The sequence below is a fragment of the Arthrobacter sp. K41 genome, from assembly GCF_059089645.1.
This window is the reverse complement of sequence record NZ_JBNHEW010000001.1, coordinates 623,460-679,129: the sequence shown is the minus strand read 5'-3', so window position 1 is coordinate 679,129 and position 55,670 is coordinate 623,460. Positions and strand designations below refer to the sequence as shown.

General features: G+C 65.1%; 54 protein-coding genes, 5 tRNA genes and 1 other RNA gene (2 of these 60 cut by a window edge). 34 read left to right on the top strand and 26 right to left on the bottom strand.

Annotated elements, in window-relative coordinates:
- From AC5RTE_RS03235 to AC5RTE_RS03220, 4 genes are all read left to right on the top strand, one after another.
- Window positions 1-322, top strand: the final stretch of a protein-coding gene (locus AC5RTE_RS03235) for a YifB family Mg chelatase-like AAA ATPase (protein ID WP_494039946.1). Its footprint begins 1,223 nt before the window's first position; 322 of the gene's 1,545 nt are visible here — the last part of the coding sequence; its start codon lies beyond the left edge, outside the window; the stop codon is at window positions 320-322.
- Window positions 319-1,518 (top strand): DNA-processing protein DprA, encoded by a 1,200-nt coding sequence (dprA, locus tag AC5RTE_RS03230; RefSeq protein ID WP_494039945.1) that lies wholly within the window; start codon window positions 319-321, stop codon window positions 1,516-1,518. The genes AC5RTE_RS03235 and dprA overlap by 4 nt, the downstream gene beginning before the upstream one ends.
- An 87-nt stretch (window positions 1,519-1,605) precedes the next feature.
- Window positions 1,606-2,532: a tyrosine recombinase XerC gene (locus AC5RTE_RS03225; protein WP_494039944.1), complete on the top strand. Its 927-nt coding sequence runs from the start codon at window positions 1,606-1,608 to the stop codon at window positions 2,530-2,532.
- 260 nt (window positions 2,533-2,792) lie between these two features.
- Window positions 2,793-3,296 carry a DUF3145 domain-containing protein gene (locus AC5RTE_RS03220; RefSeq protein WP_104042113.1) on the top strand — a complete coding sequence of 168 codons (504 nt, stop codon included), beginning with the start codon at window positions 2,793-2,795 and terminating at the stop codon, window positions 3,294-3,296.
- A 147-nt stretch (window positions 3,297-3,443) separates the two neighbouring features.
- Here AC5RTE_RS03220 and AC5RTE_RS03215 read toward each other — a convergent pair whose 3' ends face one another.
- The 6 genes from AC5RTE_RS03215 to aceE form a co-directional block, all read right to left on the bottom strand.
- Window positions 3,444-4,679 (bottom strand): beta-ketoacyl-[acyl-carrier-protein] synthase family protein, encoded by a 1,236-nt coding sequence (locus tag AC5RTE_RS03215; RefSeq protein ID WP_494039943.1) that lies wholly within the window; start codon window positions 4,677-4,679, stop codon window positions 3,444-3,446.
- Between the two features lie 171 nt (window positions 4,680-4,850).
- Complete coding sequence (locus AC5RTE_RS03210) at window positions 4,851-5,096, bottom strand: acyl carrier protein (protein ID WP_009359314.1); 246 nt, start codon at window positions 5,094-5,096, stop codon at window positions 4,851-4,853.
- An 81-nt stretch (window positions 5,097-5,177) separates the two neighbouring features.
- Window positions 5,178-6,239 (bottom strand): beta-ketoacyl-ACP synthase III, encoded by a 1,062-nt coding sequence (locus AC5RTE_RS03205; protein ID WP_494039942.1) that lies wholly within the window; start codon window positions 6,237-6,239, stop codon window positions 5,178-5,180.
- Entirely contained in the window at window positions 6,236-7,165 is a 930-nt protein-coding gene (locus AC5RTE_RS03200; protein WP_494039941.1) for an ACP S-malonyltransferase, read from the bottom strand. Before AC5RTE_RS03200 ends, AC5RTE_RS03205 begins: the two co-directional genes overlap by 4 nt.
- Before the next feature lie 88 nt (window positions 7,166-7,253).
- Window positions 7,254-8,498 carry a PucR family transcriptional regulator gene (locus AC5RTE_RS03195; protein ID WP_494039940.1) on the bottom strand — a complete coding sequence of 415 codons (1,245 nt, stop codon included), beginning with the start codon at window positions 8,496-8,498 and terminating at the stop codon, window positions 7,254-7,256.
- Window positions 8,499-8,725: 227 nt separating this feature from the next.
- A complete protein-coding gene (gene aceE / locus AC5RTE_RS03190; protein ID WP_494039939.1) occupies window positions 8,726-11,467 on the bottom strand; it encodes a pyruvate dehydrogenase (acetyl-transferring), homodimeric type in 2,742 nt (913 codons plus the stop codon).
- A 429-nt stretch (window positions 11,468-11,896) separates the two neighbouring features.
- Between aceE and AC5RTE_RS03185 the strand changes: the two genes are divergently transcribed.
- The 5 genes from AC5RTE_RS03185 to AC5RTE_RS03165 all read left to right on the top strand — a co-directional run bounded on the left by AC5RTE_RS03185 (window position 11,897) and on the right by AC5RTE_RS03165 (window position 14,310).
- Complete coding sequence (locus AC5RTE_RS03185) at window positions 11,897-12,316, top strand: DUF3052 domain-containing protein (RefSeq protein ID WP_494039938.1); 420 nt, start codon at window positions 11,897-11,899, stop codon at window positions 12,314-12,316.
- Window positions 12,313-12,807: a peroxiredoxin gene (locus AC5RTE_RS03180; RefSeq protein WP_494039937.1), complete on the top strand. Its 495-nt coding sequence runs from the start codon at window positions 12,313-12,315 to the stop codon at window positions 12,805-12,807. Before AC5RTE_RS03185 ends, AC5RTE_RS03180 begins: the two co-directional genes overlap by 4 nt.
- A gap of 6 nt (window positions 12,808-12,813) precedes the next feature.
- Complete coding sequence (locus AC5RTE_RS03175) at window positions 12,814-13,734, top strand: NAD-dependent protein deacetylase (protein WP_494039936.1); 921 nt, start codon at window positions 12,814-12,816, stop codon at window positions 13,732-13,734.
- Window positions 13,735-13,843: 109 nt separating this feature from the next.
- A tRNA-Val gene (locus AC5RTE_RS03170) sits at window positions 13,844-13,919 on the top strand.
- 100 nt (window positions 13,920-14,019) lie between these two features.
- On the top strand, window positions 14,020-14,310 hold the full coding sequence (locus AC5RTE_RS03165) for a hypothetical protein (RefSeq protein ID WP_494039935.1): 291 nt from the start codon (window positions 14,020-14,022) through the stop codon (window positions 14,308-14,310).
- A 220-nt stretch (window positions 14,311-14,530) separates the two neighbouring features.
- Here AC5RTE_RS03165 and AC5RTE_RS03160 read toward each other — a convergent pair whose 3' ends face one another.
- Window positions 14,531-15,256, bottom strand: coding sequence for a FadR/GntR family transcriptional regulator (locus tag AC5RTE_RS03160; RefSeq protein ID WP_494039934.1), 726 nt, complete (start codon window positions 15,254-15,256; stop codon window positions 14,531-14,533).
- Between the two features lie 200 nt (window positions 15,257-15,456).
- Between AC5RTE_RS03160 and gnd the strand changes: the two genes are divergently transcribed.
- Window positions 15,457-16,893: an NADP-dependent phosphogluconate dehydrogenase gene (gene gnd / locus AC5RTE_RS03155; protein ID WP_494039933.1), complete on the top strand. Its 1,437-nt coding sequence runs from the start codon at window positions 15,457-15,459 to the stop codon at window positions 16,891-16,893.
- A gap of 98 nt (window positions 16,894-16,991) precedes the next feature.
- Here the strand turns inward: gnd and epsC are convergent, their stop codons facing one another.
- The 3 genes from epsC to msrA all read right to left on the bottom strand — a co-directional run bounded on the left by epsC (window position 16,992) and on the right by msrA (window position 19,140).
- Entirely contained in the window at window positions 16,992-17,576 is a 585-nt protein-coding gene (epsC, locus tag AC5RTE_RS03150) for a serine O-acetyltransferase EpsC (RefSeq protein WP_307609633.1), read from the bottom strand.
- A gap of 40 nt (window positions 17,577-17,616) precedes the next feature.
- The gene (gene cysK / locus AC5RTE_RS03145; RefSeq protein WP_494039932.1) at window positions 17,617-18,552 is read right to left on the bottom strand and encodes a cysteine synthase A; all 936 of its coding nucleotides are present in this window, start codon (window positions 18,550-18,552) and stop codon (window positions 17,617-17,619) included.
- 63 nt (window positions 18,553-18,615) lie between these two features.
- A complete protein-coding gene (msrA, locus tag AC5RTE_RS03140) occupies window positions 18,616-19,140 on the bottom strand; it encodes a peptide-methionine (S)-S-oxide reductase MsrA (RefSeq protein ID WP_494039931.1) in 525 nt (174 codons plus the stop codon).
- A gap of 101 nt (window positions 19,141-19,241) precedes the next feature.
- Between msrA and AC5RTE_RS03135 the strand changes: the two genes are divergently transcribed.
- Together AC5RTE_RS03135 and AC5RTE_RS03130 are read left to right on the top strand one after the other, a co-directional pair.
- Complete coding sequence (locus AC5RTE_RS03135; protein ID WP_494039930.1) at window positions 19,242-20,165, top strand: Nif3-like dinuclear metal center hexameric protein; 924 nt, start codon at window positions 19,242-19,244, stop codon at window positions 20,163-20,165.
- Between the two features lie 145 nt (window positions 20,166-20,310).
- Window positions 20,311-21,048, top strand: a complete 738-nt coding sequence (locus tag AC5RTE_RS03130) for a zinc ribbon domain-containing protein (protein WP_494039929.1) — start codon at window positions 20,311-20,313, stop codon at window positions 21,046-21,048.
- A 78-nt stretch (window positions 21,049-21,126) separates the two neighbouring features.
- Here the strand turns inward: AC5RTE_RS03130 and AC5RTE_RS03125 are convergent, their stop codons facing one another.
- Window positions 21,127-21,891 carry a YaaA family protein gene (locus AC5RTE_RS03125; protein WP_494039928.1) on the bottom strand — a complete coding sequence of 255 codons (765 nt, stop codon included), beginning with the start codon at window positions 21,889-21,891 and terminating at the stop codon, window positions 21,127-21,129.
- Window positions 21,892-21,947: 56 nt separating this feature from the next.
- On the opposite strand from AC5RTE_RS03125, the gene rnpB reads away from it, so the two are divergent.
- The 5 genes from rnpB (at window position 21,948) to AC5RTE_RS03100 (ending at window position 25,860) form a co-directional block, all read left to right on the top strand.
- Window positions 21,948-22,339, top strand: an RNA gene (rnpB, locus tag AC5RTE_RS03120) — RNase P RNA component class A.
- A gap of 44 nt (window positions 22,340-22,383) precedes the next feature.
- On the top strand, window positions 22,384-22,926 hold the full coding sequence (locus tag AC5RTE_RS03115; RefSeq protein ID WP_494039927.1) for a TspO/MBR family protein: 543 nt from the start codon (window positions 22,384-22,386) through the stop codon (window positions 22,924-22,926).
- A 262-nt stretch (window positions 22,927-23,188) separates the two neighbouring features.
- A complete protein-coding gene (locus tag AC5RTE_RS03110) occupies window positions 23,189-24,667 on the top strand; it encodes a glyceraldehyde-3-phosphate dehydrogenase (RefSeq protein ID WP_494039926.1) in 1,479 nt (492 codons plus the stop codon).
- A 74-nt stretch (window positions 24,668-24,741) separates the two neighbouring features.
- Window positions 24,742-24,951 (top strand): hypothetical protein, encoded by a 210-nt coding sequence (locus AC5RTE_RS03105; protein WP_494039925.1) that lies wholly within the window; start codon window positions 24,742-24,744, stop codon window positions 24,949-24,951.
- Between the two features lie 111 nt (window positions 24,952-25,062).
- Window positions 25,063-25,860 (top strand): HNH endonuclease family protein, encoded by a 798-nt coding sequence (locus AC5RTE_RS03100; RefSeq protein WP_494039924.1) that lies wholly within the window; start codon window positions 25,063-25,065, stop codon window positions 25,858-25,860.
- 52 nt (window positions 25,861-25,912) lie between these two features.
- Here the strand turns inward: AC5RTE_RS03100 and def are convergent, their stop codons facing one another.
- The 3 genes from def to orn form a co-directional block, all read right to left on the bottom strand.
- Window positions 25,913-26,485, bottom strand: coding sequence for a peptide deformylase (gene def / locus AC5RTE_RS03095; RefSeq protein ID WP_494039923.1), 573 nt, complete (start codon window positions 26,483-26,485; stop codon window positions 25,913-25,915).
- Window positions 26,486-26,590: 105 nt separating this feature from the next.
- A tRNA-His gene (locus tag AC5RTE_RS03090) sits at window positions 26,591-26,663 on the bottom strand.
- Window positions 26,664-26,792: 129 nt separating this feature from the next.
- Window positions 26,793-27,422 carry an oligoribonuclease gene (orn, locus tag AC5RTE_RS03085; RefSeq protein WP_494039922.1) on the bottom strand — a complete coding sequence of 210 codons (630 nt, stop codon included), beginning with the start codon at window positions 27,420-27,422 and terminating at the stop codon, window positions 26,793-26,795.
- Window positions 27,423-27,590: 168 nt separating this feature from the next.
- Between orn and mptB the strand changes: the two genes are divergently transcribed.
- Window positions 27,591-29,147 (top strand): polyprenol phosphomannose-dependent alpha 1,6 mannosyltransferase MptB, encoded by a 1,557-nt coding sequence (gene mptB, locus AC5RTE_RS03080; protein WP_494039921.1) that lies wholly within the window; start codon window positions 27,591-27,593, stop codon window positions 29,145-29,147.
- Here the strand turns inward: mptB and AC5RTE_RS03075 are convergent.
- From AC5RTE_RS03075 to AC5RTE_RS03065, 3 genes are read right to left on the bottom strand one after another with little or no spacing between them, the layout of a single operon-like run.
- A complete protein-coding gene (locus tag AC5RTE_RS03075) occupies window positions 29,140-29,823 on the bottom strand; it encodes a DNA alkylation repair protein (protein ID WP_494040146.1) in 684 nt (227 codons plus the stop codon). The genes mptB and AC5RTE_RS03075 overlap by 8 nt on opposite strands.
- Window positions 29,824-29,831: 8 nt before the next feature.
- Complete coding sequence (locus AC5RTE_RS03070) at window positions 29,832-30,578, bottom strand: alpha/beta hydrolase (protein WP_494039920.1); 747 nt, start codon at window positions 30,576-30,578, stop codon at window positions 29,832-29,834.
- Window positions 30,579-30,580: 2 nt separating this feature from the next.
- The gene (locus AC5RTE_RS03065; protein WP_494039919.1) at window positions 30,581-31,699 is read right to left on the bottom strand and encodes a LacI family DNA-binding transcriptional regulator; all 1,119 of its coding nucleotides are present in this window, start codon (window positions 31,697-31,699) and stop codon (window positions 30,581-30,583) included.
- Between the two features lie 168 nt (window positions 31,700-31,867).
- Here AC5RTE_RS03065 and AC5RTE_RS03060 point away from each other — a divergent pair, with 168 nt between their 5' ends.
- Genes AC5RTE_RS03060 through AC5RTE_RS03050 form a run of 3 tightly spaced genes read left to right on the top strand, consistent with a single transcriptional unit; the run spans window position 31,868 to window position 35,087 of the window.
- On the top strand, window positions 31,868-33,037 hold the full coding sequence (locus tag AC5RTE_RS03060; RefSeq protein WP_494039918.1) for a Gfo/Idh/MocA family protein: 1,170 nt from the start codon (window positions 31,868-31,870) through the stop codon (window positions 33,035-33,037).
- The gene (locus AC5RTE_RS03055; RefSeq protein ID WP_494039917.1) at window positions 33,037-34,251 is read left to right on the top strand and encodes a dihydrodipicolinate synthase family protein; all 1,215 of its coding nucleotides are present in this window, start codon (window positions 33,037-33,039) and stop codon (window positions 34,249-34,251) included. The genes AC5RTE_RS03060 and AC5RTE_RS03055 overlap by 1 nt, the downstream gene beginning before the upstream one ends.
- Entirely contained in the window at window positions 34,248-35,087 is an 840-nt protein-coding gene (locus AC5RTE_RS03050; RefSeq protein ID WP_494039916.1) for a sugar phosphate isomerase/epimerase family protein, read from the top strand. Before AC5RTE_RS03055 ends, AC5RTE_RS03050 begins: the two co-directional genes overlap by 4 nt.
- 106 nt (window positions 35,088-35,193) lie before the next feature.
- Here AC5RTE_RS03050 and xylB read toward each other — a convergent pair whose 3' ends face one another.
- On the bottom strand, window positions 35,194-36,612 hold the full coding sequence (xylB, locus tag AC5RTE_RS03045; RefSeq protein ID WP_494039915.1) for a xylulokinase: 1,419 nt from the start codon (window positions 36,610-36,612) through the stop codon (window positions 35,194-35,196).
- A 2-nt stretch (window positions 36,613-36,614) separates the two neighbouring features.
- Window positions 36,615-37,802: a xylose isomerase gene (gene xylA, locus AC5RTE_RS03040; RefSeq protein WP_494039914.1), complete on the bottom strand. Its 1,188-nt coding sequence runs from the start codon at window positions 37,800-37,802 to the stop codon at window positions 36,615-36,617.
- A gap of 136 nt (window positions 37,803-37,938) precedes the next feature.
- Here xylA and AC5RTE_RS03035 point away from each other — a divergent pair, with 136 nt between their 5' ends.
- Entirely contained in the window at window positions 37,939-39,168 is a 1,230-nt protein-coding gene (locus AC5RTE_RS03035) for an ROK family protein (RefSeq protein WP_494039913.1), read from the top strand.
- Window positions 39,169-39,270: 102 nt separating this feature from the next.
- Here AC5RTE_RS03035 and AC5RTE_RS03030 read toward each other — a convergent pair.
- A tRNA-Arg gene (locus tag AC5RTE_RS03030) sits at window positions 39,271-39,343 on the bottom strand.
- Window positions 39,344-39,555: 212 nt separating this feature from the next.
- On the opposite strand from AC5RTE_RS03030, the gene AC5RTE_RS03025 reads away from it, so the two are divergent.
- From AC5RTE_RS03025 to ettA, 3 genes are all read left to right on the top strand, one after another.
- A complete protein-coding gene (locus AC5RTE_RS03025; protein WP_494039912.1) occupies window positions 39,556-40,119 on the top strand; it encodes a single-stranded DNA-binding protein in 564 nt (187 codons plus the stop codon).
- 124 nt (window positions 40,120-40,243) lie between these two features.
- On the top strand, window positions 40,244-40,834 hold the full coding sequence (locus AC5RTE_RS03020; protein ID WP_494039911.1) for a DUF6993 domain-containing protein: 591 nt from the start codon (window positions 40,244-40,246) through the stop codon (window positions 40,832-40,834).
- 52 nt (window positions 40,835-40,886) lie between these two features.
- On the top strand, window positions 40,887-42,569 hold the full coding sequence (gene ettA / locus AC5RTE_RS03015) for an energy-dependent translational throttle protein EttA (RefSeq protein ID WP_494039910.1): 1,683 nt from the start codon (window positions 40,887-40,889) through the stop codon (window positions 42,567-42,569).
- Window positions 42,570-42,751: 182 nt separating this feature from the next.
- On the opposite strand, the gene AC5RTE_RS03010 is transcribed toward ettA, so the two are convergent.
- Window positions 42,752-43,732 carry an acyl-CoA thioesterase gene (locus AC5RTE_RS03010; protein ID WP_494039909.1) on the bottom strand — a complete coding sequence of 327 codons (981 nt, stop codon included), beginning with the start codon at window positions 43,730-43,732 and terminating at the stop codon, window positions 42,752-42,754.
- Between the two features lie 63 nt (window positions 43,733-43,795).
- Here AC5RTE_RS03010 and AC5RTE_RS03005 point away from each other — a divergent pair, with 63 nt between their 5' ends.
- Complete coding sequence (locus AC5RTE_RS03005; RefSeq protein WP_494039908.1) at window positions 43,796-44,455, top strand: DUF8185 domain-containing protein; 660 nt, start codon at window positions 43,796-43,798, stop codon at window positions 44,453-44,455.
- Between the two features lie 45 nt (window positions 44,456-44,500).
- On the opposite strand, the gene AC5RTE_RS03000 is transcribed toward AC5RTE_RS03005, so the two are convergent.
- Complete coding sequence (locus AC5RTE_RS03000) at window positions 44,501-44,950, bottom strand: globin (protein ID WP_494039907.1); 450 nt, start codon at window positions 44,948-44,950, stop codon at window positions 44,501-44,503.
- A gap of 3 nt (window positions 44,951-44,953) precedes the next feature.
- Window positions 44,954-45,640: a mechanosensitive ion channel family protein gene (locus AC5RTE_RS02995; protein WP_494039906.1), complete on the bottom strand. Its 687-nt coding sequence runs from the start codon at window positions 45,638-45,640 to the stop codon at window positions 44,954-44,956.
- 117 nt (window positions 45,641-45,757) lie between these two features.
- Between AC5RTE_RS02995 and AC5RTE_RS02990 the strand changes: the two genes are divergently transcribed.
- A complete protein-coding gene (locus AC5RTE_RS02990) occupies window positions 45,758-46,756 on the top strand; it encodes an NAD-dependent epimerase/dehydratase family protein (RefSeq protein WP_494039905.1) in 999 nt (332 codons plus the stop codon).
- Window positions 46,757-46,782: 26 nt separating this feature from the next.
- Here the strand turns inward: AC5RTE_RS02990 and AC5RTE_RS02985 are convergent, their stop codons facing one another.
- Together AC5RTE_RS02985 and pepN are read right to left on the bottom strand one after the other, a co-directional pair.
- Entirely contained in the window at window positions 46,783-47,256 is a 474-nt protein-coding gene (locus AC5RTE_RS02985) for an OsmC family protein (protein WP_494039904.1), read from the bottom strand.
- Window positions 47,253-49,832 (bottom strand): aminopeptidase N, encoded by a 2,580-nt coding sequence (gene pepN, locus AC5RTE_RS02980; RefSeq protein ID WP_494039903.1) that lies wholly within the window; start codon window positions 49,830-49,832, stop codon window positions 47,253-47,255. Before pepN ends, AC5RTE_RS02985 begins: the two co-directional genes overlap by 4 nt.
- 168 nt (window positions 49,833-50,000) lie before the next feature.
- Here pepN and AC5RTE_RS02975 point away from each other — a divergent pair, with 168 nt between their 5' ends.
- From AC5RTE_RS02975 to AC5RTE_RS02965, 3 genes are all read left to right on the top strand, one after another.
- Window positions 50,001-51,017 carry a hypothetical protein gene (locus tag AC5RTE_RS02975; protein ID WP_494039902.1) on the top strand — a complete coding sequence of 339 codons (1,017 nt, stop codon included), beginning with the start codon at window positions 50,001-50,003 and terminating at the stop codon, window positions 51,015-51,017.
- A 78-nt stretch (window positions 51,018-51,095) separates the two neighbouring features.
- A complete protein-coding gene (locus AC5RTE_RS02970; protein WP_494039901.1) occupies window positions 51,096-51,590 on the top strand; it encodes a ribose-5-phosphate isomerase in 495 nt (164 codons plus the stop codon).
- Window positions 51,590-52,534, top strand: a complete 945-nt coding sequence (locus AC5RTE_RS02965; protein ID WP_494039900.1) for an Fpg/Nei family DNA glycosylase — start codon at window positions 51,590-51,592, stop codon at window positions 52,532-52,534. The genes AC5RTE_RS02970 and AC5RTE_RS02965 overlap by 1 nt, the downstream gene beginning before the upstream one ends.
- A gap of 67 nt (window positions 52,535-52,601) precedes the next feature.
- On the opposite strand, the gene AC5RTE_RS02960 is transcribed toward AC5RTE_RS02965, so the two are convergent.
- Window positions 52,602-52,675: transfer RNA gene (locus tag AC5RTE_RS02960), tRNA-Gly, on the bottom strand.
- Window positions 52,676-52,824: 149 nt separating this feature from the next.
- Between AC5RTE_RS02960 and AC5RTE_RS02955 the strand changes: the two genes are divergently transcribed.
- From AC5RTE_RS02955 to AC5RTE_RS02940, 4 genes are all read left to right on the top strand, one after another.
- A tRNA-Pro gene (locus AC5RTE_RS02955) sits at window positions 52,825-52,899 on the top strand.
- An 81-nt stretch (window positions 52,900-52,980) separates the two neighbouring features.
- Window positions 52,981-54,363, top strand: a complete 1,383-nt coding sequence (gene tig / locus AC5RTE_RS02950) for a trigger factor (RefSeq protein ID WP_494039899.1) — start codon at window positions 52,981-52,983, stop codon at window positions 54,361-54,363.
- 256 nt (window positions 54,364-54,619) lie between these two features.
- The gene (locus AC5RTE_RS02945) at window positions 54,620-55,246 is read left to right on the top strand and encodes an ATP-dependent Clp protease proteolytic subunit (protein WP_494040145.1); all 627 of its coding nucleotides are present in this window, start codon (window positions 54,620-54,622) and stop codon (window positions 55,244-55,246) included.
- Between the two features lie 38 nt (window positions 55,247-55,284).
- Window positions 55,285-55,670, top strand: partial view of an ATP-dependent Clp protease proteolytic subunit gene (locus tag AC5RTE_RS02940; RefSeq protein ID WP_494039898.1) — the 5' portion only. The gene runs 274 nt beyond the window's last position; only the first 386 of its 660 coding nucleotides appear in the window; its start codon is at window positions 55,285-55,287; the stop codon falls past the right edge of the window.

Below are 55,670 nucleotides of genomic sequence, written 5' to 3'. Positions count from 1 at the left end.
GGGCGTGGAAGAGGATACCGCTTCCGTTGCCGCCCGCGTCCGAAATGCGCGCGGACGTCAGCTTGAACGGTTGATGCCCCTCGGACTGGAAACAAACTCGCAGGTGCCGGGGCGGGTGCTGCGCGGAGAACTGCGGCTCGCTCCGGCCGCCACCCGCATTCTCGACCATTCACTCGAGCGCGGTGTCCTCACCGCCCGTGGCTATGACCGTGTATTGCGCCTTGCCTGGACGCTGGCGGACCTTGGGCATCGGGAAAGGCCGGACACAAACGATATAGGGCAAGCTTTGGGCCTGCGGCAGGCAGCGGCGGTGGCCGCATGAATGGAACGGCAGTGGACACCGAGAGACTTTCCCGTGCGGCGCTTGCCCGGCTCATGGAGCCCCAGGACGCAGCAGGCCTGGCCCTCGTGCAGGTATGCGGGGCAGTGGACGCTCTCCGGATAGCCACCGGCCAGGTGGCAGCCGGGCCGGGGTTGGAACAGGAAGTCTCCGCGCTGCTCGCGGACAGTGGTTCCACTACCAGCTGGGCCGGGATGGCGGCAGCGATAAAACGCTGGCAGCCGCGGATCCCGGACCTCGCCCCGGAACGGGACCTCGCCACCGTGGCGCGGCTGGGCGGCAGGCTGATCATCCCCTCAGACGAGTTATGGCCGGTGCAGCTGGCCGACCTTGGAATTCAGGAACCGATCTGCCTGTGGTGGAGGGGACACGAGCAGCCTCTTCCCGCCGCAGACAAGTGCATCGCCCTGGTAGGGTCCCGCGACAGCACCAGCTACGGTGCGTCGGTGACGGGGGACATCGCCTACTCCCTCGCGCAGCGCGGCCTTACCGTGGTGTCCGGCGGAGCCTACGGCATTGACGCGCATGCCCACCGTGCCGCACTGGCGGGCGGTTCGAGCACCATGCCAACCATTGCCGTGATGGCCGGGGGCGTAGACCGCTTCTACCCGTCGGGCAACGAGGACCTCCTCCGCGCCGTCTGCAACCAGGGGGCGGTGATCGCGGAGGTTCCGCCGGGCTCGGCCCCCACCCGCTACCGCTTCCTTCAACGGAACAGACTCATCGCGGCTCTGTCCGCAGTGACCGTCGTGGTGGAGGCCCGATGGCGGTCCGGGGCGCTGAACACCGCACACCATGCCGAAACGCTCGGCCGCGCCGTCGGGGCTGTCCCCGGTTCTGTCCACAGTGCCAACTCCGCCGGCTGCCACCGGCTGCTGCGGGACGGGGGTGCCATCTGCGTTACTGACGCCGCAGAAATCGCTGAACTTGCAGCGCCCAGTGGAGGCGGGCTGCCAGAACCGCGCCGGGTTGCAGCGGAAGTCCAGGACGGGCTGACCCTGGAGGATCTGATCCTTCTGGATGCATTGCCGCTTCGCTCCACCACATCGGTAGAAAAACTATGCTCCGTCGCCGGCTTGAGCAACGAGTCCGTCCGCGCCGGGCTGGGCCGGCTCGGGCTGCTTGGGTTGGCTGTGTCCGAGAAAGGCGGCTGGAAGCGGGGCAAGGGGACAGCTTGAAAAGCTGGTCAAGGGCGGGACGCGACGCCGCGCAGGACGTACCGTGTCAGTCATCCGAACCGGACCAACAGCTGAGACAGTAGAAACGTGGAGAACCAGGAACTGCCGCCGGAGCTGAGTCAGGCATTGGATGCCTTCTCCAAATACCTGTCGGGGGAGCGGGCCATGTCCGCCCATACCCTGCGGGCGTACCTGGGGGACCTGCGCAGCCTCCTCGCCCATGCCGCCTCCGAAGGTGCCACCCGGCTGAAGGACTTTGAGCTCGGAACCCTCCGTCGCTGGCTCGGTGCGCAGAGCCAGATTGGTGTTGCCCGCTCCACTCTTGCCCGCCGGGCTGCCACCGCCCGTTCCTTTACGGCCTGGGCCCTCAGGGAAGAGCTCATCGACCTGGACCCCGCTTTGCGCCTCAAGGCCCCCAAACGGGAACAGAGCCTGCCCGGTGTCCTGCAGTCACAGCAACTGGTGCGGCTGCTCACCAGCCTCGAGGAGGCCGCTGCCGGCGGCGAGCCGATGCCGGTCCGGAACCGGGCCATCGTCGAACTGCTCTATGCCACAGGCATCCGGGTCGGCGAGCTCGCAGGACTGGACATCGATGACCTCGACCCCGACCGCCGTACCCTCCGTGTTATCGGCAAAGGCAACAAGGAACGCACCGTTCCTTACGGGGTTCCGGCGGCACTGGCCCTGGACGACTGGCTGCGGCGCGGCCGGCCGCTGCTTGCCAGGGACAACAGCGGCCCAGCCCTCTTCCTTGGCTCCAGGGGCGGCCGGGTGGACCAGCGGCAGGTCCGGGAGCTGGTCAACAAGCTCCTGGAGGCGCTGGGAGACACGTCGGCGTCGGGCCCGCACGCCCTTCGCCACTCGGCCGCCACCCACTTACTGGACGGGGGCGCTGACCTCCGGGCCGTGCAGGAAATCCTGGGCCACAGCAGCCTCGCGACCACCCAGATTTACACCCATGTCTCGGTGGACCGGCTGCGGAAAAGCTACCAGCAGGCTCATCCCAGGGCCTGAATCCAAACCCTGCGGGCTTATACCGCCGGTGCGAATCGCACTGGCGTAATTACGCGGCGTACGGCACAATAAGAGTCACGTCCGGCAACTTTCAAGTCCCGCTTGAGGCTCCTTTGCTTCGTGCGGACCAGCAAGTCCGGACACTGTTATTGCTGAACAAGTGAATACCGGCTGGGAGCAGTCCCCGCAGAGCAGGGCACAGCAGTTCCATCCAGGCAGAGGTCGTTGGGGAAGACGTACCTAGAGCTATGGAGGATGGAATGTCTGTTGCAATGACCCGCGGTGTGCTGTTTGTTCACTCAGCCCCTACTGCTTTGTGCCCCCACGTGGAGTGGGCCATCGGCTCCGTCGTGGATAAGCGGACGGATCTTGAGTGGACCCCTCAGCCTGCTGCGCCCGGCATGTTCCGGGCTGAGCTGTCCTGGACCGGCGCTCCCGGTACAGGGGCCCAGCTGGCCTCATCCCTGCGGGGATGGGCGCACCTCCGCTATGAGGTCACGGAGGAACCGAGCCAGGGCGTTGACGGCGGCCGATGGTCACACACGCCCGAGCTCGGGATTTTCCATGCCGTCACCGACGTCCACGGCAACATCATGGTCTCAGAAGACAGAATCCGTTATGCCTACGAGTCGGGCGCAGGCGATCCCGCCGCGGTGTACCACGAGCTGTCCCTGGCACTTGGCGAGGCCTGGGATGAGGAGCTGGAACCCTTCCGCCATGCTGCCGAGGGCGCCCCTGTCCGCTGGCTCCACCAGGTGGGCTGACGGCCAGGCCGCCGGCCGCCGTCGTCTATCCCCAACGCAGGCAACAGCAGCAGCAGTAGAACCAGGAAGCAGTCTCCATAGCAAACAGGAGGCCCCGCCAGCTGGCGGGGCCTCCTGTTGTGTACCGGGGTGAACCCGGGCCGGAGACTAAACGCTGCGCACCGCAACTACGGCGTTGTGTCCGCCGAAGCCGAAGGAGTTGCTCAGGGCCACGATGTTGCCGGCAGGCAAGTCACGTGCGGAGGTGACCACATCGAGCGGAATCTCCGGGTCCTGGTTTTCAAGGTTGATGGTGACGGGCGCCTTCCGGTCGTAGACCGCGAGCACGGTGAGCACGGCCTCAACGGCACCGGAGGCACCAAGAAGGTGGCCCATCTGTGATTTGGTAGCGGATACGGCTACGTTGTCGAGCTGGTTGCCCAGGGCGGCCCGAAGGGCGGTGTACTCGGGCTTGTCACCGACGGGGGTGGAGGTGGCGTGGGCGTTCACATGGACCACGTCCTCCGCCTGAATGCGGCCGTCGAACATGGCTGCCTTGAGGGCACGGGTTGCACCGAGGCCCTCAGGGTCCGGAGCAGTGATGTGGTAGGCGTCAGCCGTAACGGAGGTGCCGGCGAGCTCGCCGTAGATCCGGGCTCCGCGGGCCAGGGCATGTTCCTCGGCTTCGAGGACCAGGGCGCCTGCGCCTTCGCCCATCACGAAGCCGTCACGGCCCAGGTCGTACGGACGGGACGCAGCCTGCGGGTCGTCGTTGCGGCGGGACAGGGCCTGCATGGAAGCAAACGCCGCCAGGGGCATCGGGTGGATGGCTGCTTCGGCGCCGCCGCACATCACCACGTCTGCCTTGCCCGAACGGATCAGGTCCAGGCCCAGGTGCATGGCTTCGGTGCCGGAGGCGCAGGCGGATACCGGGGTGTGCGCGCCGGCGCGGGCACCGAGGTCAAGGCTGACGGCCGCGGCAACACCGTTGGGCATCAGCATGGGAACGGTCATGGGGAGGACGCGGCGGGGGCCTTTTTCCTTCAATGTGTCCCAGGCATCGAGCAGGGTCCAGACCCCGCCGATGCCGGTGGCGAAGGCGACCGCCAGCCGGTCTTTGTCGAACTCGGTGATGCCGGAGTCTGCCCAGGCCTCACGGGCGGCAATGACGCCGAACTGGGTGGAGGGGTCCATCCGCTTGGCTTCGACCCTGCTCAGGACGTCGACGGCGGGCGTGCTGCAGCGGGCTGCGAAGTGGACGGGAAGTTCGTACTTGGCTACCCAGTCGTCCTCCAGGGTGCGGGCACCGGAGACCCCCTTGAGCGCGTTGTTCCACATCGTGGGTACATCGCCGCCGATGGGTGTGGTGGCACCCAGACCGGTGATGACTACTTTGCGTGTCATGGGATCACTCTTTCGTCGGTGGGGATTCCTGCCCGGGTTTTCCCGAGGGTCCCGCATGGTGGTGGTCGGCACTGTCCCGCGTGGAGCGGGGTGCCGGAAAAGTGCTGCGGGCTGCCGGTCCGGCTGTCCGGACCGGCAGCCCGCGAGGCCGATAAACGGCGGAAGCTGTGACTAGGCCTGTGCTCCGGCGATGAAGCTGACGGCGTCCCCGACGGTCTTGAGGTTCTTGACCTCTTCGTCCGGGATGCGCACGCCAAACTTCTCCTCAGCGTTGACCACGATGGTCATCATGGAGATGGAGTCAATGTCCAGGTCCTCGGTGAAGGACTTGTCCAGCTCTACGGCCTCCGGGGCAAGTCCGGTTTCCTCGTTGACGATTTCAGCCAAGCCGGCCAGGATCTCTTCGTTGCTAGCCATGTGATGGCTCCTTTTCTTGTTATTGCCGGCAGGGGCTGCCGGAAACGGTCCAGGACGCGGTTGCGGCCTGTGGGGGCGTTGCTAGGGAAGGACAACTACCTGCGCGCCGAAAACGAGCCCGGCGCCGAAGCCGATCTGGAGGGCCAGCCCGCCGCTCAGTTCCGGCTTCTCCACGAGGAGGCGGTGCGTGGCCAGTGGAATGGACGCCGCAGAAGTGTTTCCTGCATCGGCAATGTCCCGTGCCACGGTAACGGTCTCGGGCAGCTTCAGTTTCTTCACCATTTCATCAATGATGCGCATGTTGGCCTGGTGCGGAATGAAAGCCACGAGGTCTTCCGCTTCCACGCCGGCTGCGTCCAGGGCCTGCTGGGCCACCTTGGCCATTTCCCAGACTGCCCAGCGGAAGACCGTCTGGCCGTCCTGCCGCAGCGTGGGGTAAAGCTCCTGGGCTTCCTCAAGCAGTGCAAGGTCTCCGGTGGAGTCGGACTGCCGGGCGGCCATGCCGAGGTCGCGGACATCGAGCATGGAGCGGGTCATGCCGATGGCTTCCCACTTGCTGCCGTCCGAGCCCCAGACCGAGGGCGAGATACCGGGAGTTTCCGAGGGGCCGATGACGACGGCGCCGGCCCCGTCCCCGAGCAGGAAGGAGATGGTGCGTTCCCGGTTATCGATGACGTCGGACAGCTTCTCCGCGCCCACCACCAGGACGTACTTCGCGGTGCCGGAGCGGACCAGAGCATCGCCCTGGGCGATGCCGTAGCAGTAGCCGGCGCAGGCCGCGGAGATGTCGAAGGCGGGCGCCGGGGTGGCGCCAAGGCGGTCCGCGAGGCTGGCCGCGGCGGACGGCGTGGCGTAGGGGTGCGTGACCGTGGAAACGATGACAGCGCCGAGGTCCGAGGCTTCAATTCCGGCCTTTTCCATGGCCTCGCGGGCAGCGCCCTCGGCCATGTCGATGACGCTGACATCAGCGGAGGCACGGTGCCTGGTTACGATGCCGGTCCGCTGGCGGATCCACTCATCGGAGGAATCGATCCACTGGCAGACATCTTCGTTGGTGACGATGACATCCGGCCGGTATGCACCGAGGCCGAGGATGCGGGTGTGTTCCTGAAGGGGAGCCTGTTTCAGTGTGGGGACGCTCATGCGTTGCCCTCCAGTTCTGCGAAGAGCGCCAGGGCGGCGGAAAGATCATCGGGGGTCTTGACCGCAACGGTCTTGACACCAGGCATGCCGCGCTTGGCAAGCCCGGCCAGGGTTCCGGCAGGAGCAAGCTCAATGACGCCGGTGACACCGCGCCGCACCAGGCTTTCCATGCACAGGTCCCAGCGGACGGGACGCGATACCTGGGCGATCAAGCTGTCAACTGCGGCCTGACCGTCGGTGACTTCCCCGCCGTCGTAATTGGACAGCAGGGGCACCTTGGGTGCCTGCGGCTTCAGCGCCGGCGCCAGTTCCGTGAGGGCGCTGACGGCAGGGGACATGTGGCTGGTGTGGAACGCGCCGGCCACCTTGAGCGGGATGACGCGGGCTTTGGCCGGCGGGTTGTCAGCGAGGGCCTTGAGCTGGTCGAAGGTGCCTGCGGCCACAGTCTGGCCGGCGCCGTTTACGTTCGCGGGGGTCGCGCCGGCGGCTTCGATGGCTGTCAGCACCTCGGCGGGGTCCCCGCCCACCACGGCACTCATGCCGGTGGGAGTGACTGCCGCGGCGGCGGCCATGCTGTTGGCGCGCTTCCGGACGAAGGTCATGGCTTCCTGTTCCGTCAGGACGCCCGCAAGGGCCGAAGCGGTGATCTCACCAACGGAATGGCCTGCGAGGATGACCGGCAGGGAGCCGAGTTCGACGTCGAAGAGGGACGCTGCGGCCACCAGCCCGGCGGCAACAATCAGGGGCTGCGCCACGGCAGTGTCCTTGATCGTTTCCTCGTCCGAGGTGGTGCCGTGGGCAATCAGGTCGATGCCTGCGATGTCGCTCAGGGTGGCCAGGTGGCCTGCCACCGGGGGCAGTTCCAGCCAGGGGGCCAGAAAACCCGGGGTTTGCGAGCCCTGTCCAGGGCAGACTATTGCAAGCACGTATCCAGCTTTCCAAATTACTGTGTGATTCAGCGGTGTTTGTCCGCACCAAGCTCACGGGGTCAGGTTGTAGGAAGTCTACAACGGTTCAGGGCTGGTTCCGCGACGGTTGACGCTCAACAGCGGCTTTGGGCGGGGCGGAAAGCCGGCCAACCACAAGGGCGGCCTGGAGCACAAACGCCTCCCGGGGAAGGAGCGGGTCCCAGCCGGTGACGTCGCAGACACGCTTCAGCCGGTATCTCACCGTGTTGGCATGGACGAAGAGTTCCCGGGCTGTTGCCTCCAGGGAATGACCCAGTTCCAGGTACGTTCCCAAGGTTTCCACCAACCCGTTGGAGGCGGCCAGGAGCGGGCGGTAGATGTTTTTCACCAGCGAGCGGCGGGCGGCGTCATCACCTGAAATCACCCGCTCGGGAAGCAGGTCGTCGGCGGCAACAGGCCGGGGCGCGGAGGGCCACGCCCGGGCTGCTGTCAGGCCGGCGAAGGCGGATTGGGCCGAGCCGCTGGCCTCGAGCAGGGAGCCGGCTTCGGGCCCGTACACCACGGGCCCGGGAGCGAACATGTCGCTGAGCTTGACGTATGCGGTTTCCCGATCCGAAACGCCGCCCAGGATCAGGATCAGGCGGTCACCCTGAATTCCCACGAGGGCATCTTCGGCGTAACGGCCTGCCATCCGGCGGAGCTCGCTGACATAGCTGGCGCTTGGTTCAGAGGGCGAGTTGCCCACCATTACGGTGAACCGTTCCTGTGCCTTCCAGCCCAGGGCGGCGATCCTTGAGCGCAGGGCGTCGGTGTTCTCGCCGCGGAGGATGGCATCCACGATCAGCGCTTCCAGCCGGGTGTCCCAGGAGCCGCGTGATTCGGCGGCACGTGCATAAACATCGGCCGCGGCAAACGCCACTTCGCGGGAATACCGAAGTACGGCCTCGCGCAGGGAAGGCTGGTCGGCCTCCGGAGCGATGACCGGCACCTGTTCCTCCACCACCTCCACCACGATCCGGATCAGCTGCAGCGCCTTCTGCAGACTGATGGACCGGGTCAGTTCTGTCGGGGCTGTCCCGAAAACGTCGGTGAGGATCCAGGAGGGGGAACTGGGGCGTTCATACCAGGTGACAAAGGCGGCGATGCCATTCTGGGCAACCATGCCAAGAGCGGAACGTTCATCGGAGCTGAGCCGGCCGTACCAGGGCAGCGATTTCTCCAGCTCCCGCAGGGTGGTGGTGGAAAGCTGGCCCACGTTTGCCCGCAGCTTTTTGAGTGTTTCGGATTTCTCCGGGGTGACGCCCGGCGGGGACGGTTTGCGCTTGGCGGACGGGGCGGCTGGTGCTGGCATTCTTTGAGCATACGGCTACTGCCCGGCAAGCTCCATTTGTGCAAAGGCTACAATCCCGTTGGTTCTGCGTCACAGCCTGTCCGTGCCTATAAAGAGACGACGGCGGCCCCCCGCCTTTCGGTGAGGGGCCGCCGTCGTCTGTTGCTTGACCCGGAGTTACCTACAGCTCCCGAGGCTTCACGTGCCCGCAAATCCCGGTATCTGCAAACAAGTTCACGGGGAGAGTGTCAGGACTCGCCTCCGGCGTTGCCGGTGGAACCGGCATTGACGTTGTGCAGCCGATACTTGTCGATGGCCTTCATCGGTGCCTGCGCGTCGACCTCACCACGGCGGGCCAGCATCTCCAGGGAACGCACCACGATGGAGTGGATGTCGTTTTTGAAGAAGCGGCGGGCTGCGGCGCGGGTGTCGGAGAAGCCGAAGCCGTCGGCGCCGAGGGTGGCGAATTCGTTGGGGACGAATTGGCGGATCTGGTCCGGGACGGCTTTCATGTAGTCCGAGACGGCGACGACGGGTCCGGTGGCGCCTTCGAGTTGTTTGGTGACGAACGGGACGCGGGCGGGCTGGCCGGGGTTGAGGAAGGCTTCTTCTTCGGCGGCCATGCCGTCGCGGCGCAGTTCGTTCCAGGAGGTCACGGACCAGACGTCTGCGGAGACGCCCCAGTCATCGGCCAGGAGCTGCTGGGCTTCCAGGGCCCAGGGCACGGAGACGCCGGAGGCGAGGATCTGGGTCCGGGGACCGTCGATCTTTGCCGGGTTGAGCAGGTAGATGCCCTTGAGGACTCCTTCGACGTCGAGTTCTTCGGGTTCGGCCGGCTGGGTGATGGGTTCGTTGTAGACCGTGAGGTAGTACATCAGGTTCCGGTCATCTGATTCCGGCCCGTACATGCGTTCGAGGCCGTGACGGATGATGTGGCCCATTTCGTAGCCGTAGGCGGGGTCGTAGGTGACCACGGCGGGGTTGGTGGAGGCCAGGAGGGGGGAGTGGCCGTCGGCGTGCTGGAGGCCTTCGCCGGTGAGGGTGGTCCGTCCTGCGGTGGCGCCGATGATGAACCCGCGGGTCATTTGGTCTGCTGCTGCCCAGAACGCGTCGCCGGTGCGTTGGAAGCCGAACATGGAGTAGAACACGTAGACCGGGACCAGGGGCACGCCGTGGGTGGCGTACGCGGTGCCGGCGGCGGTGAACGCTGCGACGGCGCCTGCTTCGTTGATGCCGGGGTGGATCAGCTGGCCTGCGGGGGATTCCTTGTAGGCCAGGACCAGGTCCCGGTCCACGGAGAGGTAGTTCTGGCCCTTGGGGTTGTAGATCTTCGCGGTGGGGAAGAACGCATCCATCCCGAACGTGCGTGCCTCATCGGGGATGATCGGGGCGATGTGCTTGCCGAAGGCCTTGTCCCGCATCAGGTCCTTGAGGAGCCTGACGAAGGCCATGGTGGTGGCGGCCTGCTGCTTGCCCGAACCGCGCTTGGCGACCTCGTAGGACTTCGCGTCCGGGAGGGTGATTTCGGCGTGCTTGGACCGGCGTTCGGGGACCGAGCCGCCCAGGGCGGCGCGGCGTTCCATCATGTACTGGATCTCCGGTGCGTCCATGCCGGGGTGGTAGTACGGGGGCTGGTACAGGTCTTTGTCGAGCTGGTCATCCGTGATGGGGATCCGCAGGTGGTCGCGGAACTTCTTCAGGTCATCGAGGGTGAGTTTCTTCATCTGGTGGGTCGCGTTGCGGCCCTCGAAGTGGGGTCCGAGGCCGTAGCCCTTGACGGTCTTGGCGAGGATGACGGTGGGTTTGCCCTTGAACTCGGTCGCTGCCTTGTACGCGGCGTAGACCTTGCGGTAGTCGTGGCCGCCGCGTTTGAGGTTCCAGATCTGGTCATCGGTCAGGTCCGCGACCAGGTCCTTGGTGGCGGGGTCCTTGCCGAAGAAGTGTTCGCGGACGAACCCGCCGGATTCGGCCTTGTAGGTCTGGTAGTCCCCGTCGGGGGTTTCGTTCATGATCTTCACCAGCGACCCGTCGGTGTCCTTGGTCAGCAGGTCATCCCATTCCCGGCCCCAGACGACCTTGATCACGTTCCAGCCCGCGCCGCGGAAGAACGCTTCGAGTTCCTGCATGATCTTGCCGTTACCGCGCACCGGCCCGTCCAGGCGCTGAAGGTTGCAGTTGATCACGAAGTTCAGGTTGTCCAGGTTCTCGTTCGCGGCGAGCTGGAGCAGGCCGCGGGATTCGGGCTCGTCCATTTCCCCATCGCCCAGGAACGCCCAGACCTGCTGGTCACTGGTGTCCTTCAGGCCCCGGTTGTGCAGGTACCGGTTGGACTGGGCCTGGTAGATCGCGTTCATCGGCCCGATGCCCATCGACACGGTGGGGAATTCCCAGAAGTCCGGCATCAGGCGCGGGTGCGGGTAGGAGGACAGGGCGTGGCCGGCCCGGGACTTTTCCTGCCGGAACCCGTCCAGGTCCTCCTCCGAAAGCCGGCCTTCCATGAACGCCCTGGCGTACATGCCGGGGGAGGCGTGGCCCTGGAAGAAGACCTGGTCCCCGCCGCCGGGGTGGTCCTTGCCGCGGAAGAAGTGGTTAAACCCGACCTCGTACAGGGTCGCGGCCCCGGCGTAGGTGGAAATGTGCCCGCCCACGCCGATGTTCGCCCGCTGCGCACGGTGGACCATCACCGCAGCGTTCCAGCGCATGTACGCCCGGTAGCGGCGCTCGAACTCCTCATTGCCCGGGAACTCCGCTTCCTGGTCCACCGGGATCGTGTTCACATAATCGGTAGTAGTCACCATCGGCACCCCGACGCTCTGCGCACCGGCACGCTGCAACAGGCTCCGCATGATGTATTGGGCACGCTCGGTACCCTGTTCCCTGATCAACGAATCCAGGGACTCAACCCACTCGGCGGTCTCTTCCGGATCACGATCAGGCAGCTGGTTAGTCAACCCGCTGAGGATATGGGAGGTATCTTCTCCTGCAGCCACGTCCAACCTCTCTTTGCGCGCATTTGATGGCGCACTCAGGCCGGGCAGGGTGACCGCCCGGCGTAAATACGCCGTGTGCGACGTATCGGTTACAACAGCCCGGTCATGTGTGCCGGGCAGGGTCCTAGCATTCCTACGCCTGCACTGGAGTTTCAGGGTTGTTGCTCCGCAGGCTTAGTTGTCACCTGCAACTCTAACTCTGTCCGGAACACGATGCGTAGCCGCAGGCTTCGGGGGCCCTGTTGTATTTCGCCGTCATACTGGTTGTGTGACAAAAAGCCGCTGCGGAGCGGGTTGGCTTCATCAGGTGTGACGCAGAATATGCGCCGCCCCGGGGGCGTCAGCTTGAAGCGCAGGCACAAAGGGTGTTGGCTTGGGAGTAATGGAAATCACTATGCACACTGCATATATGAGGCATTGGAGGAACACGTGAGCGAGGCCGACGCCGCCACATCGGTAAATGTGGCGGAAAAATTGGGTTTCAAGAACGGGGATCTGATTCAGGAGTTCGGTTACGACGACGACGTCGATTTCGACTTGCGTGACGATATTGAAGACTTCACGGGTTCGGAACTGCTGGACGAGGACGACCATGAAGTGGCGGACGCCGTTATCCTCTGGTGGCGCGACGGCGACGGCGACCTCGTGGACAGCCTCATGGATTCGCTGACTACCCTCAGTGAAACCGGCGTTGTCTGGGTCCTTACCCCGAAGTCCGGCAGGGCCGGTTACGTTTCCCCGGCCGAGATACAGGAAGCTGCGCCGACGGCCGGCCTGCACGTCACAACTTCGGCAGGCGTTTCAAAGGACTGGAGCGCGTCCCGCCTGGTGAGCAGGAAAAACAAGTGACGGCAGCGCTTGACGCTGCCACTCAAGGCGTGCCGGCCGTTGGCGTGCCGGCACCTGATTTCGAACTCGCCAATCAGTTCGGCGAACCGGTCAGGCTTTCTTCCTTCCGCGGCCAGAACGTGGTCCTGGTGTTCTATCCCTTCGCTTTTTCCGGAATCTGCACCGGGGAGCTGTGCGAGATACGGGACAACCTGGCCGCCTTCGAGGATGCCAACGCCACCGTCCTGGCTGTGTCCGTAGACAGCAAGTTCAGCCTGCGCGCCTACGCTGCCCAGGAAGGGTACAGTTTCGATCTGCTGGCGGACTTCTGGCCACACGGTGCCGTTGCCACCGCCTATGGCGTCTTCGATGCAGAGAGCGGGATGGCAAAGCGTGGCACGTTCATCATCGATGCCGCCGGAAATGTCCGGTACTCAGTGGTGAACCCGCGCGGCCAGGCCAGGGACCTACGGGAATACCGCGCTGCCTTGGCCAACCTCAGGCAGGCCTGACCGCCCATGGAGCAGCGGCGGGCGGGTGTAGGCCTGACAGGCTTCGCCAGCATGCCGCCGGTGGCTCCAGCGCGGCCCTCGGCGGAGGAGCTAGCCGTTCTGCTCCAGATCCGCGAAATCCTCGCCGGCAAGCGCTTTGCGTTGCTGACGGGCGCCGGGCTCAGTACAGATTCAGGCATCCCGGACTACCGCGGCCCGGAGTCAACTCCGCGGACCCCCATGACGTACCAGGAGTTCATCCGGGACGCCGCCAACAGGCAGCGCTACTGGGCCCGAAACCACATTGGCTGGTCCCATCTCCGCCATGCTGACCCCAACCAGGGCCATCGGGCTTCCGCCGAGCTGGAGCGGCGGGGCTTCCTCACCGGCTTGATAACCCAAAACGTTGACCGCCTGCACGAGGACGCCGGGAGCGTCAACGTCGTTGACCTTCACGGCAGGTATGACCAGGTGGTGTGCCTGGAGTGCCGCCGAACTTATTCCAGGCGCCTGCTGGCGGGAGTGCTGGAGGAGTTGAACCCCGATTTCCTGGCCCGGGCAGAGGAAACGGGACTGGTGGAAATGGCGCCGGACGCGGACGCCGCCGTTGAGGACCAGGCGCTGATCAGAAGCTTCGTGGTGGCTCTCTGCCCTGCATGCGGCGGAACGCTAAAGCCAGACTTTGTATACTTCGGGGAGAACGTGCCCAAAGAGCGGGTTGAGCGCTCGTACGCGATGGTGGACGATGCCCGCGCGCTGGTTGTGGCGGGATCGTCACTGACCGTCATGAGCGGGCTGCGCTTCGTCAGGCATGCCGCAAAGGACGGGAAGCCGGTCATCATTATCAACCGGGGGCAGACGCGGGGCGATGACAAGGCCGTGATCAAGCTGGAGGCGGGCGTCAGCGAAGCTTTGAGCTGGCTGGCCGCCGAGCTTCCGCCCTTGTAGCAGGGGCCGGGCAGGAATGCCGACGGCGCCGATTCGCGTTTCCCGGCCTGCATCCGGTAGAGTCTATGTTCGTTGGTTACGGCGCTGAAGCGCCGGATTCCGCGTGTTTGGGTCTTTAGCTCAGCTGGTAGAGCGCCACGTTTACACCGTGGATGTCATCGGTTCGATCCCGGTAGGACCCACCAGGAAACCCTGTTGTTTCCGCCTGAAGGCGGAAGCGGCAGGGTTTTTTCGTTGTCCGGCACCCGGGGTTTGAATGTCGGTGCCCTGCAATAGGTTTCAGGAATGGAACACGTGATGGTGCGAACCGGAATCAACGGAATGCCCGCGTCGGTTGTGCGCAACGGCAGGGAATGGACAGTAGGAGCCGAACCAGTCCGCTGGTTTGAGCGGGTGAGCTGGTGGGAACTGAACCGGAGGATGCCGAAGGGCCTCAGCCGGGTTGATGTCGAAGTCCTGCAGGTGCAGGTACGGCTCGGGGGCAACCACGGCTCGGCGCTGACCACAATGCTGCTGGAAAGGGACGGTGCAGGCGGCGGGTGGCGTCTGCGGGAGGCAGTCGCGGACGCAGCCTGATAACCGGGGTTCCGGGGGCCCGGTGGCCGCCGGGCATTGGAAAACCCTCCACCGCGACTATTGGGGGATGCCGCGGTGGAGGGTCTGAGATGAATATACCGTGAACGGCAGGAAACAAGGTAGTTCCTGCCGGGGTGTGTCGGCGCTATGTGGGCGGGTCTCCACCAACCGGATCCAAGGGACTCTGACGCCGGCCTGGCGTCCTGCCGGTGCGGTCAATTCAGTGGCGTACCGGAATAAAAACGCGCGGCTGCTCCGTCCAGGTATCAGACATCTGGGACATGGTCCGGCGCATAATCCTGTCGGAGGCATTCCGCGCAGCCGGGGCATCGCCCCTGGCGATGGCCTCTGCGACGTCTACATGCCATTGAAGGGCTGCCTCGTGCGGGTGGTCCGGCATCAGGCCGTGGACGGTGCGCCCGGTCAGGGTCTCGGCCACCTGCCCCATCAGGTTGGCGAACATTTCGTTGCCGGAGCCGGAGAGCAGCAGGGAATGGAACTGAATGTCCAGCTCGAGGAAGCGGGGCACCTCGCCGTTGTGTCCGGCGTCGCGCATTGCGTAGGCGACGTCCACGAGTTCCAGCCGCAGCGGCGCGGGAGCGTTTTCTGCGGCGAGTTCTGCTGCCGCGGGTTCGACGGCGGCACGCAGTTCGGCGAGTGAGCGGAGCTGCGCGCCGCGTGCGTCGCTTGCCAGGCGCCACCTGATGACCTGCGGGTCGAAGGGATTCCAGCGGCTCGCCGGCAGGACCCGGATGCCTACCCGCTTGGTGGTTTCCACGAGGCCGAGGGACTGCAGCACGCGGACGGCCTCGCGGATGACCGACCGCGACACCTTCAGCTCGTCTTCCAGCTGTTCAGCCAGCATGACGTGGCCGGCGGGCAGGTTGCCTGCGACGATGCGGGTGCCAAGATTCTCGATGGCACGGTGATGCAGGCTGGTGGTCATGCAGCTAAGCCTAGTGCTGGCCGGTGCTTCGCCCGCCTTTGTGGTGGACGGGCACTGACACAAAAGCTTCCAGTAGGTGGGCGTTACTTCCCTGTGACCCGTGGAATATATATGCTTTATTCAGACCCTCGGTCTGCAACTGTGCTTCCGCGCAAAGGGAGCCGCTGCACATCCAACGCACAGCATGAATTGGAGTTTTGATGTCTGCACACATCGGTGTCACCGGCCTTGCGGTGATGGGTGCCAACCTGGCCCGCAACCTCGCGCGGAACGGCTTCACGGTCGCACTGCACAACCGTTCGGTGGAAAAGACCGACGCCCTGCTCGAAAAGCACGGCACTGACGGCAACTTTGTCCGGACCGAAACCCTCCAGGAGCTCGTTGACTCCCTGGAGAAACCCCGCCGGGTCCTCATCATGGTGAAGGCAGGCAAGCCGGTGGACTCCGTCATCGAGCAGCTGGAACCGCTGCTGGAAGCCGGTGACATCATCATCGACGCCGGCAACTCCCACTATGAGGACACCCGCCGCCGCGAGGCCGCTCTGGCCAAAAAGGACCTGCACTTTGTCGGCGTGGGCGTCTCCGGCGGCGAAGAGGGCGCCCTGAACGGACCCTCCATCATGCCCGGCGGTTCCAAGGAGTCCTACAAGGCACTCGGCCCGCTGCTGGAAAAGATCTCCGCCAAGGTGGACGGCGAACCATGCTGCGCCTGGGTGGGAACCGATGGCGCCGGCCACTTCGTGAAGATGGTCCACAACGGCATCGAATACGCCGACATGCAGGTTATCGGCGAAGCGTTCGACCTGCTGCGCTCCGGAGCCGGCATTGAGCCGGCAGAGCAGTCCAAGATTTTCACCGAGTGGAACAAGGGCGAGCTGTCCTCCTTCCTGATCGAAATCTCCGCCGAGGTCCTGGGCCACGTCGACGCCAAGACCGGCAAGCCGTTCGTTGACGTTGTGGTGGATGCCGCAGGCCAGAAGGGCACCGGACGCTGGACCGTCATCTCCGCGCTCGAACTCGGCTCCCCGGTCTCCGGCATCGCCGAATCCGTCTTTGCACGCGCCCTGTCCTCCCAGGCGGGCCAGCGCAAGCTGGGCCAGGAACTGCTGGCCGGCAATGAAGCTTCCGTGGAAATCCCTGAGACCTTCGTTGAAGACGTCCGCCAGGCGCTGTACGCGTCAAAGCTGGTCTCCTACGCCCAGGGCCTGGACATGCTCACGTCGGCAGCCAAGGAATACGGCTGGGACCTGAAGCTGGACGAGATCGCTTCCCTGTGGCGGGCCGGCTGCATCATCCGTGCCGAGCTGCTCAAGGACATCACCAAGGCCTACGCTGCCGATGAGAAGCCGGCCAACCTGCTCTTCGCGCCGGCCTTCACCAAGGCCATCGCCGACGCCGTTCCCGCCTGGCGCCGCGTGGTGGCTACGGCTGTCCAGCTGGGTATCCCGGTACCGGTGTTCTCCTCCTCGCTGGCCTACTATGACGGCCTGCGCCGCAAGCGCGTTGCTGCAGCCCTGATCCAGGGCCAGCGTGACCTCTTCGGAGCGCACACCTACGGCCGTGTTGACGCCGAGGGCACCTTCCACACCCTCTGGGGCGAGGACAAGTCCGAGATCGAGGCAGTGGACACCCACTAGCAGCCGCGTTGAGTACGCCGAAGGCCGGCAGTTCCATCAAGGAACTGCCGGCCTTCGGCTTGTTCGGCTGCTGACTCCCGGCGGCGGAAATCGGGGAATCAGATCCGGTATTCGATGTCGTACTCAGCCGGATCGACTGCGGGCTTGGTCTCGCGTTGGGCGTCCCGGTGGCGCCACTTGGCGGGAACACCGGTGACGATTGACTCCGGCGGCGCGTCCTTGACCACCACCGCGTTGGCGCCCACAGCGCTGTCACGGCCGATGGTGATCGGGCCGAGGATCTTGGCGCCCGCACCGATCGTGACGCGGTCGCCAATAGTGGGATGCCGCTTGATCCTTGCCAGTGAGCGGCCGCCGAGCGTGACACCGTGATAAATCATCACATCCTCGCCAATTTCGGCGGTCTCACCGATGACCACACCCATGCCGTGGTCGATAAAGAACCTGCGGCCGATCGTGGCACCCGGATGGATCTCTATGCCGGTCCAGGACCGGCCCAGCTGGGAGAGCAGCCGTGCCGGGAACCGCAGGGCAGGGTTCTGCCACATGCGGTGCGTCAGGCGGTGGATCCAGATGGCGTGAAGGCCGGAATAGGCGAAAAAGTTCTCAAAAGAACCTCGAGCCGCCGGGTCGTGGGACCGGGCGGCGTCGAGGTCTTCCTTCAGTCTTGCAAAAAAGCCCACGAAGTTCTTTCTACAGGAAACGGGCGGAGGGCGGTTCTATTCAGCCGCGGATGTCGTCATAGAGCACGGTGGAGATGTAACGCTCGCCGAAGTCGCAAACAACAGCAACAATCAGCTTGCCTGCGTTCTCCGGGCGCTTCGCCAGTTCCAGGGCGCCCCACACAATGGCACCGGAGGAAATGCCGCCCAGGATGCCTTCCTTGACACCGAGTTCGCGGGCAACGCGGACAGAGTCTTCAAGGGTGGCGTCCAAAACTTCGTCGTACACGTTGGTGTCCAGGATTTCGGGGACGAAGTTTGCGCCGATGCCCTGGATCTTGTGCGGGCCGGGGGTGCCGCCGTTGAGGATTGCGGAGTCCTTGGGTTCCACAGCCACGATCTGGACGCCGGGCTTGCGTTCCTTCAAAACCTGTCCGACGCCGGTTACGGTTCCGCCGGTGCCCACACCTGCGACAAAGATGTCCACGGCACCGTCGGTGTCAGCCCAGATTTCCTCGGCCGTGGTGTTGCGGTGGACTTCCGGGTTGGCCTCGTTGGCGAACTGCTTGGCCCAAATGGAGTTCTCGGTGTTGGCCACAATTTCCTGGGCCTTCTCAACTGCGCCGCGCATCCCTTCGGAGCCCGGAGTCAGGACGATTTCGGCACCAAAAGCACGCAGCATCACGCGGCGCTCCGTGGACATGGTCTCCGGCATGGTCAGGATGACCTTGTAGCCGCGGGCGGCGCCCACCATGGCCAGGGCGATGCCGGTGTTGCCGGAGGTGCCCTCAACGATGGTTCCGCCGGGCTTCAGCGCGCCGGACTTCTCTGCTGCATCCACGATGGCCACACCGATGCGGTCCTTGACGCTGTTGGCCGGATTGTAGAACTCAAGCTTGACGGCGACGGTGGCATCCAGGCCCTCGCTGAGCCGGTTGAGCTTGACCAGCGGCGTGCCGCCGACCAGCTGTGTTACATCGTCATAGATCCGTGCCATGAAAATACGCCTATCTCTGAGGGTGGATACTGAGGTCAGCCTAACGACGCCGCGTAACGCCCGCTAAGCGTTAAGCCATGCAGAGTAATATTTCCTGGCCTTGGCGAGCTTGGGGTTGATGATCACCTGGCAGTACCCCTGTTCGGGATGCTTGGCGTAGTAGTTCTGGTGGAATTCCTCGGCAACAGAAAAGCGGGGGAGCCGGCTGACTTCGGTGACGATCGGATTCGCCCACAGGGCCTGGTTCCGGTCGATCGCTTCCTCAAAAAGGATCTTCTCTTCGGTGGTCTCGTAGAACATGGACGAGCGGTACTGCGTGCCGACGTCGTACCCCTGACGGTTGAGGGTTGTGGGATCGTGCAGGGCGAAGAACATGTCCAGGATGACCTCTGCCGGTATTACGTCCTCGTCGAAGGTCACTGCCACCACCTCGGCATGCCCGGTGGTGCCGCTGCAGACCGAGTAGTAGTCAGGGTGGGGATCGTGGCCCCCGGTGTAGCCCGACACCACTGAGGTGACACCCTTGGTCTTCTGGTAGACGGCGTCGAGGCACCAGAAGCAGCCTCCGCCCAAAACAAAAGTTTTCATGATCTCTTCAATGGTTCGCGGCGCAGGATGATTCCCCGGCCGGTTTACGGCGCCGCTTCAAACGTGGGGTCCCGGCGGCATGATGGGGTAAAACTAAGACTATGGAACCTGTGGACACTGACGTTACCGGCCAGGAGAATCACGACGGCGGCGCCCCTGCCGGTGAGGAGGCAGCGGCGGGCCAGCCCGAGGTTCCCACCCTTGGAGAACTGCTGCTGGCAGTCGAGGAACTGTGGCCCGAGTCCCTGGCCGAGAACTGGGACGAAGTCGGGCTGGTGGCGGGGCACCCTTCCGCTCCGGTCACCCGGGTGATGTTTGCCGTGGATCCCACCCTTGAGGTCATCGAGGAAGCAGTGCAGTGGGGAGCCGAACTCCTGATCACGCATCATCCGCTGCTCCTGAAAGGCGTCACGACGGTTGCTGCGACCACACCGAAGGGCCGGGCGGTCCACCGGCTGATCGAGTCGGGCACCGCCTTGTTGACCGTTCATACAAACGGGGATTCCGCCGTCGGGGGAGTGTCCGACGTGCTGGCCGACGCCCTGGGCCTGCAGGACGCCGCCCCGCTGACGGTGGCTGCCAACGGCCTTCCCGAAGAGGGAATCGGACGGGTCGGTGACCTGGCCGATGCCATGACCCTGGGGGACTTCGCAGCACGTGTCTTCGGGATCCTGCCCTCCGTGGCCGGGGGAGTGCGGGTCTCCGGTGACAAGGACGGGCTGGTGCGCCGGATTGCCGTCTGCGGCGGTTCAGGGGATTCGCTGTTCAATGAGGTGCGTGCCAGCAATGCCGACGTCTATGTCACTGCTGACCTGCGCCACCATCCAGCGTCCGAAGCACGGGAAGCGGCGCTGAACGGCCGGCCCTACCTGGTGGATGTCTCGCACTTCGCCAGCGAATGGCTGTGGCTGCCGGCAGCTGCGGCAGCACTGGGCAACGTCCTGGCTGACCAGGGCCATGACGTCGAAATCAAGGTCAGTACCACCAACAGCGATCCATGGGACTTCATCCTGACTCCGGGCTAAGCCCGTGTGAGTCCACCGGCCGGGCCCACACCGGCAGGGGAACGCAGCGGGCGCAGCGAGGCAGGGGAGCAGGCCAGGCGCTAGAGTCTAGGAAGCGCCGTTCAGGTGCCCGGCCCCGGCCGGAAGGGATCAAGCGGAGGTAACAGTGGCGAAGGCAGCACCGGCGGAACAGTTGAAGTTGCTTGAGCTGCAGGCGCTGGACGCCCGGCTGAGGTCTCTTGCCAACCGCCGCCGCTCCCTTGAGAACGATCCCCGCATCAAGGACCTCGAGGCCGCTTTGTCCGTGGCCAACGGGGAGCTGGGTTCCGCAAAGGTGGCCGTGCACGATGCCGAGGCCGAACTGAAACGCGCCGAGGCGGATGTGGAGCAGGTGACCACCCGCATCGAAAAGGATGAGGCCAGGCTTAACAGCGGAACGGGTCTGTCGAAGGACCTGGTCGCTCTGCAGAAGGACATCGCCTCCCTGAACAAGCGGCGCTCGGACCTTGAGGACGTGGAGCTTGAAGTTCTGGAACGTCTTGATTCCCTCCGGGCCCGGCAGGCAAAACAGCAGGGGATTGTGGACGACATCCAGGGATCGTTCGGCAGCATCCGGGCCGAGCTTGACGCAGCGCTGGCAGAGGTAGAGGCGGAGGCCGGCGGACTCCGCGCCCAACGCGCCGAGTTCGCCGCCGCGCTCGACGCCGGGATGCTGGCTGTGTACGAGAAGACCCTGGCCAAGCGCGGGGTGGGCGCCGCCCGGCTGTTTCACGGCACGTCCGAGGCCTCGGGAATGAAACTGAGTCCCGGCGACCTCGCCGAAATCAAGGCAGCTGCCGCCGACGACATCGTGTTCTGCCCCGACTCCGGCGCCATCCTTGTCCGCTCGGAAGAGTGGGCCTGACCCTCTCAAACAGCGTCAAGCGACCTCTAAGGCCTGGGAACGACGCCTACGGCTGCCAGGCTGGGGGAGGCGGGTAAGTTAGCCCGGCAGGATGATGTTCAACGCGTGTGCCTTCCGTGCTGAACCGGCCACGAGCTCGGCTTCCCACTTTTCGCAGGTCGCCTTGAGCAGTTGGGCCGGCGTCTCCGGCGCCTTGCCCCGCCGGGTCAGGAGGTGCCGGGCAAGTTCACCGCGGGTGTGCTTGGCGAAGTGGCTGACCACCTTCCGGACCCCCTTGACCTCGGTGTATACATTGACAGTGACGGTTTGGGCGGCCGGCGGTGTCCACGCTGCCGCGTAGGTGCTCGACCGGCAGTCCACCAGCAGCTGCCCGGAAGCGGCTTCCGCCAGGGCGTCGGCGAGCTGGGGTTTCCAGAAAGAGGCGAGGCGGCCGACGTCGGGCAGCGCAGTTCCCATTGACAGCCGGTAGGCGGGCACGCTGTCGCCGAAGCGTATGGCCCCCCACAGTGCCGAGATAACGAGTACCGACCCGTCCGCCTTGCGGCGCTGGCTGACGGTGAGGCTTTTGTAGCCCAGGGCGTCGTAAAGCACCCCCGAATAGATCTGGTGGGCTGGAGCCGCAGGTTCAGCGTGGAGGCGGGTGTTCCGGTCGACGTCGTCCTTCAGCGATGCCCCGACCCCCAGCAGCGAGAGGGCGTCCTCATGCGCGCTCATTGTACCCAGCGCGTCCAGCACTTTGGCCCGGTAGGAGTTCAGCTGCGGGAAGCTCAGCGAAGGCCAGTCGACGGCGGATCCGCGGACCGCGGGTGTCTTGCCTTCAGAGGGGGGAAGCAGAATCAGCACCGTCCGATCCTACCGGCGGAGGGAAAGCTGCACGGCGCCGGTAGACTGGTAGCGGATGGGTTGACCAGGCGGCCGCGCGTCACGCAAGTGGCTCGAGGAACGTCCGGGCTCCGCAGGGCAGGGTGGTGGGTAACGCCCACTCGGGGTAACCCGCAGGCCAGTGCCACAGAGAACAGACCGCCTGGGTCGCGCCGGTTTGAAAGCGGCACGAAGCAGGTAAGGGTGAAACGGTGGTGTAAGAGACCACCAGCTTCCCGGGTGACCGGGAAGGCTAGGTAAACCCCACCCGGAGCAAGGCCAGACAGGACACGTTTGAGGGCTGCCCGCCCGAGTGTCCGGGTAGGCCGCTGGAGGGCGCCGGCAACGGCGTTCGTAGATGGATGGCCGCTACTCCCGCGCCGGCAACGGAGCGGGAGCACAGAACCCGGCGTATCGGTCAACCCATCCATCACACTTGTTTGACCTAGGACGCTGCGTTGGGGATGCTGAACCGTGCCCGCTGTTACTGATGGAGAACCCGCCCCGGGAGACGCCGCGCGTCGGTTGCCTTCCCCGGGCAGGCAAGCGGCTGCCCTTGTTGGTTTCCTGGGCCTTTCCTATGCCGTGTGCATGCTGGCCTCCGTCCCGATCATCCTCAACTCCAACGGCTGGTTTGCTGCCTCGGTCAAAGCACCGTGGATGCCGGCCGGGTGGATGTTCCGGACTGTGTGGTTCGCCCTCTATGCCTTCAGTGCGGCCGCGGCGTGGCTGGTTTGGCGCCGGGGAGCCCTGTCGGGCCGAGCCGGAAGGACCTACGCCCTGCAGTTGCTGCTGAACCTGGCGTGGCCGTACCTGTTTTTTGGGCTTTACCCTCTGCTTGGCGCCGCTGCACTCTGGCTCGCCCTCGCGGTCATCTGCGCCCTGGCTCTCGTATTAACGCTGCTGATCCTGCAGTTCGGGCCAGTCCATACCTGGGCCGGGCTGCTGGTACTGCCCTACTTTTCGTGGGTGGTGTTTTCCGCCAGCCTCAACCTCTACTCCGCCATCCACAACTGAGCCATGCCGGTGAATCCACAGCAGCCTGCTGTGTGAGTGATTTCACGCAGCCCATGCACCGGCAGGGGAGTGCACCAATTTAGAATGGATAACGGACGCAGGAGTTCTTCCGCCGGAGTTGCGTTCGCATCCGGCGGTTTTCTTTTGCACACAACCAGGCGCCTGGGGCCAAATCCCGCAGGTGCCAGTGCCCCTGGACATCATCAGGTGGCCGACATTCGTGTACGAGGACGTACGCGGCTGAACCGAGGAAGGTATTTCTGTGAGCCAGACGTCAGATTCTTGTCTTGATACGTGGATGGGCCGGGAGGCCCTCGCCGAGGCCATGATTCCGGTGATCGGCCGGCTGTACCGCGAAAATAACGTGGTGACCAGCATCCATGGCCGGAGCCTGATCAACAAGTCCACCATGAACATCCTCAAGGCGCACCGCTTTGCGCGCCGGATGAGCAAGGACGAACTGCGGCTGGAGGAAACCGCCCCGCTCCTGAACATCCTCGCCGGGCTGGAACTCGGTGCCGCAGCGATCGACATCGCCCGGCTGAACCAGAAGTTCAAGGAAGAGGGCGGCGACGCCACGCTGGAGGAATTCCTTCGCGCCGAACTGGCTGACGTGGTGGGCAAGCGCGGCGGCGACGACCGCACCAGCACCGACGTCGTCCTGTACGGCTTCGGCCGCATCGGCCGGCTCCTGGCCCGCCTCCTGATCGAAAAGGCCGGCGGCGGCCACGGCCTGCGGCTGCGCGCCATCGTGGTACGCCGGGGCTCCGACAACGACCTTTCCAAGCGTGCCAGCCTGCTGCGCCGCGACTCGGTGCACGGGTCCTTCGAAGGCACCATCCGGATCGACGAGACAGCCAACACCATCACGGCCAACGGCGTCCAGGTGCAGGTCATCTACTCGGACAACCCCGCCACCATCGACTACACGGCCTACGGCATCAACAACGCCCTGGTGGTGGACAACACCGGCCGCTGGCGCGACGCTGAAGGCCTGTCCCAGCACCTGCAGAGCAAGGGTGTGGCGCGGGTGCTGCTGACCGCCCCAGGCAAGGGCGAACTGAAGAACATCGTCCACGGCATCAACCACCGCACCATCGAGGACACGGACCAGATCGTGTCCGCGGCCTCCTGCACCACCAACGCCATCACCCCGGTCCTGAAGGCCATCAACGACAAGTTCGGCGTTATCCACGGCCACGTCGAGACCGTTCACTCCTTCACCAACGACCAGAACCTGATCGATAACTTCCACAAGGGCGACCGCCGGGGCCGCTCGGCAGCGCTGAACATGGTGATCACCGAAACCGGTGCCGCGAAGGCCGTCGCCAAGGCCCTGCCCGAGCTGCTGGGCAAGCTGACCGGCAGCTCCATCCGCGTCCCCACCCCCGACGTTTCCCTGGCAATCCTGAACCTGAGCCTGGAAAACGGGACCACCAAGGACGAGGTCAACGACTACCTGCGGGAGATGTCCCTGCACTCGGACCTGCGCAAGCAGATCGACTACATTGACTCACCTGAAGTGGTCTCCACCGACTTCGTTGGGTCCCGCCGCGCGGGCATCGTGGACGGCCTGGCCACCATCTCCAACGAAAAAAACCTGGTGCTCTACGTCTGGTACGACAACGAGTTCGGCTACAGCTGCCAGGTGGTCCGCGTGATGGAGGAAATGGCCGGTGTGAACCCGCCGTCCTTCCCCGCCAAAGAATCCGCCGCAGCCCTGGCTGCCATCTCCGTCTGATCAACCGCGGCGGTGTCCTGATTTCCCGGCTGGTTCCTCTGGAAACAGCCGGGAAACGGGACCACACTTGTGCCATGGATAAAGACTCGACACTCCAGCACGAGACCACCCTGGAACACGCCCTGGATGTGGCAAAAGCCAACCACAAAGAGGCTGTCCGGCTGCTTGAACGCGCCCGCGCCGCCTACCAGGCGGGCGACGTCGGCGAGGACCGGGTGCGGCAGCTTGAAGGACTCCTGGCCATCGCGGAGGAGGACCTCCGGCGGGTGATGCGGGAGCAATAGCTCCCGGTGTGACCTTTCACTCGCCCTCCACAGTGTGGATATCTGCGGGGAGGGACGGCACGTGTCCTAGGCTCTTCTGGTGCGTGAGAACACCCGAAGGGCAGAAACCCGATGACCGTGAGCTGGTCCGCCTATCGACGGTCCCGCCGGCGTTCCCGGCAGGCGTGGGGAGTCCTGGCACTTGCTGCCGTCTCGGCTCTTGGAGCCCTGTTCTGGTTCTTCACCGCCGGCCAGTTTGCCGTGGCGGAGCCCACGGCGTCCGGGCCCACAGAGGCCCCCGTTTTTGACCCTGCCTGGATGAAACCCGTTGTCCCGGTGCATCCGGTGCCACCCGGGACGGCACTGTCCGCACTGGAAGGGCTTGCCGTGAAGGGCCGCGCCGCCAAGGACAACTACGACCGCGAGGCGTTCGGCCAGGCATGGCAGGACGTGGACCGCAACGGCTGCGATACACGCAACGACATACTTCGCCGCGACCTGACGGCGGTGGTCTTTATGAAAGGATCAAAGTGCCGGGTGGCAGCCGGCTCCCTCCATGAGCCCTATCTCGGGCAGTTCGTGGAATTCCGCCGTGGCTCCGAAAGCAGCCGCGCGGTTCAGATAGACCACGTGGTTCCGTTGGCGGACGCGTGGCAAAAGGGCGCCCAGGGCCTAAGTGCGGGGGAGCGTCAAAGCCTCGCCAACGATCCGCTGAACCTCATTGCCGCGGACGGGCCGGTCAACGGCCAGAAGGGCGCCGGAGATGCCGCTACCTGGCTCCCCAAAAACAAATCCATCCGCTGCCATTACGTGGCGCGGCAGGTTTCCGTCAAGGCAGCCTATGGCCTGTGGGTGACGGAGCCGGAAAAAGAGGCCATGAAGCGCGTGCTGGGGTCCTGCCCGGACCAGCAGACCATCTCAGCCAACTGATCCCTGCCCGCTTCCCGCGCACGTAGGCAGTTAAGGCGCGGCCCCGTCGGGCCTAATGGCCGAAGGGATCCGGGTCCACTCCCGGCATCCAGGTCAGCCCGGGAACGCCCCAGCCATTCTTTTTGGCCTGCTTCATGGCTTTGCGGGCGTATCGGTCCATCAGCCGGTTGACGTAGAGCTTGCCGTCGAGGTGGTCGTACTCATGCTGCAGGACACGGGCGAACCAGCCCGTCGCCTCGAACTTCACCGGCTGCCCAAAGCCGTCAAAGCCTTCCACCCGGGCCCACTCGGCACGCTTGAGCGGGTACTGCCCGCTGGGGAACGACAGGCAGCCTTCCTCTTCCTCGTCGGGGTCGGGGACAGCCCCGGAAATTTTCGACAGGGTGAGGACCGGGTTGACCAGGACCCCCGTGGGGGGAGCGCCGTCGTCATTGGCGTACTTGTAGACAAAGATCCGCTTGCCCACGCCCACCTGCGGGGCTGCCAGGCCCACGCCGTTGGCTGCGTCGTTCGTTTCGAACATGTCGGCGATCAGGGCCCGCAATTCGTCGTCGAACACTTCCACCTCGGTTGCCCTGCGGTGCAGCACGGGCTCTCCCCAAATGGTGATGGGCAGAACAGTCATTTTCCGGTCCTTCGGCGGTATCTAATGCAAAAGAAAAGAAAGGAGGCCGCACCGGATATCCGGTACGGCCTCCTTGCTGGACGGCCATAAGTACCATCCTGTGAGGGTGAGCTACGGGGGTTGAACCCGCGACCTCCTGGACCACAACCAGGCGCTCTGCCAACTGAGCTAAGCCCACCATGTGCCCTGCAGAATTACCGGCGGACCGGCTCTCTGGAAAGGCAACTCAAATAGCTTACCTGCTCCGCGGGGATGGTTTGTCCACTTTCGCCCGTTTCAGGAAAATTTCCTGCAAACGTGGCGCAGATTACTCTTCCGGCTGCTGTGCATTGCCGGCCGCGGTAATGCGCTTTGCGATCTGCTGGGCTGTGGCGCTGTCCGGGCCGGGCGCCGGCACAAACACGGCTTCACGGTAGTAGCGAAGTTCGTCGATGGAATCCTTGATGTCCCCGAGTGCGCGGTGGCCGCCCTTCTTTGCCGGCGACTGGAAGTAGGCCCTGGCGAACCAGCGGCGGGAGAGCTCCTTGATGGTGCTGACGTCAATCACGCGGTAGTGCAGGTGCTCCACCACTGAGGGCATGTCCCGCGAGAGGAACACCCTGTCGGTGCCTACCGAGTTGCCTCCCAAGGGTGCCTTGCGCGGATCCGGTACCCACTTTTCGATGTACTCCATCACCGCTGCCTCGGCTTCGGCCATGGTGGTTCCATGGGGCAGCTCCTTGAGCAGCCCCGACTTGGTGTGCATGTCACGGACGAAGTCGTTCATCTGGGCCAGCGCGGCATCGTCCGGTTTGATCACTACGTCCACCCCGTCGCCGAGGATGTTCAGTTCGGAGTCCGTGACCAGTGCAGCCACCTCGATCAAGGCGTCATTCTTGATGTCCAGGCCGGTCATTTCGCAGTCGATCCAGACGATTCGTTCGTTAGATATAGGCACCGGACCAGCCTACCGTTACACGTCCGGGCCACCTGCCGGTGCTAGGATTTCGGGTACGCGGCGGGACTGGTTGCCGCCGTTGTAACCCGCATTGGCCGGCCACTGGGCCCGCGGTGCAGAAGCGCGCAGAACCAAGAGCGCAGACCCAAGAGATTGGACGATCCTGAGATGACGGCGCCTGTGCCTGCAGCCGGGGAACTGGCGGCCGGGGACGCTGCTGCGGTGGTTGTAGCCGGCGTCGACAATCCCCGCTCGCCGCTCCTGGCAGGGTTCGCGGGCTCGATGTTCATGCTGATCGGGTCCCTGGGTGTGGGCTGGCTGGCCCCTGTCTCGGAACTCCGGCGGATGGCGCTGTTCATCTGGATGCGCACAGAAGCAGCGGGTGTTGCCCTGTCCATCATTCTGCTGGCCGTAGGCGGGATGCTCCTTGTCCGCGCCTGGCTCCGGTTGGGCCAGCGCGTGCGCGTCTGGGGAGAAGACGCCCGCAGGGCGACGCTGCAGGCCGTGGTTGCCTGGGGGTTGCCTATGATGTTCTGCGTGCCGCTGTTCAGCCGCGACGTCTACGCATACATCGGCCAGGGCCGCCTGATGGTGGAGGGTTTCAACCCATACGAGAACGGCATCTCGGCGCTGTCCAACTACTTTCAGCTGGGCGCGGACAAGATGTGGACCGAGGCCCCTGTCCCTTACGGACAGTTGTTCCTGTGGATCGAACAGTTCGTCGTGTGGGTCACCAACGTCCAGCCTGAAGCCAGCGTGATGCTGTTCCGGCTGGTGGCGCTGGCCGGAATAGTCCTCTGCGTGATCTATGTGCCCAAACTTGCGGAACTGCACGGGGTCAACCCCAGCCGGGCGCTGTGGCTCACGGTGGCCAACCCCCTCTTCCTGACCAACTTCATCGCCAGCGTCCACAACGACGCCCTGATGATCGGGTTGGCGCTGGCCGGCCTTTACTACTCAGCGACCCGCCGCGTGGTCCGCGGGATCGTCCTCGTGACACTCTCGATCGCCGTTAAACCCATCACCATTGTCTTCCTGCCTTTCATCGGACTGCTGTGGGCCGGCAGGAACGCCGGCTGGCTGCGCAGGTTCTCGTACTGGGGACTGACGGCAGCCCTGAGCCTGGGGCTCCTGGTTCTGATGAGCCTGGTCAACGGCTTTGGCTTCGGCTGGATCAACGGACTCTCGGCACCGGGCAGCATCTACATCTGGTACGCACCCGTCGGGCTGATCGGAATGGTGGTCGCCTCGCTGGGAAACTCCTTCGGGCTGGACGGATGGCTCCTGGCGGACTGGGTGTTCGACGCCGGTAAGCTGCTGGCGGTGGGGATCGCCGCGTGGCTGATCCTCAGGGGCGATTACGACCGGCTGATCCGCCGGCTCACACTGGCGTTCGCGGCGATTGTCCTGCTGGCACCCATGATCCAGTCCTGGTATGTGGTGTGGCTCATTCCGCTGTTTGCCGTAACCGGGATCCGGAACGACTGGCAGGTCAAGGCACTCTACTTTGTGGTTTCGTTCTTTATGATCTACGCCATCTCGGATCAGCTGGAGGTTTTCCCGTACCTTCAAACCGCTGACCTTGGTCTGGCCCTGGCGCTGGCGCGCGTAGCCGCTGCCGTGACCGGACTCCTGTTCGGCCTGTACCTGATCTTCTGGGATCCGCGGACCCGCAGCCTCTTCCGGAAAAGTCCGGAACCGGTGGTTGAACGGCCAGTCATCTAGCGAGGTTCTTCATGGCCTCCCGGCGTGACAGTGGACTCATCCGCTCCTCGTGCGCGGCCACAAAGGCGGCAACCCAGTCAGGCGCAGTTTTTGCGTACTCCCGCAGGGACCAGCCGATCGCTTTCCTGATGAAAAACTCGGGGTCGGTGAGGTTCGCCTCAATCACGCGGCGCAGGAGCTCTGTATCCGTGTTTCCTTTGGCCCTGAGCTGTGCAGTAATGGAAGCCCGCCTCACCCACAAATCCGGGTCTCTGCTCCAGCGCAGAATCACTGCTGACAGCTCTGCCGGGTGCGCCTGCAGCAGGGAGCAGATACGGCCGGCAACGCCGTCGGCGAAGTCCCACCAGGCACCCTGGCGGATGATCAGTTCATAAACCGGGAGCATGCCCAAGTCGGCTGCTGCGAGCTTGCCGGCAGTCAGGTCGATGGCCGCGTACCGCTCCTCGCGGTACTCCGCGGAGCCCCACAGTTCCAGCACGCTGGCCCGCTGCTGTTCTGCGGTGTCAAACGGAAACCGCGCAACCACTGCCGTCACCAGGCGGCGCACTTCCGGTACACGGACGCCTAAAAACGGCATGGCGGACTTCATGTAGCCCTGCGCCCCGGCGGCACGCACCGGGTCAGCCAGTCCACGGAGCCCGGCGCGGATCGCATCGAGCGCTTCCCGGTTCACCATGGTGTCGATCAGTTGGCGTTGGGTGGTTCCACCCAACCCTCTCGATCCAGCCAGGCCGCACACAGCGGGCTCCACTGATCGGGCCCGGGCTCGCCGTCGGCAAGGCCCAGCCCGTGCCGCCCCGTGGGAAAGACGTGCAGCTCGGCCGGCACGCCGGCGCTGAGCAGCGCGCCCGCATAGCCGAGGCTGTGGCTGACCGGTACGGCGTCGTCGTCGGCCGTGTGCCAAAGGAACGCCGGCGGAGTTCCGGCGGTGACCCGCTGCTCGGCTGAGAGTTCCGCCAGGATGTCCGACGGCGGCGCTTCGCCCAGCAGGTTGTCCACTGAACCCTGGTGCACCTCCCGGGTGTAGGACACCACCGGGTAGCACAGCACGGTGAGGTTGGGGACTGCCTGCGGGACGTCGAGGTCCGCACTGCCGGTTGCCACTGCCGTGGAGAGCGTGGCTGCAAGGTGCCCGCCTGCGGAGAACCCGAGCACCCCCACGCGTCCGTGGTCCACGGCGAGGCCATGTGCGCCGCTGCGGATATGAAGCATTGCCTGCTTGGCATCCTCAAGCGGCGCAGGGTGCCGGTCCGGGGCAACCCGGTACCGCAGGACAAAGGCATGAATGCCCAGCCCGGCCAGCCACTCCGCGACAGGTTCCGCTTCGTGGTCAGCCTGCCGGGCGTAGCCGCCGCCGGGAAGTACCAGGATGGCGGGCCGGTCGCCGGGCCCGGGGGTGCGCGAAGGGACAGCGGTGAGATGCAGCGTCACGGTCAGGCAGCCGTCTCGGTGCTGCGCCGCAGGGTCACTTCGCCGGTGATGGGGCGCGGCTCGACGCCGTCGGCTCCTTTTTGCGTATCGGTGCCGTCCGGCCCTTCCCCGGCCGCGGCACCCGGAGCAGTTGCACGGGTGGCAAGGCGGCCGATCTCTTCGAGCGGCAGGCTGACAGTGGAAAGTGCCGGGCGGAAGTCGCGGAGCGTTTCGATGTCGTCAAACCCGGCAATGATGGCATCGCGGGGGACACGGAACCCCTCTGAACGCAATGCGGCCGCGGCGCCGATCGCCATGACGTCGTTGACGGCGAAAATGCACAGCTTGGTACTCCCGCGCCCCTCGCCCGTGTCCGCGCGTCCTGCTTTGATCAGACCGGCAAGCTTAAGCCCGGCCTCGTAGCCGCCTGCACGATTGAAGGTAGTACGCACAATGTCAGCAGGTTCACGTCCGGCGGCGGCCAGGCCCTCCTGGAAACCGCGGATCCGGTCGTCGGAAGTGAAAAGCCCCTCGGGCCCGCCGATGATCACAAAGTCACTCTCCCAGGCCGACGCGAGTTCGCCCGCCAGCGCTGCGGCAAGCTCCTGGTTCGGCACGGCCACCACGTAGTAGCCCTCGGGTGCCCTCGCACCCACCACGGGATGGCCAACTACCCCTACCCGGCCGCCGTTGCGGCAGTACCTGTCCAGCTCTGCGGCGAGTTCAGCGTTGCCTTCCCGGTCTTCCGGCTGGGCAGAGCGGGAACCGGCAATCACTATTGAATCGGCCCGGCGGGCGGCGAACGCAGCGACTGCTTCCTTTTCCTCCGCCGGCGCTCCGCCGGTGGTGGCCAGCAGGACCATTTTGCGCTGTTCCCGTGCCGCTTCCTGTACACCCCTGGCAATGGCGGAAAAGTAGGGGTCTGCGATGTCGTGGACGATCAGGCCGATAAGCCCTGAACTGGATTTGGCAAGGCCTTGGGCCTGGGCGTTGGGAATGTAGCCCAGCGACTCGGCGGCATGGCGTACCCTGTCCGCGATGTCCTGGCCGGGTTTGCGGGCGGACCCGTTCAGGACACGGGAGGCTGTGGCAGGCGAAACACCGGCAAGCCGCGCCACCTCAGTAAGGGTACTTGCAGCCACGGTGTCTCCTGGATGACTCGGGTCGAAAAGCGTAAGGACATTATGGCAGTTTGAACCTACATTGGAAAGCGCTTGCCAACACTTCAATGCGCGTGCATTATTGAGTTAGCGGGAATGCGCTTTCCCAAACCAGCTTGAGTAGAACTGCTCACTCACCGTGGAGGACACATGGGCTTCGAGACAAAAACGATCCGCATCGCCATGAACGGCATCACCGGCCGGATGGGGTACCGCCAGCACCTGCTGCGCTCCATCCTCCCCATCCGTGACGCCGGCGGCTTCACACTGGAGGATGGCACCAGAGTTCAGGTCGAGCCCATCCTGGTGGGCCGCAACGAAGCGAAGATCCGGGAACTGGCCGAAAAGCACAAAATCTCCGAATGGAGCACCGACCTTGACGCAGTGATCAACGATCCCACCGTTGATATCGTCTTTGACGCCTCAATGACCAGCCTCCGCGCAGCGACCCTCAAAAAAGCCATGCTCGCCGGCAAGCACATCTTCACCGAAAAGCCCACGGCTGAAACCCTTGAGGAAGCCATCGAACTGGCCCGCATAGGCAAGGAGTCCGGCGTCACCGCGGGCGTCGTCCACGACAAGCTCTACCTGCCCGGCCTGGTCAAGCTCCGCCGCCTGGTGGATGAAGGCTTCTTTGGCCGCATCCTCTCCATCCGCGGTGAATTCGGCTACTGGGTGTTTGAAGGCGACGTCCAGGCCGCGCAGCGCCCGTCCTGGAACTACCGCAAGGAAGACGGCGGCGGCATGACCACGGACATGTTCTGCCACTGGAACTACGTCCTTGAAGGCATCATCGGCAAGGTCAAGAGCGTCAACGCCAAGACCGCCACCCATATCCCTGCACGCTGGGACGAAGCGGGCAAAGAGTACAAGGCCACCGCCGACGACGCTTCCTACGGCATCTTCGAACTCGAAACCCCCGCCGGCGATCAGGTTGTCGGCCAGATCAACTCCTCCTGGGCAGTCCGCGTCTACCGCGACGAGCTGGTGGAATTCCAGATTGACGGCACGCACGGTTCTGCCGTCGCAGGCCTGAACAAGTGCGTTGCCCAGCAGCGGGCCCACACCCCCAAGCCGGTCTGGAACCCGGACCTGCCCGTCACCGAGTCCTTCCGCGACCAGTGGCAGGAAGTCCCCGCCAACGCTGAGTTGGACAACGGCTTCAAGCTGCAGTGGGAAGAGTTCCTCCGCGACGTTGTTGCCGGCCGCGAGCACCGCTTCGGCCTGCTGTCCGCTGCCCGCGGCGTCCAGCTCGCCGAACTCGGCCTGCAGTCCAATGACGAACGCCGCACCATCGACATCCCGGAGATCACGCTCTAATGACCTCTCTTATCCTTCCCTCCTCCGACGGCGGAACCAGGGAGTACCGGCTCCGGGGCGCTGAATCCTGGGCCCGTCCCGCCGCCCCGCTGACAGCACGCCGCGCCTATGCGGCAGCCCATGTCATTCCCGAGGTCCTGGCAGAGAACACTCCCGGGGCTCCGGCCCGGCTGGACTGGGAAGCAACCATGGGTTACCGCCATGAGCTGTGGTCCTACGGCCTGGGCGTTGCCGATGCCATGGATACCGCCCAGCGCGGCATGGGCCTGGACTGGGCCGCCACCCAGCAGCTCATCAAGCGCACCGGTGTGGAGGCTGCCTCGGTAGTGTCCGCCGGCAATGCGGCCACTGCCGGCAAGTCCGTCCGGGACCTCGTGTCCTGCGGGGCGGGCACTGACCAGCTGGACATCGGTGCCCTTCCTGCCGGAGAAGCCGGACTCAAAGCGGTCCTCGAGGCGTACCGCGAGCAGATTGCCGTGATCTCAGAGGCCGGACCCAAGGTCATCATCATGGCCTCCCGGGCCCTGGCCAAGGTGGCCAGCGGCCCCGATGACTACCTGAAGGTGTACTCCACACTGCTGCAGGAAGTGGACCAGCCGGTGATCCTGCACTGGCTCGGCACCATGTTCGATCCCGCCCTCGCCGGCTACTGGGGTTCGGATGACGTAGCGGCTGCCACTGAGACCTTCCTGGGACTGATCAAGGACAACGCAGCCAAGGTGGACGGCGTCAAGGTCTCCTTGCTGGATGCCAGCCACGAGGTGGCCCTTCGAGCAGCACTGCCCGACGGCGTCCGCCTCTACACCGGGGACGACTTCAACTACCCGGAACTGATCGACGGCGACGGCACCCACCACTCCGACGCCCTGCTGGGCATCTTCGCCGCGATCTACCCGGCAGCATCGGTGGCCCTGCAGAACTATGACGCCGGCAACGCCGTCAAGGCACGCGAAATCCTGGACTCCACCCGCGAACTGGGCAAGCACATCTTCAGTGCCCCCACGTTCTACTACAAGACCGGCATCGCGTTTATGTCCTGGCTCAACGGCAAGCAGCAGGGCTTCCAAATGGTGGGCGGCCTGCACTCCGGCCGCTCGGTGTGCCACCTTGCCAGGACCTTCGAACTGGCGGACCAGGCCGGCCTGCTGCGGGACCCCGCCCTGGCTGCCTTCCGGATGTCCGACTACCTGCGCATCAACGGGGTGGGAGTTTGAGCGACTTCTCACGCCTTGCCATCAACACCGCCACCACTAAAAAGTGGACCCTCGCACAGGTGGTGGAGGGCTGCGTCAAAGCTGGCATTCCGTCGATCGGGCCCTGGCGGGACCGCGTGGAGGAAGCCGGCCTGGACAAGGCGGCGCGCCTGATCAAGGATGCCGGCCTCCGGGTCTCCTCCCTGTGCCGCGGTGGCTTCCTCACCGCAGCCGACGCCGAGGGGCAGGCCGCTGCCCTGGCTGACAACCGCGCTGCCATCCTGGAAGCGGTGGCCCTGGGCACCAGGGAACTCTTCCTCGTTGTTGGCGGGCTGGCGCCGGGGGAGAAGGACGTGGTGGCGGCAAGGCAACGCGTTGCTGACCGGCTTGCGGACCTCGTTCCGTTCGCCGCGGAAAACGGCGTCCGGCTGGTCCTGGAACCGCTGCACCCGATGTATGCCGCGGACCGTGCCCTGATTTCGACCCTGGGGCAGGCACTGGACCTCGCGGCGCCTTTCGAGGCCGCCACGGTGGGTGTCGCCGTCGATACGTTCCACGTCTGGTGGGATCCCGAGCTGAAAACGCAGATTGAACGCGCCGGCCGGGAAAACCGCATTGCCTCCTACCAGGTGTGTGACTTCAACATGCCCATCGCCGCCGACCCGCTGCTGTCCCGCGGCTACATGGGCGACGGCGTGGTGGACTTCGCCACCATCGGCACCTGGGTGCGCGATGCCGGGTACACCGGTGACATCGAGGTGGAAATCTTCAATCAGGAGATCTGGGACACGGACGGCGATACCGTCCTGGCCACGGTCAAGGAGCGATACGCGGAGCTCATCCTCCCGTACGCCTGACCTGATCCAGACCGCGGGCTTCTGCTACGTCACGGCAGGAGCCTGCGCCCCACATGGAAGGACCCGGACCGCTCAGCGGTCCGGGTCCTTTCTGTCTGGAGGACGCTTAGGCGTACATCCCCGCAAACCTGCGGTAACGGGCCAGCACCCCGTCGTCGTCCTGCCCGGCCGGGAGGTCGACGGCGTCGAGCGCCCACTGCGGAAAACGTCCAGTGAGTGCCGCTGCTGCCTGGCGTGCTGCACCGTCGGCCACATACTCGCCGGGACGCGGCACGGTGACACTGATGCCCAGCAGCTGTGCTGCCGCCTGCTGGACCGCGCTGGACTGCGCACCGCCGCCCACCAGGATGACCCGTCCCGCCTCGACTCCCTGTTCCTGGAGTGCCGCCAATCCGTCTGCCAGCGAGCACACAACGCCCTCGACGGCGGCACGCGCCAGGTTCGCAGGCGTGTAGTTGCCGCGGGTGATGCCGTGGAGCGAGCCGGTGGCATCGGGCAGGTTCGGCGTGCGCTCGCCGTCGAAGTAAGGCACGAGGGTCAGGCCGCCGGCGCCCGGTTCGGCGGACAGCGCAAGTTCGTTGAACTCCACAATGGTGACACCGAGCAGAGCCGCGGTGGCATCAAAGACCCGGGTGGCATTGAGCGTGCAGACCAGTGGGAGGTAATTCCCGGCGGCATCGGCGAAGCCTGCCACCAATCCGGACGGATCGGCGGCAGGGGTACCGGACACGGCGAACACCGTTCCGGAGGTGCCCAGCGACATCACCACATCACCTACGGCCGCGCCTGCACCGAGTGCCGCTGCCGCGTTGTCTCCGGCCCCTGGAGCCACGACAACCCCGCCGGGCGTCTTGCCGGCGGTGTCTAGCGGCCCCAATACATCCGGAAGCAGCGGCACGTGTCCGAGCGATGACTCCAGGACCTCCGGCAGGTACGTCCCGGCCGCCGTCGAATAGTAGCCGGTGCCGGAAGCGTCCGAACGGTCAGTGGTCAGCGCCTCGAGGCTTCCGGGGCCGCTGCCTTCGCCGTAGCCCAGGAGCCGCCAGGTCAGCCAGTCGTGCGGCAGGCACACTGCGGCAACCTTCGCTGCGTTCTCCGGCTCGTTGGCAGCCAGCCAATGCAGCTTCGTAACCGTGAGCGAGGCCACCGGGACAGTGCCTGTGGCACCGGCCCAGTAGCGGGCTCCTGCCGCGACATCGCCGTCGCCCGCTTTGATAATCAGTTCCCGCGCGGCGCCGGCGCTGCGGGTGTCGTTCCACAGCAGCGCCGGCCGGATGACCCGGCCGTCACTGTCGAGGCACACCATTCCGTGCTGCTGGCCGCCGACCGATACTGCTGCCACGTCGTCGAGGCCGCCTGCCTGCTCTATCGCTTCCTGCAGGGCAGCCCACCAGTGGTCGGGGTGGACTTCAGTGCCCTGCGGGTGGCTGGCCCTGCCTTGTCGGATCAACGCCCCGGTTTCGGCGTCACGAACCACCACTTTGCAGGACTGGGTGGAGCTGTCGATACCTGCTACAAGTGCCATGGTCAGTGGGCGCCCAGGAGGTGTTCGATGGCGAGTTGGTTGAGGCGTACGAACGCGAAGGAGCGTTCGGCTGCGGTGTCGGCGTTGAAGTCCTCGAAGGCGGTGGTGTCGGCCAGCAGGTCGGTGCCGGTTTCGCCGGCGGCGAGGGTGGGTTCGCCGAGTTCGAACACGCCCGAGGCGGTGAGTGCTTCCTGGACCTGGGGATCGGCGCGGAACGCGAGGGCGCGTTCTTTCAGGAGCAGGTACATGTTCATGTTGGCTTTGGCTGATTCCCAGACGCCGTCGTAGCCATCGGTGCGGGAGGGCTTGTAGTCGAAGTGGCGCGGGCCTTCGTAGCGGGGCCCGCCGCCCGGGAAGCCGTTCTCGAGCAGGTCAACGGTGAAGAACGCGCTGGTAAGGTCACCGTGGCCGAAGACGAGGTCCTGGTCGTACTTGATCCCGCGCTGGCCGTTGAGGTCGATGTGGAACAGCTTGCCCGCCCAGAGGGCCTGGGCGATGCCGTGGGTGAAGTTCAGCCCGGCCATCTGCTCGTGCCCGGTTTCGGGGTTCAGGCCCACGATGTCGCCGTGTTCGAGCTCGGCGATGAACGCCAGGCCGTGGCCGACGGTGGGCAGGAAGATATCGCCGCGGGGTTCGTTGGGCTTGGGCTCCAGGGCGATGCGCAGGTTGTAGCCCTTGTCCTTGATGTAGGCCGCGGCGGTGTCCACACCCTCGCGCATCCGGTCCAGGGCCGCGGCGAGGTCCTTGGACCCGTCGTATTCGCTGCCTTCACGCCCGCCCCACATCACGAACGTTTCGGCGCCGAACTCCGCGGCCGAATCGATGTTCCGCAAGACCTTGGACAGGGCAAAGCGTCGGATGGAACGGTCATTGGAGGTGAACCCGCCGTCCTTGAACACCGGGTGGCTGAACAGGTTCGTGGTCACCATCGGGACCTTCAAACCGGTCTCGGCCAGCGCCGCCTTGAAGTTCTTCAGGATCAGCTCCCGCTCCGAGGCCGTGGCCTCAAAGGGAACCAGGTCATTGTCGTGGAACGTGATGCCATACGCGCCCAGCTCAGCGAGCCGGTGCACCGCCTCCACCGGATCCAGCGCCGCACGGGTAGCCACACCAAACGGGTCAGCGCCGGTCCAGCCCACAGTCCACAGACCAAAAGTGAACTTATCAGCAGGGGTAGGGGAAAGAGTCATGATGCGTCCTTGCACTTGGTTGCGCCGATTGTCCGGCCAGTTAGTTTATTGCCTGAACTATATAAGCATCGGTACGCTAGGGTCAATAGCTAATTGGGAACCCGACAACGGTCCCGCATCGATGAGGGAGAACGGCATGGCGAACACGGCCACAGCGCCCGCACCGTCCAATGCCGCAGCCCCGGGCAGCATGGGAGACGTACGCAGGAGCAACCTTGCCCTGGTCCTCAGCACGGTGGCCGCGTCCTCCACGGCGTCCCACCTCACCCGGGCCCAGATTGCCGCCGCCACCGGGCTGACCAAGGCGTCAGTATCAAGCATTGTCCTGGACCTCCTCGACGCCGGAATCCTGCGGGAATTAGGCCTGAACCCCCAGGGGGAACGGGGCCGGCCGGGCGTGGGGCTGGAAATGAATCCGGCGCGGGGCGTTATGGGCATGGAAATCAACGTTGACTACATTGCCGCGGGCGTTACGGATCTGACCGGAGCCGAAGTGGTTCAGGAGATCCGTGAACTGGATAACCGGGACAGTGCCAGTGGGGCGGTGATGACTGCCCTGGCAGCGTTGGCCGCCGGCGTGCGGAAGGCGGCCTCGGCGAAGGGGGTCGAAATCCTGGGCGGAGGACTCGCGGTTCCTGGACTTGTCGACGACGGGACTTCCACCGTCATCACTGCCCCTAACCTGGGCTGGCGGGACGCAAAGCTTGACGTTGCCGGTTTGCTCCCCGGCCTGCCATTGGGTGTCAGGCTCTTCAATGAAGCTAATGCTGCTGCCCTTGCGGAGTTGGCCCGCGGCGCCAGTGGCAGGAAGGACTTCCTCTTCATCTCCGGCGAAGTGGGCGTCGGCGGCGGGCTGGTCATCACGTCTGAGCTCTTCACCGGTCCGGAAGGGCATGCGGGGGAGGTGGGCCATATAGTTGTCGACCCTGACGGCAGCGCCTGCTCCTGCGGCGGGACAGGCTGCCTGGAGACTGTAGCGGGGCAGGACGCCATCTTTTCAGCGGCGGGCATAGCAGCCAAACGGCAATCAAGGTCCGAAAGCATGTCTGCCCTGACAAAAGCGCTCTCCGCCGGCGAACCCGCCGCGCTGCTGGCCGTCCGGAGAGCCGGGCAGTCCTTGGGCGTGGCCGTTGCGTCCGCATCGCGGGTGGTGGATATCAGGGCGGTGGTGCTCGGTGGGCACTTCGCCGTCCTCGAGCGGTGGCTGCGCCCGCCGCTGCTGGACAGCCTCAGCCGGTATGCGCCGGGGAAGTTTCTGCCCGAGCACATCACCACGGCTGCCGCCGGGGAGAATGGCGCCCTGCTGGGGGCCGCCGGCAGTGTGGTGCGGTCCCTCCTGGAGGCACCGCACCGGCTGCAGTCCTAGCATCGCGCCACCGTTGGCGTGCGCCGCTGACTACGGACCCGGGCAGAACACACAGGAAGCGGCTTTCGCCTGCATCCCGCAGGCCAAAGCCGCTTCTCGAAGTGCCCCAGGAGGGAATCGAACCCCCGACCGGCGGATTAGAAGGCCGCTGCTCTATCCCCTGAGCTACTGAGGCAAATGGCTCCGGAGCTGAAGTCCGGCGCCTCAAAAAGTTTACATTGCCTAGAGTGCAGGTGCCGTCACTGAGTGCAGCGGCGGACTCTTCCTCCACAGGCACACCAGGGGCCGGGTTGTGCACATAGGCAAAGTGCTGCCTCCCGCTGCGCCCGGCGCGGGCGCGATGCTGGTTTTGCCTGCTGAGGCATCACTAGAAGACAGGACGAAGAGATGAGCGACACCATAACGATCCGGGGCTTCGTTGCCACCGAGATCAAGAGCTCCACCACAACGGGGGGAGTGGCCACCGCCTCCTTCCGCATCGGATCCAACTCCCGCCGCTATGACAAGGAATCGGGCACGTGGTCGGACGGCCACACGAACTGGTTCCTCGTTCAGGGCTACCGGCACCTGGCGGGAAGCATGGGCTGCAGCATCAGGAAAGGCCAGCCAGTCATCGTGGTGGGGAAGCTGAAGATCCGGAGCTGGGAAAAGGACGGCCGGGTCTACTACTCACACACCATTGACGCTGACGCCGTGGGCCACGACCTCACCTGGGGCACGGCAAATTTCACCCGGTCCTCCACCAAGCCACTCCTCTCGTTTGTGGAACAGGAACCGGGGTTCGAGGCCGATCCCCACCGCAACCCGGATGGTCCTTTCGACCAGCCGGAGGACAACGAAGAAGAGCTTCCCGGCGACGGCGATCCGGCCGCAGCCTACATCGAGGACAGCAACGGCGAGCTGCTTGCGCTGGATCTGGAGACGGGGGAACTGGCCGAATCCGGAGTCTAGGCATTCCCTGTATCAACGTCGCCCCTGAATTCCTGGGCGGGCAGGACCGCGGCACCCCCGGCCGCGCCTTGCCCGCCCAGGCCGCGCATCCAGCGCCGGACCGACCGCATGGCAGAATGACACCATGCGGACCACTCCTGACCACCGGCAAGAACGTATGTCAGGTTTATCATCGGCCGCTCCGTTCGCTCCGTTCCTCGCCGCGCGTCCCCTGGTGGCAGCAGTCGCCGGAGCCGCGCTGGCTGCCGTGCTGGCGGGATGCGTGGGCGGGGGGCAGTCGGTCCTCCAACCCGGGGCAACTGAACCAGTGATCGCCGCGCCAACCACCGCCGGCAGTGCCGCAGGCACGGCCGCGCCCGGGACAGCGGATACTGAACCACCGGCAGAGAGACCCGGAGGGCAGCGGGCAGCTGACGCAGACGCCGCCGCCACCGAAACGGTCAGGAAAACCGTAACGGATGCCCTTGAACGTCTGGCTGCGGGATCACCGAAGCCGGCCACCGCCCAGGTCACGGACGCCCTGACCGGAGCGGGCATCGCGCCTGCTTCTTTGCAGGTTTCCCAGAGCCGGACCCCCACTGGCCTGGAGGCTGACGCCATCGAAGCCTCGGTGCTGCAGGGCCGGGACTGTGTCATCGGGCAGGTCCGGGAAGGTGCGGTCACGGTGACCGTTCTTCCGGTGCTGGCCAGCGGCAAGTGCTTTGTAGGCTCCTGATCCGGGCGCACCGAATGTGAGATATGCCCGCCAACCCACTAGATTTGGAACCATGGCGGAATTTATCTACACAATGACCAAGGCCCGAAAAGCCGTTGGCGAAAAACTCATTCTGGACGACGTAAGCATGTCCTTCTTTCCCGGCGCCAAGATTGGTGTTGTGGGCCCGAACGGTGCCGGTAAGTCCACCATCCTCAAGATCATGGCAGGGCTGGACACTCCCTCGAATGGCGAGGCCCGGCTCAGCCCCGGCTACACCGTAGGCATTCTCCTCCAGGAACCACCCCTGAACGAAGAAAAAACCGTCCTGGGCAACGTCCAGGAAGGTGTCGGTGAGATCTACGGCAAGATCCAGCGCTTCAACGAAATCTCGGAGGAAATGGCCAGCCCGGATGCTGACTACGACACCCTCCTCGAGGAAATGGGACACCTGCAGGAAGCCATTGACGCCGCGGACGCCTGGGACCTGGACTCCCAGCTGGAGCAGGCCATGGACGCGCTCCGTTGCCCTCCGGCCGACGCCGACGTCACCAACCTTTCCGGTGGTGAGCGCCGCCGTGTTGCCCTGTGCAAGCTGCTCCTGCAGAAGCCGGACCTGCTGCTCCTGGACGAGCCCACCAACCACCTGGACGCAGAGAGCGTGCTGTGGCTCGAACAGCACCTTTCCACCTACGCCGGCGCAGTCCTGGCCGTCACCCACGACCGCTACTTCCTGGACCACGTAGCGGAATGGATCGCCGAAGTGGACCGCGGCCACCTGTACCCGTACGAGGGCAACTACTCCACGTACCTGGAGAAGAAGCGTGCGCGCCTGGAAATCCAGGGCAAGAAGGATGCCAAGCAGGCCAAGCGCCTCAGCGAGGAACTTGAGTGGGTGCGCTCCAACGCCAAGGGCCGCCAGACCAAGTCCAAGGCCCGTCTGGCCCGCTACGAGGAGATGGCTGCAGAAGCAGACCGCACCCGCAAGCTGGACTTCGAAGAAATTCAGATCCCGCCGGGACCCCGCCTGGGCGGCCTGGTGCTCGAGGCCAAGAACCTGCAGAAGGGTTTCGAGGACCGGACACTGATCGACGGGCTGACCTTCAGCCTGCCCCGCAACGGCATCGTAGGTGTTATCGGCCCCAACGGCGTCGGCAAGACCACCCTGTTCAAGACCATCGTGGGACTGGAACCGCTGGACGGCGGCGACCTGAAAATCGGTGACTCCGTCAAGATCTCCTACGCCGACCAGAGCCGCGGCGGCATCGACCCCAACAAGACCCTGTGGGAAGTCGTATCGGATGGCCTGGACTTCATCCAGGTAGGCCATGTGGAGATGCCCTCCCGCGCCTATGTCGCCGCTTTCGGCTTCAAGGGCCCGGACCAGCAGAAGAAGGCAGGTGTGCTCTCCGGTGGTGAGCGCAACCGGCTGAACCTTGCGCTGACCCTCAAGCAGGGCGGAAACCTGCTGCTTCTCGATGAGCCCACCAACGACCTTGACGTCGAAACCCTCAGCAGCCTGGAGAATGCCCTGCTGGAATTCCCCGGCTGCGCCGTGGTGGTCTCGCACGACCGCTGGTTCCTGGACCGGGTGGCAACCCACATCCTGGCCTACGAAGGTGACGAGGAAAATCCGTCCAAGTGGTACTGGTTCGAGGGCAACTTCGAATCGTACGAGGAAAACAAGGTGGAGCGCCTTGGCCCGGATGCGGCTAAGCCGCACCGCGTGACGCACCGCCGCCTGACCCGCGACTGACCGTCTCCGGCGCCGGGAACGCAAAAGCGTTACCGGCTACAGGCAGAAACAGGCCGGCACCCACGGGTGCCGGCCTGTTTGCGTTTTACCCGGCCTGTTTGCGGTTCCCCGGACGCAGCCCCCGAAAACTGCCTCCGGCCGAGCGCCGTCTGCACAGCCGGCCGGGACTGAAGACCGGAAGGCTAGCCCCGGCCGGCTTTCCGGATCTGGTGCTCCATCACCTTTGACTGGAATGCACCCGCAACCTTGTTTTTCAGGTCGGTGGGCACACGGACCATCCCTTCCTGTGCCACCGAGGCCACGTGCTGTCCGGCCTGGTTGAAGATTTTGCCGGTGGCGAGCCCGCGCGCACCCTGGGCGCTCGGCGATTCCTGGACGTACAGCAGCCACTCGTCCACCCGCGCGGGACGGTGCCACCACATGGCATGGTCCAGGCTGGCCACGTTCATTCCGGGAGTAATCCAGCTGAGCCCGTGCCGGCGCAGGATGGACTCCAGCAGGGTGTAATCACTGGCGTAAGCCAAGGCGGCGCGGTGCAGGTTGGGGTTGTCCGGCATAGGGCCGAAGGTCTTCATCCACACCGCATTGCGTGCTTCCCTTTCACCTTTTGCCGATACATACAGCGGCGGGTCAACGTGCCGGATGTCGAAGGGCCGCTCATAGGCCCAGTGCCGCGCCACCGGGTGGTCGAACTGGCCCAGCAGGTCGGCCGTGCTGGGCAGTGACTCCGGGTCGGGAATGCCGCCGGGCATTACGGACCCGTGCTCAACGCCTTCGTCCTCGCCTTGGAACGAGGCAATCATCGACAGGATGGGCACGCCTTCCTGGTATGCGTGCACCCGGCGGGCTGAAAAAGACCGGCCGTCGCGGAGGCGCTGGACTCCGAAGGTGATGGGCTTGTTGGCATCCCCGGGGCGGAGGAAGTAACCGTGCATGGAATGGACAAACCGTGCAGGGTCAACGGTCCGGATGGACGCAATCAGTGACTGCGCCAGCACCTGTCCGCCGAAGACCCGGTGGTGGGGCTGCTGCTGGGACGGGCCCAGGAAGATGTCCTCATCGGTCCGGGCGCCCTCCAGCTCGCCAAGGTCAAGCAGGGAGATGAGCGATGAGGTGGGGTCTTCGCTGGGAAGCGCCAGGATTTCGGCGTCGGCTTCAGTCATGGTCTGACTCTAGACGGCGCCCCGGCACCGCTCAACAGAGGTGCAGCCGGTAGTGTTCTTGGTGTGTCTGATCTACTCACCTCCTCCTTCCGGTTCGCTGATCCGCAGGATCTCGCCGACCTGAAAACCTTCGCCACGCGCGCGAAGACCATTGACGACGGCGCCATCCGGCTTCAGGCGGCAGGTTCCGTTCTCGCCGCGTACGTCTGCGTGCTGCGGCCGCGGGTGCTTGGTGAATCGACCCCCACCATCCTGGGACTGCGGACCATGGCGCTGGCTGAACCGTCGGGCACCGATGTCACTGTTCCGCTGGCGGCGGTGCTGGACCGCATCGCGCGGGCGGGCCAGGACGACGTCGAGCTGCCGGTGCCGCCGTCCACCGTCACGGAGTCCTGGACCGGTGTCGGGGCCCCCCGCAGCGGGTGGGAACTGCTGGGTTCGCGAAGCGATGCGTCCCTGCGGACGGCTGCAGAAGGAGGGATCGGGGAAGTGGCAGGAATTGTGCCGGAGAAGCCCGGGGCGCTGATCGTCAACAACGCCCGGGCTGCGGTGTGGGGCAGGGAACTCGATGACTCCGGACTGCCGGCCGGCGCCGCCTTTGCCGCCCTGGCCCTTGGTTTCCTTGCGGCCGGCGAACAGAAGCTCTACCGCGCCGGCCGCTGGTTCCGCCTCAGCGGCCCGCGCGGGCATGTCCTGGCGCGGACGGGAAGCGGGCTTCTCTGACGGCAGGGGCGCCGCGCAGGGGCAGCCGCGCCAGCCTGCGGCCGGCTAGCCGGCGGGGCTGTTGACCATGGACAGCGCTGCACGCTCCATGTAGTCCCAGAGGGTTCCCTCATACAGCGGCGGCAGTTCGAGTGCGTCCACCGCCGTGCGCATGTGGAAGAGCCAGCGGTCCTTGGCTTCGGGCGTCACCGTGAAGGGCATGTGGCGCATGCGCAGCCGGGGGTGGCCGCGCTCTTCCCCGTAGGTGGTGGGCCCGCCCCAGTACTGTTCCAGGAACATCAGGAACCGCCGTTTGGCCGGGGCCAGGTCCTCTTCCGGGTACATCGGGCGCAGCAGCGGATCCGTTGCGACGCCGTCGTAAAAGACGTCAATCAGTTTAACGAAGGTTTCGTGGCCGCCTACGGCTTCATAAAAGTTGTCGGTGTAGCCGGGCCGGCTGAACGGATCGTTCTGCATCAGCTGGCGGGGCCGCTGCGGTTCGATGGGGATGGTCATTTGCTAGTCTCCGGCCTTTTGGTCAGTCTTTTTGGTTTCGGTGCCGTGATCGCTTGCCTGGTCCGTGGTGCCGTCCGGTCCCTCGTGCAGCGGGACGTAGTTGCCCTGGGACCGGTTGCCTACGCGGAGGATCTCCCCGTTGCGCAGGTACCAGATGGCGCCGTCGTCGGACCGCACGCGGGTGATGCGCAGGCCCATGGACTCCACAACACCAACAACTTCGCTGGTTTCGATGACATCGCCGATTCCGTACTGGTCTTCAATGGTAATAAAAATCCCGGCGAGGAAGTCGCGGATCAGCTGTTGGGCGCCGAAACCGATGGCTACACCCAAAATACCCACACTGGTGAGGAGCGGGGCGATGTTGATGTCCAGGTTCTGCAGGACATACATGCTGGTGATGACCACCACCAGCACGCCCACGATGCTGTTCAGCAGCGAACCGATCGTTTCCGCGCGCTGGACCCGCCGTTCATGGTCCAGGGCGCGCAGTGCCGGCGCCGCCCACTTGAACGTGGGCCGCTTGAAGAAGTTGCTGCCTGCGGCCACGCGGGTGGTGATCCGGGAAATGACAAAGGTGGCAGCCAGCCAGATGGCAACGCCCACCCCGAGGCTGATCACAATGCCCGTGATGCTGATGCCGTCGGGCGCGGTGGCGGCGGAAGGAAGGATCGACAACATGCTGACCATAGGTGGGAAATACTCCTGGGGTTCCCCGGCGGCGCCGGGATAGGGTTCCGGAGCGCCGGTTTCGCCCGGCGCGGAAGGCTCTGTTCTCCTTCAACCCTAGCGCCGTAGCGTGGCTGCATGCGTATTCTTGTGCTCGGCGGGACGGCCTTCCTGTCAGCAGAAATTGTCCGCCAGGCCGTTGCCGGGGGGCATCAGGTCACGTGCCTTGCCCGTGGTTCCGCGGCTGATCCTCCGGAGGGAGCGGCGTGGCTGAAAGCTGACCGCTCTCTCGGTCCCGATGCCTACCGCGGCGTCAAGGGGAAGTGGGATGAGGTCATTGACGTCGCCCGCGATCCGGTGCCCGCAACCGAAGCGCTGGACGCCATCGCCCACCGCACCGCCCACTGGACCTTCGTCTCCAGTTGCTCCGTCTATGCCGACGCATCGGTTCCCGGCGCGGCTGAGGACGCCGGCCTCCTCCCACCGCTGGCGCCGGGTACTCCTTCGACGCCGGAAACCTACGGTGAGTCCAAAGCCGCCATCGAGCAGTCCACCGTCAGGGCAACGGGCGGAAAAGCGCATGTGTGCCGTGCGGGCCTGATCGGCGGACCGGGTGACGGTTCCGACCGCTACGGGTACTGGCCGGCCCGCTTTGCCCGGGACGGCCGTCCCGCCATCGTCCCTGCCATCAACAGCCACGCCACCCAAGTCATCGATGTACGGGACCTCGCCGCCTGGATCCTGCTCGCGGCAGAACAGGGGACCACTGGAACGCTGAACGCGCTGGGGGACCAGGTACCGTTCGGGGAGTACATCAGAGCGTCCCGGCAGGCGGCGGGCCATGGCGGCGAGGTGGTGCCGGCGGCCGGGGACTGGCTCGTGGACCAGGGCGTCGGCTACTGGGCGGGGCCCGACTCGCTGCCCCTCTGGCTCCCTCCCCGGCATGAGGGGTTTATGGCCAGGAGCAACAAGGCTCCCGTTGATGCCGGCCTGAAGATCCGGCCCTGGCAGGAGACACTCGCCGACGCGCTGGCTGATGAACGCCGCCTCGGACTGAACCGGCCCCGCAAGGCGGGCCTAACTCCGGAAACGGAAAAGCGGCTGGTTGGGCTCCTGCAGGGCGGACACACAAGCTGACGCCCGGCAGGAGGCCCCGGGCAGTCCTAGGCCGCCACCGTCACCGGCATGTGTTCCACGGGAAAGTTCACGCTGCGGGCAATAAAGCACACCTGGTTGGCTTCATGGTGGAGCTGCGCGGCCATCGCCACGTGCTGTTCGTCTGCCACCGTAACCTGCGGGTGCAGCGTCACCCGTTCGAACTGGCCGCTGCCGTCCCTGTTGAGCTTCATCAGCCCGGCGGCCTCGTCCCGGTAGTCCGTCACCACCACCCCGTGCTTCACCGCCACGTGCAGGAAGGAAAGCATGTGGCACTGCGCCAGGGCGGCGAGAAGCAGCTGCTCCGGGTTGTAGCGCGCCCGGTCGCCGTGGAAGGTGGGATCGGCCGAACCCTTGAGGACAGGCAGTCCGGGAATCAGGATGTCGTGGTCCCGCAGATAGCCGCGGTACGACGACGTCCCTTCCCCCTGGTTGCCCGTCCACTGCACCGTCAACGCATAGTGGTGCTCACCGAAATTCACAGGCCCGGCCCTGCTTCGCCGGGCAGGACATCAGCGGCGCGGGCACGCAGGGCCCTGGCAACGCCGTCGCGATTTTCCAGCATCATCCGGCGCAGGGCGGCGCTGTGGGGCGGAATTAATGCCAGGAAGCCGTCCGTTCGATCAACTGTCGCCTGCGTGGTCAGCAGCGCGGGGTAGAGCCCGACGACGATTTGCTGGGCAAGGGCGTGGGTCCGGGTCTCGACGATGGCGGGCACCGCCTGGAAATACTTTTCCGCGTAGGGCTCCAGCAGCGACCGGTCCAGGACGCGCATAAACCCGCTGACCGCGGAGCCCTGAAGGGCATTGGACAGCTCGCCCTTCACCACGATCGAATCCCAGGCAGCGGCCTTCGCCTCGGGGGTGGGAATTGCAGCTTTGGCCTGCGCGGCGGCGTTCTGTCCGGTGGACGTGTGGTCCCGGGCAAGCTCGGCATCGATGCCGTCCTGGCCCAGGCGGCCGCCCACCACCAGCGACGTCAGGAGTTCCCAGCGCAGGTCCTGGTCAACGGCCAGCCCGTCCAGGACCAGCGAACCGTCGAGGAGACCCGCCACGATGTCCAGCTGGCTTCCGTTGCCAGCCAGCAAGGCGAAGGATTTCACGAACTGCAGCTGGGCGTCCGAGCCGGCGGGTACCTCGGAGGCCAGCTCCCAGAGCCGGTCCGCCGCGGCCGCGGTGGTTGCCTCCCGGTGCTCCTCAGCCACGTAGAAGTTCAGGGTGGTGGCCAGCTGGCGGAGCTGGACAAGGATCACCGAGGAGTCGGACTCGGCGGCCACGTTGGCGAGGACCAGTTCCACGTAACGCCGTGCAGGGGTCTCACCATCCCGGGCGGCGTCCCAGGCGGAGTTCCACACCAGCGTCCGCGGCAGGCTCTGGCTGAAGTCCTTGAGATGGGCGGTGGCGGTGGCAAGGGACCTTTCATCCAGCCGGACCTTGGCGTAGGCAAGGTCGTCGTCGTTCACCAGGATCAGGTCCGGCTGTGCCATCCCCGTCAGGGCAGGCACCTCGGTGCGGACACCGTCCACGTCCAGTTCCTCGCGGTGCACCCGCTCAAGCTTTCCGGCGTCGTTCAGGTTGTAAAACCCCACCGCCAGCCGGTGCGGACGGATGGTGGGCCACTCCTCGACGGCGGACTGCAGGATCGCGAACGAGGTGAGCAGCCCGTCGCTGCCCACTTCCAGGTCCGGCTTGAGGGTGTTGACGCCGGCTGTCTCCAGCCATTGCCGGCCCCAGTCGTCCAGGTCGCGTCCGCTGGCCTTTTCCAGCTCAACCATAAGATCGCTTAACTCGGTGTTCTGCCAGGAATGCTTGGCGAAGTACTCACGGACCCCGGCCATGAACTGCTCCGGTCCCACCCACGCCACCAGCTGGCGGAGGACGGAGGCGCCCTTGGCGTACGTGATGCCGTCGAAGTTCACCTCAACATCCTGGAGGTCGTTGATGTCAGCGAAAATGGGATGGGTGGTGGGCAGCTGGTCCTGGCGGTAGGCCCAGGATTTTTCCACCGACGCGAAGGTGGTCCAGGCGCTGGTGAACTCCGTGGCCTCGACGGCGGCGAGGTGGGACATGTACTCGGCAAAGGACTCGTTGAGCCACAGGTCGTTCCACCAGCGCATGGTCACCAGGTCCCCGAACCACATGTGCGCGAGCTCGTGGAGGACCGTGATGGCCCGGCGTTCGATCTGCGCCCCGGTGACCTTGCTGCGGAAAACGTAGCCTTCGAGGATGGTCACGGCTCCGGCGTTCTCCATGGCGCCGGCGTTGAATTCCGGAACGAAGAGCTGGTCGTACTTCTCGAACGGGTAGGGGCAGCCAAACTGCACCTCAAAGAACTCAAAGCCCTGCCGGGTCAGCTCGAAGATGTTCTCCGCGTCCAGGTACTGCATCAGGGACTTCCGGGTGAAGACCCCCAGCGGAATGACCCGGCCGTCGGAACTCTTCACCTCGCTGCGCACGGACTGGTAGGGACCGGCGATCAGGGCAGTGACGTAGGAGGAGAGCCGCGGAGTGGGGGAGAAGGACCACACGGAGCGGGCACCGCCGTCGTCCGCGGGGGTGGTTTCCACGGGCACCGGCGTGGGAGAGTTGGAGATAATATCCCAGTGCGAGGGCGCGGTGACCGTGAACGTAAAGGCAGCCTTCAGGTCCGGCTGCTCGAACACCGCGAACATCCTGCGTGAATCCGGGACCTCGAACTGCGTATAGAGGTACACCTCGTTGTCCACCGGGTCCACGAAGCGGTGCAGGCCTTCGCCGGTGTTCATGTAGGGCGCATCAGCCACGATGGTGAGCTCGTTGTCCTCCGCGAGATCCGGCAGTTGGATCCGGACGCCGTCCGCCACCGTGTCCGGATCCAGGCTGCGGCCGTTGAGCGTGACACTGTGAACCGCAGCGGTGACGGCGTCGATGAAGGTGGAGGCTCCGGCTTCCGCGCTGAACTTCACGGTGGTGGTGCTGCCAAAGACCTTCCCGCCGCGGGTCAGGTCCAGGCTGACATCGTAGGACTGGACGGTGATCAGTTCGGCACGTTCACGGGCTTCGGCGCGGGTCAGATTCATACCTGGCAAAGTGGGGCCTCCGGAATAATGGCGTCTGCCGGCTGGCGGTGCCCAGCGGCGGCACTGCTCATTCTTGCATTCCTTTACCCCCGAACAGGTAGCGCAGCTCACAGTGGGTACGGAGAGAGGTACCAAGTCAGCGGCCGGCGTCGGGAGTAGCGTTAAATCATGGGGAAGTTCATGGAGTCGGTGGACACCAAGGCCCTGCGCTTTGTCGCGGGGTTCCCGCTGGTGGTCGGGGCCGCGTTCGCAGTGTGTGCTTTTCTGCTTCGGCCGGACCTTCCTGAGCCGCTCGCCATCCGGTGGACGGACGACGGCGGCGCCGCCTTCGCGCCTTTTCCCGCCTATGTCTCGGTGGGCGCCCTGCTGATTGTGGCCGCGGGCTGGCTGGTCCTCTTCCAGGCCCTTCCGCTCAGCCGGCCCGTGCCCATGCGCCGGATCATGATGGGCGCCGGACTTTTCCTGTGCCTCTTCGTCGCCACGGCGCTCGCTGCGGGCCTTGTTGGGCAGACCGGCCTGGCGGACGCCCGGGAGTCCCGGGTGGACCTCACCGTGCTTGCGCTGGGAAGCGGAGCCGCCGTGTCCCTGGGGGTGATTATGGGCTTCGTCTACAAGGCGGACCAGCAGTGGTCGTCCAATGACGACAGGGCCCTCCAGCTTGCCATCGCCAGGGAGCTGGATCCCGATTTGGCACGGGACAGCATCCGGCTTTGGGTCCATGCCCGCAGTTCTGTTTTCGTCATGATCGGCATAGCCTCGCTGTTTCCGGCCGCGTTGATTGCCATCGCCGTGCCCTGGCTTGGGGTGCTGCTCGTGGTCCTGGCCGTTATCGGCGCGGCTTTCCTGTGTGCCAGGATCAAGGCGGACCGGCGGGGCCTGAAAGTCCTGCTGGCCGGCGTCGTCCCCGTCATGGATGTCCCCGCCGGCGCCATCTCGGCAGCCAGCGCAGCGGACGTCCGCGCTGCCGACTACGGCGGGTGGGGCTACCGGCACCACAGTGGAACGGCAGCCATGCTGGTCAGCAGCGGCCCCGCCGTCGTCGTGAAAAAGACCGACGGGCAGAGCCTGGCAGTGAGCAGCGGAAGCGAGGACTCCGCTGCACGGCTCGCCGAAGTCCTGACCCGGGTGGCCGCGAGGGCACACCGCGGAGGCGGTTCGGCCGCGGCCGGCAAGCCCGAGTCCTAGTATTCTTGTGGGTGTTGTTGACCACGGCCCGCACCTTCCGTGCCGGCCGCCAGCGCCCACACCGAACGGATTCTGCTCGTGACTTCTTCCCCTGCCTTCCCGCGGGTCCACATTGCCACCGACCACGCAGGCATGGAACTCAGCGCCCACCTGGTTTCCCACCTCACCGCCAAGGGCTACGAAGTGGTGGACCACGGTCCCAAGGTTTACGACGCTTTGGACGACTACCCGTCGTTCTGCATCAACGCGGCCCTCGCAGTGGTGGCAGACCAGCAGGCCGGCGTGCACGCGCTCGGCATCGTCCTGGGCGGGTCGGGAAACGGCGAGCAGATCGCGGCCAACAAGGTCAAGGGCATCCGGGCAGCCCTGGCATGGAACCACTCCACCGCCACCCTCGCGCGGGAGCATAACGACGCCAACGTGGTGGCCGTGGGCGGCCGCCAGCACACGGTTGAGGAAGCAACGGAGCTGATCGAAGCCTTCCTGGCCGAGCCGTTCAGCAACGATGAACGGCACGTCCGCCGGATTGGCAAAATCGCCGCCTACGAAACTACCGGTGAGGTCATCGAGTAGTGCCGGAAGGGCATACACTGCGGCGCCTGGCGCGGCAGTTCGGGGACGTCTTCGGTGGCCAGCGGCTCTCGGTGTCCAGCCCGCAGGGCAGGTTTACCGGTGGAGCCGCGCTGCTGGACGGGCACACCCTCGTTGCTGCCGAAGCGCACGGAAAACACCTGTTCCTGCATTTTGACCACACGCTGGTGCTGCACGTCCACCTGGGCCTTTACGGGGCCTGGACCTTCGGCGGGGACAGCACGTTTACAGGGTCCTCCAGCATCGGTGCCCCGCGCCGGGTGGGGGAGCAGGAGACCTTCGGGGACGGCGACGGCGGCGATTCCACTGTGTACGCCGGTCCGCCGGCGCCGGTGGGGGCAGTCCGGGTACGGATTGTCGGCAGCAACGGCTGGGCCGACCTGCGGGGGGCGACCACCTGCGAAACCATCACCGCCGGCGAAGCCGGCGCCGTCCTGGCCCGGCTGGGTCCGGATCCGCTGGTGAACCGGCGGGGGGATGCCGGGCGGTTTGCTGAGACGCTCCGAAGCCGCACAACGCCGGTGGCCGCGCTGCTGATGGACCAGAAGGTCATCGCCGGGGTGGGCAACGTCTACCGGGCGGAGGTCCTCTTCCGGCGGCGGCTCGATCCGTGGCTGCCGGGCACCAACGTCCCTGACGCTGTGGCACGCAGGCTGTGGCGCGACGTCGTCTCCGTCATGAGCGACGGCGTGGCGGACGGGCGGATCATCACTACAACGCCGCGGTACTGGTCCGGAGACGGCAGGACGGCCAGGGCTGCGGCGGAGATTGCCTCGCTCAAGAGCGACACCTTTCCTGCCAGGGAAAACGCCCACTTCGTCTACAAGCGGAACGGCCTGCCCTGCAGGGTATGCGGCACCACCGTGCTGATGGCCGAACTGGTGGCGCGCAAGCTCTACTGGTGCCCGTACTGCCAGCAGTCGTAGGAGCGACAGGCCGGCCGTGGGCCGCGGCGCAACAAAAAGGCCCCTCAGCTGAGGGGCCTTTTACTTGTGGAGGGGACGACGGGAATCGAACCCGCGTAATCAGTTTGGAAGACTGAGGCTTTACCATTAAGCTACGTCCCCGAAAGAAGAACCATCTGCACTGCGTAGAGCCGGCAGGCTGGCAACTCCGGGCTGGCTGTTCAAGCCGGATATAACTAAACCTAATTCATGGCCTACGTGTCAAATGTGCAAACACGGCGCGTATCACCGTAGACTTGCCTGTGCACTTACGGGGTGTAGCTCAGCTTGGCTAGAGCGCCTGCTTTGGGAGCAGGAAGTCGCAGGTTCAAATCCTGTCACCCCGACTCTGCCGCCCTGGCCCCCGGCCCGGGCAAGAACATTGCGTTTGCAGAAACCCATCCCACAAACCCAGGAGTACTTAGACCGTGAAGAGCGCTGTCGAGAACCTCACCCCCACGCGGGTCAAGCTCAATGTTGAGGTCCCCTTTGAGGAATTGAAGCCCAGCATCGACGAGGCCTACAAGACCGTTGCTTCGCAGATCCAGGTCCCCGGTTTCCGTAAGGGCAAGGTGCCGGCCAAGCTCATCGACCAGCGCGTTGGCCGCGGTTACGTCCTGGAAACCGCCATCAACGAAGGCCTCAACGGCTGGTACCAGTCCGCTGTTCAGGAATCCGGCATCCGCCCCCTGAGCCGTCCCGAGGTGGAAATCACCGAGGTTCCAGACCCCACCTCCACCGATGGCGAACTGAAGTTCCAGGCAGAGGTTGACGTCCGCCCCGAAATCGAACTTCCGGACTACGCCGGCATCCGGGTTGAAGTTGCTGCAGCCCAGTCCTCGGATGAAGACGTTGACAAGGCACTGGACGAACTGCGCGGCCGCTTCGGCACGCTGAAGTCCGTGGACCGTCCCGCTGCCGACGGCGACTTCCTCACCATCGACATCAACGCCAGCATCGACGGCGAAGAGGTGGACTCCGCCGCAGGCCTGTCCTACCAGGTCGGCGCCGGCACCATGCTCGAGGGCCTCGACGAAGCCGTCACCGGCCTCAGCGCTGATGAAGACGCCATCTTCAACACCACCCTGGTGGGCGGCGACCACGCCGGCGAAGCAGCTCAGGTCAAGGTAGTGGTCAAGGCCGTCAAGGAGCGCGAACTCCCCGAGGCCAACGACGACTTCGCCCAGCTGGCGTCCGAGTTCGACACCCTTGCCGAGCTCCGCGAAGACCTCGCCAAGCAGGCGGCCGACTCCAAGGTTGTGGAGCAGGGCGTCGAAGCCCGCGACAAGGTCCTGGACAAGCTCGTTGAGCTGGTAGAGGTTCCCGTTCCGGACTCGGTGGTCGAAGAGCAGCTCGAAGCCCACTTCAAGGAGGGCAACGGCCACGGTGAGGGCGAGCACGACACCGAGGAGCACCGCGAAGAGGTCCGGGCCAACACTGCCCGCGCCTTCCAGAACGAAATCATCCTCGACGCCATCGCGGAGAAGGAAGAAGTCAACGTCAGCCAGAACGAGCTGATCGACTACATCGTCACCACCGCCAGCCAGTACGGCATGGACCCCAACCAGTTCGCCCAGATCATCGATCAGAGCGGCCAGGTCCCCATGATGGTCTCCGAGGTCCGCCGCCGCAAGGCGCTGGCCGTTGTCCTCGGGCAGGCCACAGTGACCGACACCGAGGGCAAGACCGTTGACCTCACCAGCTTCGTCAACCCCGGCGGTGAAGAGGAAGCTCCGGCAGTGGAGGCCGACGACGCAGCCGAAGCACCCGAGGCTGCTGTCGAGGAAGACAAGGCAGAGGCCAAGGCCTAGTCCTTGCCGTAAACGCGGTTCCTTGCTGTAAAGCATTTCGAACGGCCCCCGGATCCCTGGATCCGGGGGCCGTCTGCGTTGGACCGGAGCGTGCTTCCAGCAGGGGCCCGCCGATCGTGCGCCGTCAGCGAACAGCCCACGGTGCGCGAACAAAACGTCAGTGAAACCGGTTAGTGTCCAAGTAGAGATTTTCAGTGATGTCACCGTCACCAGTGAGAGGTAAATACACATGTCACAGCACGCAGAGGCCCCCCGGATGGCTACTGTCGATCCTGCAGCCCAGGACAACTACATCTACAACCGCCTCCTCAAGGAGCGGATCATCTGGTTGGGCTCAGAGGTGCGTGACGAGAACGCCAACGCCATCTGCTCGCAGCTGCTCCTCCTTTCCGCGGAAAACCCGGAAAAGGACATCTACCTTTACATCAACTCTCCCGGCGGCTCCGTCACCGCGGGCATGGCGATCTACGACACCATGCAGTTCATCCCGAACGACGTCGTCACCGTGGCCACAGGCCTTGCCGCTTCCATGGGACAGTTCCTGCTTTCCTCCGGCACCAAGGGCAAGCGGTACGCCACCCCGAACGCACGCGTCCTGATGCACCAGCCCTCCGGCGGCATCGGCGGCACGGCTTCCGACATCAAGATCCAGGCCGAACTCATCCTTCACATGAAGAAGGTGATGGCGGAACTGACCGCGGAACAGACCGGCCAGACTGTGGACACCATCCTCAAGGACAACGACCGCGACAAGTGGTTCACCGCCACCGAGGCGCTTGAATACGGTTTCTTCGACAAGATCGCTGCCCACGCAGGCTCCGTTGCCGGCGGCGGCGGCACCTCGTCGAACGGCACCTCAGGCGAATCAGCCTCCGAGAACTAAACCGGCACAAGAACACTCAGATCAGGAGCAACAAAAACATGAACTACAACTTCGGGTGGTCCGCCGGTAATCTTCCGTCCAGCCGCTATGTCCTGCCCCAGTTTGAGGAGCGGACCCCTTACGGCTTCAAACGCCAGGACCCGTACACCAAGCTCTTCGAGGACCGCATCATCTTCCTCGGAGTCCAGGTGGACGACGCTTCCGCTGACGACATCATGGCGCAGCTGCTGGTCCTGGAGTCCACGGACCCGGACCGGGACATCACGCTTTACATCAACTCGCCCGGCGGTTCCTTCACCGCCATGACGGCAATCTACGACACCATGCAGTACATCCGCCCCGAGATCCAGACTGTATGCCTGGGCCAGGCGGCCAGTGCTGCGGCCGTCCTGCTGGCCGCCGGTACGCCCGGCAAGCGGCTGGC

Bases quoted from the DNA above. Each gene is read 5' to 3' on its own strand.
- dprA (WP_494039945.1), top strand. From the start codon at position 319: ATGAATGGAACGGCAGTGGACACCGAGAGACTTTCCCGTGCGGCGCTT.
- AC5RTE_RS03220 (WP_104042113.1), top strand. From the start codon at position 2,793: ATGTCTGTTGCAATGACCCGCGGTGTGCTGTTTGTTCACTCAGCCCCT.
- AC5RTE_RS03215 (WP_494039943.1), bottom strand. From the start codon at position 4,679: ATGACACGCAAAGTAGTCATCACCGGTCTGGGTGCCACCACACCCATC.
- AC5RTE_RS03210 (WP_009359314.1), bottom strand. From the start codon at position 5,096: ATGGCTAGCAACGAAGAGATCCTGGCCGGCTTGGCTGAAATCGTCAAC.
- AC5RTE_RS03205 (WP_494039942.1), bottom strand. From the start codon at position 6,239: ATGAGCGTCCCCACACTGAAACAGGCTCCCCTTCAGGAACACACCCGC.
- AC5RTE_RS03195 (WP_494039940.1), bottom strand. From the start codon at position 8,498: ATGCCAGCACCAGCCGCCCCGTCCGCCAAGCGCAAACCGTCCCCGCCG.
- AC5RTE_RS03175 (WP_494039936.1), top strand. From the start codon at position 12,814: ATGGAGCAGCGGCGGGCGGGTGTAGGCCTGACAGGCTTCGCCAGCATG.
- AC5RTE_RS03165 (WP_494039935.1), top strand. From the start codon at position 14,020: ATGGAACACGTGATGGTGCGAACCGGAATCAACGGAATGCCCGCGTCG.
- AC5RTE_RS03160 (WP_494039934.1), bottom strand. From the start codon at position 15,256: ATGACCACCAGCCTGCATCACCGTGCCATCGAGAATCTTGGCACCCGC.
- gnd (WP_494039933.1), top strand. From the start codon at position 15,457: ATGTCTGCACACATCGGTGTCACCGGCCTTGCGGTGATGGGTGCCAAC.
- cysK (WP_494039932.1), bottom strand. From the start codon at position 18,552: ATGGCACGGATCTATGACGATGTAACACAGCTGGTCGGCGGCACGCCG.
- msrA (WP_494039931.1), bottom strand. From the start codon at position 19,140: ATGAAAACTTTTGTTTTGGGCGGAGGCTGCTTCTGGTGCCTCGACGCC.
- AC5RTE_RS03135 (WP_494039930.1), top strand. From the start codon at position 19,242: ATGGAACCTGTGGACACTGACGTTACCGGCCAGGAGAATCACGACGGC.
- AC5RTE_RS03105 (WP_494039925.1), top strand. From the start codon at position 24,742: ATGGATAAAGACTCGACACTCCAGCACGAGACCACCCTGGAACACGCC.
- AC5RTE_RS03100 (WP_494039924.1), top strand. From the start codon at position 25,063: ATGACCGTGAGCTGGTCCGCCTATCGACGGTCCCGCCGGCGTTCCCGG.
- def (WP_494039923.1), bottom strand. From the start codon at position 26,485: ATGACTGTTCTGCCCATCACCATTTGGGGAGAGCCCGTGCTGCACCGC.
- mptB (WP_494039921.1), top strand. From the start codon at position 27,591: ATGACGGCGCCTGTGCCTGCAGCCGGGGAACTGGCGGCCGGGGACGCT.
- AC5RTE_RS03075 (WP_494040146.1), bottom strand. From the start codon at position 29,823: ATGGTGAACCGGGAAGCGCTCGATGCGATCCGCGCCGGGCTCCGTGGA.
- AC5RTE_RS03060 (WP_494039918.1), top strand. From the start codon at position 31,868: ATGGGCTTCGAGACAAAAACGATCCGCATCGCCATGAACGGCATCACC.
- AC5RTE_RS03055 (WP_494039917.1), top strand. From the start codon at position 33,037: ATGACCTCTCTTATCCTTCCCTCCTCCGACGGCGGAACCAGGGAGTAC.
- xylB (WP_494039915.1), bottom strand. From the start codon at position 36,612: ATGGCACTTGTAGCAGGTATCGACAGCTCCACCCAGTCCTGCAAAGTG.
- xylA (WP_494039914.1), bottom strand. From the start codon at position 37,802: ATGACTCTTTCCCCTACCCCTGCTGATAAGTTCACTTTTGGTCTGTGG.
- AC5RTE_RS03035 (WP_494039913.1), top strand. From the start codon at position 37,939: ATGGCGAACACGGCCACAGCGCCCGCACCGTCCAATGCCGCAGCCCCG.
- AC5RTE_RS03025 (WP_494039912.1), top strand. From the start codon at position 39,556: ATGAGCGACACCATAACGATCCGGGGCTTCGTTGCCACCGAGATCAAG.
- AC5RTE_RS03020 (WP_494039911.1), top strand. From the start codon at position 40,244: ATGCGGACCACTCCTGACCACCGGCAAGAACGTATGTCAGGTTTATCA.
- ettA (WP_494039910.1), top strand. From the start codon at position 40,887: ATGGCGGAATTTATCTACACAATGACCAAGGCCCGAAAAGCCGTTGGC.
- AC5RTE_RS03010 (WP_494039909.1), bottom strand. From the start codon at position 43,732: ATGACTGAAGCCGACGCCGAAATCCTGGCGCTTCCCAGCGAAGACCCC.
- AC5RTE_RS03000 (WP_494039907.1), bottom strand. From the start codon at position 44,950: ATGACCATCCCCATCGAACCGCAGCGGCCCCGCCAGCTGATGCAGAAC.
- AC5RTE_RS02995 (WP_494039906.1), bottom strand. From the start codon at position 45,640: ATGGTCAGCATGTTGTCGATCCTTCCTTCCGCCGCCACCGCGCCCGAC.
- AC5RTE_RS02990 (WP_494039905.1), top strand. From the start codon at position 45,758: ATGCGTATTCTTGTGCTCGGCGGGACGGCCTTCCTGTCAGCAGAAATT.
- pepN (WP_494039903.1), bottom strand. From the start codon at position 49,832: ATGAATCTGACCCGCGCCGAAGCCCGTGAACGTGCCGAACTGATCACC.
- AC5RTE_RS02975 (WP_494039902.1), top strand. From the start codon at position 50,001: ATGGGGAAGTTCATGGAGTCGGTGGACACCAAGGCCCTGCGCTTTGTC.
- AC5RTE_RS02945 (WP_494040145.1), top strand. From the start codon at position 54,620: ATGGCTACTGTCGATCCTGCAGCCCAGGACAACTACATCTACAACCGC.